Origin of the sequence: Marinobacterium sp. LSUCC0821 (assembly GCF_012848475.1) — a bacterium.
In the GTDB taxonomy this organism is placed as follows: domain Bacteria; phylum Pseudomonadota; class Gammaproteobacteria; order Pseudomonadales; family Balneatricaceae; genus Marinobacterium_E.
The window spans coordinates 951,414-1,009,084 of the sequence record NZ_CP051666.1; the positions used below are offsets into that span (position 1 = coordinate 951,414).

The window sequence follows — 57,671 nt, forward strand, 5'->3', positions numbered from 1 at the left end:
CCGCCATTCCGATTAAGGACATGGTCGTGATATCAACAGGAGTATCAAAACCAGATACAGCAACACCAATCAAAGCGCCAATCAGAGCACCTGAGGTCAACGATGGGCCGATTAACCCACCAGGAATTCCAAGGCCCAGCACTATAGGTGGCACCAACAGATAGAAACCGGCAAGCAGGATGAGATGATCCCCCTTGTGGATGCCCTGCAGAGTCTCCTGCATGACGATATGGACTGGTGTCATTAACCCTGGATCGTATACAGCTAAGCCGCCAATAAGAAGACCTGCTGCTAACAGATTAATGCTGAGGTATTTACTTCTATGGGAAGCAAGAGTGACGGTAATTTGCTGAAAAACCAAACCTGCAAAACCTATACAGAGCGCGAGTAGAACAAGAATCGGTAATTGTTCGAATACTGTACCGTTACCCAAACCAAAACCCAGTAGTTCAGGCGCACCAAAGAGATGGCGAGTTACGGCATCAGCACTGATTGCAGCGACAATGATCGCTGTAAAACCTGTCAGGCTATACTCAAGAAGTATCACCTCCATCGCAAATAGAACACCTGCCAAGGGGGTGTTAAATAACGCTGCGATGGCGGCAGCTGAACCGCAACCAATCAGAAGTCGTTGATAGTTGTAGGAGATACCTGCCCGAACACCTAGCCAGCTACTTAAGGCTGCACCAATATGTACTCCAGGGCCTTCACGACCAACCGGCTGTCCCGTACCTATGGCAAAGACAGCGCCAACTAACTGATTCAATACGTTACGAAGTGGCAATTCACCGTGATGGTAAGAGAGGTGTTCATAGAGATGGGTTACACCTACCCTGCGTGTTGCAGAGTGCTGGGAGCGCCAAAATAGCCAGAGTAACGTCACGCCAACGACGGGAACCAAAAATCGCATCCAAGGCGAATCATGTGTCAGCTCTAACTCTATAAAGAGAAGATCTGGCAACTCAACCATCCATCGAAACAGAGAGATAGCTAGCGCAGTTGCAAGTCCTGTACCCAAGCCAAGTAGAACCAGCAGCGGCATCTTTGCGAACTGTGCATTTCGACTGCGGTTTTTAACTGAGTGACCTTCAGCCACAGATTTCTCCAAGCCTGCTGATCAACAGATATAACTGATCAGCGATATAAAAAGTGTAATAACGAATATTGATAATAGAGTGTGATAGTACTGCAAAAGCCATTTAGCTGTAATGTTTAAAGATTGGGCTCTTAAAGTCACCCTCAATAATAGCTTCTAACTAGCACTGGATAGACCAAACCCTTATCCTATGACTATCAATTAATTCGGAGTACTTCATGCAGCATGAACTCGACGCTCGCCGTAAAGAGGCTGAGCGCGTCACCCTGATTGGTTCAGCGATCGATTTAACGATCGGTTTGGCTAAGATAATTGTCGGTTTTTTTGCAAACTCAGCAGCGCTTATTGCTGACGGTATTCATTCGCTATCTGATCTTTTGACCGATTTCATGGTGATCGTTATTTTGCGCATCTCTCATCAGGAACCGGATGAGAACCACCCTTGGGGACACGGTCGTTTTGAAACCGTGGGTACAACAGCACTGGGGGTCATTCTGATCGGTGTCGGTGCCTTTATGGTGATTGAGATTGGCTCAAACTTCTTCTCAGGAGAGGCTACACCTGTACCGACTTGGCCTGCACTGGTTGTTGCTGCTATCTCCATCATCTCTAAGGAGTGGATATTCCGCTACAGCCTAGCGATCGGTAAGAAGCTAAATTCTGACCTACTGATAGCTAACGCTTGGCACAGCCGTACCGATGCCCTCTCATCAGTTATTGTCTTTGTAGCGCTCGTAGGCGCGATGGTTGGCTGGGTATGGCTGGATGCGGTTGCAGCAGTCGCTGTGGCGGCCTTCGTCGGTAAGATCGGTTGGGACCTAGTTAAGAAGAGTCTGACGGAGCTGGTAGATACCGCTATTCCTGAAGAGCAAGCATCAGAGTTTCGTGCAGTGGTAAACCAGGTTGAAGGCATTATCGCAGTTCACGACTTTAAATCTCGCCCAATGGGCAGCCAGATCATTCTTGAGATGCACCTGCAGGTGGCACCTCATTTGAGTGCATCAGAGGGACACTACCTTGGCGACCAAGCTGTATGCGCTTTGACTGCAGCACACCCAGAGATCAGCCAGGTGATTTTCCATATTGATACCTACAACGATGAACCATTGGACGCACTCGCTTGCCCTATTATGCCTACTCGTCGTGAGATAAGAGATCTAATCAACACCACCCTAGAGCGCGAACTAGGTAGTTCAGATGGTTACCAGTTGCAGCTCTACTACACGCCAAGACGTGTCGATGTTGAGGTGAGAGTTCTACCAGCTATGCAGACAATGCTCGACGATAAAGGCATCACTGCTGCTCAACTCAAAGATTCGTTGCGGAATGACCTGAAACCTCAGGGATGGTTACACCATCTTGAGCTGTTGATTGCTGTAGCCTAAAGAGAAACATCGGGGTCAGAGTAGTCTAATAAGACTACTCTGACCCCGTAAAAAAGCACGCGGCATTTGCATGGCGCGGGCTTTTTATTGAGCAGCGGTTACTTCACAAAGATGTTACCGAAGAACTTAGTGAGTTCTGCAGTCGCATTCAGCGGAAGTACCTGTGCGATGTATTGGTCTGGACGAACCACAATCATACAGCCCTGCTCACGGTTGATACCGCGCATATCGTAGATATCACCCAAACCTTTATGGTCTACACAGAATACCTTTTCATGGTCTTGGATACCCAAGCGCCCCTTCTTAGGAATAAGAAGCGATGGCATGTTTTCGTAGTTCAGCTGATCGAAGGTCTGCTGGAAGACAGCACGGAAGTCGATCACAGAGTCGATATCCTGACCCGCTTTGGTGTACTGAACAACTGGTGAGTTAGCATCCTTCTCTAACCAATCAGCCAATGTGTGAATTGCTGATGATTCGCTTGTATCAGCGCTACCCGCGAACGCGTAGATTCTCCAACGCGTATCCGCTTCAGCAGCATGGCCTAGTTGCATCTGCTTAGCATCGGCAAGACGAACAACAGGTGCTGAGTGGAAGCGACGACCCACCTCTTCACCGGTCGCCAGTGCTTGGTTATCCTGGTTACCTGTAAGGATTGATTCGTCATACTTAACAGCCAAACCGCCTGTGAACTCAAGGTTCTCTTTGAAGGCTCGAACGAAGCGTGGCTCTTCACCCTTATCAAGTTCAGAGGTACCAGGAGGTGCAGACATGATACGAGCCCACTGGTGATCCGTTTCAACCAGACGCTTAGCTTCAGTCCAACGCTCTTTCGAGTAGGTGTGAAGTAGGGATGGATCAGAGTAACCACGTAGAACGTGCGCAAGTTTCCAACCTAGGTTGAAGGTATCCTGCATCGATACGTTCATACCCTGACCCGCTTTCGGGCTGTGGGTGTGACATGCATCGCCCGCCGTGAATACCCGTGGGTTACGGGTAGCACGCTCTTCATCTGGGACATCATCGAAACGGTCAGTCATACGGTGACCGATCTCATACACTGACCACCAAACAACCTCTTTAACATCGATTGTATATGGGTGCATGATGCGATTCGCTGCAGCGATAGTATCTTCCTGAGTGAAGTTACGGTTAGCTACACGCTCGTCCTCTTTCAGCTTATCTAGCTCAACATACATACGGAACAGGTATCCGCCCTCACGCGGCAGAATAAGCACGTTACCTTCAGTCGCAGAGCTGATCAGACACTTCTGACGAACGTCAGGGAAGTCTGTATTGGCAAGGATATCCATTACACCCCAAGCCTGGTGTGCAGCATCGCCGTGCAGCTCACCACCGATAGCTGTACGAACGTTAGAGCGAGCACCGTCACAACCTACAACATAGTTAGCGCGAACAAGTTTCTTCTGACCTTTGTTAACGCCAGTATTCACAAGCGTAACGGTCACAGGGTGATCATCAGTCGTTGGATCAACTGTTAGCGTCTCTACAGACCAGTTGTAATCTGGCTGCATGCGCGTTGGTGAGTTAGCCATCACCTCAAGGAACCACTGATGGATACGTGACTGGTTCACAATGATGTGCGGCATCTCAGATGAGTCATCTGAAACGTCCTGGACACGACCAATTCGTTTAATGTTCTTTGGATTCTCTGGATCTGGTGTCCAGAAGTTAGTCTGGTTAACCCAGTAAGCTTCACGCTTAACCGCATCAGCAAAACCGAACGCCTGGAACATCTCCATAGTACGGGTGTTGATGCCATCTGCCTTACCCTTCTGGATGTTCATAGGGCTAGGTTCAACAATCATTGTGCTGAACTCAGGGAACTGAGAGAGCTGTGCAGCTAGACATAGACCAGCAGGGCCTGTGCCCGCGATCAATACATCGACTTTCTCTGGAAGCATCGCGTTTGGTGCATATTCACGGCGTGTATCAGCTGCGTTTTTAAGATCTGGTTTACCACCGCGGAAGCCATCTTGATAGTACTGCATCTCTAACTCCTTGAATTGAGGTCGTTATCTTTTGTTATTCGATTCAATATAGTATGTGTACTTACTATAATTTCGCTTATCTTATACCCAACTAAAGGGGTTTGTAAACTAGTAAGTATACAAACTAAATTAGTTTGGTTAGGATTAGCTCATCCAATGATGACTAAATAAGGAGAGACCCTTGCCCTACTTAGTGATGCCGGGTCATCTAATTCGAAGACTAAGCCAGCACTCTAACCAGATCTTCCAAGAGGAGATGAAGAGCGCTGGTTTTGATGTCACCTCTGTCCAGTTTGCAGCAATGCAGACCATTGAACTTGAGCGAGAAGTGGAACAGTCTCAAATTGCAGCTGCTATCTACTACGACAAAGCGACCCTTGGAGGGGTCATTGATCGTATGGAGAAGAAGGGTTGGGTGTCTCGGAAACAGAGCCCAAAAGATAAGCGTGCGCGTCTGGTGTCTTTAACTGCTGAAGGGAGAGCGATACTGGAACAACTGACTCCAATTGTTGAATCCCTACAGGATAAGATTCTGAAACAACTTGATGAAACCGAACGGCATCAGTTTGTTGAGCTAGCACGCAAGGTTCTGAGTTAATGAGAATTAGTTAATTAAATAGTCTCAACAGATAGAGACAAAAAGGGCGCCACATGGCGCCCTTCTCTTTTCACGTTTGTGAATTAGACAGCAGAGCTATCATCACGCTCTGGCAGAACCAGGTTGAGGATAATTGCTAGGAAAGCTACAGGTAGCAGACCAGAAGATAGAAGAATCTTCATAGTTGCTGGAAGATGCTGAAGTGCACCTGGAACCTGCTGTAGACCAAGACCTACAGATAGCGATACTGCAACGATAACCATGTTACGGCGCGTCCAAACAACTTCGCCCAACATGTTAAGACCAGCAGATACCACCATACCGAACATCACGATTACACCACCACCCAATACAGAGATAGGCATAGATGAGATCAGTGCACCGACCTTAGGCACAAGACCACAGATGATAAGAATGATACCGCCTAGTGTTACAACCCAACGGCTCATTACACCGGTAAGTGCGATAAGACCTACGTTCTGAGAGAAAGAAGTATTAGGTAGCGCACCGAATAGACCTGCTACAGCAGTACCTAGACCATCTGCAAAAGTTGCACCTGATAGCTCTTTATCAGTCGCTTCACGACCAGCACCACCTTTAGTGATACCTGAAACGTCACCGACAGTCTCAATCGCTGAAACCACAGCCATTAGACACATACCGATGATTGCAGCAGCGTTGATTTCGAAGCCGTATGCAAGTGGGTTTGGAAGAGCGAACCAAGCGGCACGTTCGATACCACCGAAGTTAACCATACCCATTGGAATAGCCACTAGGTAACCCGCAAGTAGACCAATAAGGATACCTGCAGTTGACATCATGCCTTTACAGAAAAATTTGAAGCCAAGTGAAACTACGATCACGACAAGTGCTGTGAACCAGTAGTTGAAAGCACCAAATTCAGGTTTACCCATTAGAGGTACACCACCTGCAGCGTACTGAATACCTACAGGGATTAGCGCAAGACCAATAGCGGTAACAACAAGACCAGTAACTAGTGGTGGAAGCCAGTGACGGATTTTACCAACGACTGTACCTAGCAGAGCGTGGAATAGACCACCGATCACGATACCACCGAACAGAGCTCCCATACCTGCTGTCTTAACAACAGGAATCATCACTGGGATGAACGCGAAGCTCGTACCCTGCATGATAGGAAGACGTGCACCGACTGGACCAAAACCAACAGTCTGGAACAGAGTTGCCACACCCGAGAAGAGCATCGCCATCTGAATCATGAACACTAGGTCTGGGCTGCCAAACGCATAGCCAGCTGCTAGGCCGACAATGATTGCCGGTGTGAAGTTACTTACGAACATCGCAAGGACGTGTTGAAGCGCAAGCGGCACCGCCTGCGACATTGGTGGCTTAGAATCTGGATTACGCAGATCTTCAGCGCTGAGTTTTTCGTTGCTCATTGTTTACCTCCAATCGGCCACCCCTTGTGACCTTATTGTTTTTATTAGCATGAAGTATGCCAGTTTTCCTAAAGCACTGATTAATAATGATTTATTAGAAATCAGCTGGATTAGAAACTATTTTAAATCGCACCAAAAGGGTGCTTTAGAGCGGTCTTGCTTAGACAGCTCTTTTAATATGTCCAAAAATTTTCTCTAGGTTCGATGAGTCATCCTCATCCAACGCAAGGCGCGCATCGATATGGTTAAGGTGCTCGTGCATCAGTGCAGTAGCTACCGCCTTATCACCCGCTTCTAGCGCATCAACTAGACGGCTGTGCTCATCGATAGCACAGCTACTCCCCTCACTCGATTCATACATAGCAATAATGAGAGAGGTTTGCGGCACTAGGCTACGCAGGAAACCAGCGATAGGCTCATTGCCTGCCAGTTGTGCCAACTCAAGGTGAAACTCGCCCGAAAGACGAATCGCAGTGCCTTTATCAGCATCCTGACTGCTCTGGTGCTCCGCCTTTATAAGATCACGAAGCTTGGTAAATTTTCCTTTAAGCTCTGCTGCCCTATCTGCGACACGCTCGATTACAGCAATCTCAATTAAACGACGGGCATCAAGGATTTCGCGTGCGGCCACAACGTCTGGCTTAGCGACAAAAGCACCGCGATTAGGCAACATTTCAACCACACCCTCATGTGCAAGGCGCGATAGGGTACTGCGGATAATGGTGCGAGAAACACCGAAGATCTCTCCCAAGGACTCCTCTTTAAGACGCGTTCCAGGGGCGAGGCGCTGCTCCAAAATAGCATCAAAAATATGCTCATAGATTGAGAAATCTTGAGATTTATTTGATGGCGCTGTGCGTTTGGCAGTGCGCTTTTTGGATGTCAGTTCAGTTGTCATTAGCTGCCGCGGTATGTTGAGTAGCTGTATGGAGAAATGAGTAGTGGTACATGGTAGTGCGCTGCTTCATCAGCAAGACCAAAGCGAATAACCACCTCATCTAAGAAAGCCGGCTCAGCTAATTCAGTACCACGTGCTCGGAAGTAATCACCTGCAGAAAAACGCAACTCGTAAGTACCTTTAACAAAGTCGGCACCTGCAAGAATGGGGCTATCAACACGACCATCATCATTGGTCACTGCTTCAACGATGAGCTGCGCACTACCCGCTTCGATCTTGTACAACGACAGCGAAATCCCCTCTCCCGGGCAGCCATTCGCAGTATCTAAAACGTGTGTTGTAAGGTAGCCAGACATCTAATCTTCCCCAAAAAGTTAAATCCCAATATGCAATGTATACCGTTTCGTATACTAAAAATCCATCATTAATATTTCGATATGCACCATAGTCGAACATAAAGCACCAGTTTTGTGCATATTTCCTCAGCCGTATTTGCAAATTAACACTGAAACCTTGGTCTAATTTTGATCAATAGCTATTTACACAGAGAGAGGATTGTATACAATCTTGAAATCTACATTGGAGATAGTTCATATGGATAACTACCCACGCGACCTCAAGGGATATGGTCAAAACCCTCCCACTGTTACCTGGCCTAACAACGCCCGAGTAGCACTCTCATTCGTACTAAACTACGAAGAGGGTGGTGAGCGCTGCATTCTTCATGGCGATCCTGAATCGGAAGCTTTCCTATCAGAGATGCCATCAGCAGTCCCCTTCCCTGGTCAGCGCCATATGAGCATGGAGTCTATCTATGAATATGGCAGCCGTGCAGGTGTATGGCGCCTACTTCGACTCTTCAAAGAGCGGGATATCCCGCTGACAATCTTTGCAGTGGCTACTGCTATTGAGCGCTACCCAGAAGTAGCAAAGGTGTTTGTTGAAGAGGGTCATGAGATCTGTTCACACGCCTTGAAGTGGATTACCTACCAAGATATGTCTATCGAGGAAGAGCGCAAGCAGATGCATGACGCGATAGATATTATTGAACGCGTTACCGGCAACCGTCCGCTGGGCTGGTACACCGGTCGCGACAGCCCAAATACTCGCCAACTTGTAATGGAAGAAGGCGGTTTCATGTATGACTCAGACTCCTACGCTGACGACCTTCCATACTGGGTTGATGGCCCTCAAGGCAAGCACCTGGTCATCCCATACACCCTAGACACTAACGATATGCGTTTTGCTCAGGTGCAGGGTTTCAATAATGGTGAGGTCTTCTTCCAATACCTTAAAGATAGCTTCGATCTTCTTTACGAAGAGGGTGCTACCGCGCCTAAGATGCTATCGATTGGTATGCACTGTCGCCTGCTAGGCCGACCTGGTCGAGCTGCAGCGCTAAAACGCTTCTTAGATTATGTTCAACAGCATGACCAAGTTTGGTACGCACGTCGTATAGATATTGCGAACCATTGGCACCAGAACCACAAACCAGCCTAGGAGTTTCGATGAGCAGCAGTTTTAAATTCGGCTCCCCAGCCTCACTTGAGAAGTGCGACTTTGTCACAACCTTTGGCGCTATCTATGAACACTCTCCTTGGATAGCTGAGCAGACGTTTGATCGTGGTATCACAGCTGAACATGACCAGATAGAGACGCTACACAGTCTCTTCTGTGATGTTTTTTTGAGTGCTGATAAAGAGGCACAACTGGGCGTTATCATTGCCCACCCAGACCTTGCCGGTCGTGCAGCACGCGCAGGAGAGCTCACTAAAGAGTCAACCAATGAGCAAGCGAGCGCAGGCATCGATACGCTCACTGAAGATGAGTTCAACCGTTTTACTGAGCTAAATGACGCATACAAGGCGAAATTTGGCTTTCCGTTCATCATGGCAGTTAAGGGTAGCAACAAGTATGCAATCCTCTCTGGCTTTGAAGAGCGTATCCACCATTCACCAGAGCAGGAGTTCACTCGTGCCCTGGCAGAAATTAACAAGATTGCAGCTTTCCGTTTGGCCGACATGTAAGGCCGGGAGAAAATATGAGCGAACCTAAATTCACACGCCTTGTAAACCTTGCTGATGCACGTCTTGGTGCAGTAGCTACCTACGTAACTGACGACTGGTTTGCTGATGTAAACCGCATGCTGCAACCGACACCTGCTGTCTGGAAAGAGGGTGTGTACGATGATTGCGGTAAATGGATGGACGGCTGGGAATCTCGCCGCAAACGTTTTGAAGGTTACGACTTTGCTATTGTCCGCTTAGGCGTTACAGGTAGCATCGAAGGCGTTTCAATTGATACTGCCTTCTTTACCGGTAACTACCCTCCTTCTGCCTCGCTAGATGCTATCTACTCCCCTAACGGCGATCCATCAGCTGATGATGCTGGCTGGGAAAATGTACTCTCTGCAGTCGACCTAAAAGGCAACTCGGTGCACTTTCATGAAATTGGTGGCACTAAGGCCTACACACACATTCGCCTGAACATCTTCCCTGATGGTGGTATTGCTCGCCTGCGCGTATACGGCACTCCGCATCGCGATTGGAACGAACTAGCAAAAGAGGGTCGTATCGACCTAGTAGCATCACTCAATGGTGGTCGTGCGCTAGCTTGTTCAGATGAGCACTTTGGCAAAATGGCAAACATCCTAAACCCAGGTCGTGGCGTTAACATGGGCGACGGTTGGGAGACTGCGCGTCGTCGTGTACCTGGAAATGATTGGGTCATCCTAGCATTGGGTAACCCAGGGGTTGTTGAAGAGATTCTAGTAGACACCTGCCACTTTAAGGGCAACTACCCTGATAGCTGTTCAATTCAAGCGGCCTACGTTAAAGGCGGCACTGATGATCAGATAGCAACTCAGAGTCTCTTCTGGCGTGAGCTTCTACCTAATCAGAAACTGAGCATGGATGCAGAGCACACCTTCACTGAGGTGAATGATCTAGGCCCTATCACTCACGTTAAATTGAACGTTTATCCAGATGGGGGTGTTAGCCGCCTTCGTCTATTTGGTAAACCTGTCGTGGAATCTAAATGATGAAACTTCTTAATGTGGAACCGTTAACCAAAGAGGCTTTTACCCCCTTTGGTCAGGTGATTGAAACTGAGGGAAGTGACCACTTCCCTATCAACAATGGATCAACACAGCGCTTCCACAAATTGGCAACTGTGGAGCTTGGCCGTGACGCTGATGATGCAATCATCAGCATCTTTCGCGCTGACACCCTTAGTTACCCATTAGAGATCAAGATGCTTGAACGTCACCCGCAGGGCAGCCAGGCTTTTATCCCTATGGAGCGCCAGCAGTTTCTGATCGTTGTTGCACCACCAGAATCAGAACCAGATCCAAGCAAGATTCGCGCATTCATCTCGAATGGCCGCCAAGGCATTAACTATGGAAAAGGCGTTTGGCACCACCCTATTCTTGCACTGGAAAACGGCAGCGACTTCCTGATTGTGGATCGCAGTGGCGAAGGCAATAACTGTGATGAACACTTTTTTAATGCCGACGAGATCTTCACGCTCGATGGCCGCAAATACCTAAACCTATAAAAAGAGGTCAGCATGGATCCGCACTACACAGAATGGCTCAACCTCCTAGTACGCTGGGTACACATGATCGTTGGTATCGCATGGATCGGTGCCTCCTTCTACTTCGTCTGGTTGGAGAACAACCTGAACCGCAAGAACCCTCGCGATGGACTCTCAGGTGACCTTTGGGCAATTCACGGTGGCGGTATCTATCACCTAGAGAAGTACAAACTTGCACCACCACAAATGCCAGAGCATCTGCACTGGTTCAAGTGGGAGGCATACACCACCTTCTTGTCTGGATTTATGCTACTTGCGGTTGTCTACTACCTCAACGCATCGCTCTATCTAATTGCACCTGAGTCTGGACTCACCCCAATTGAAGGTATCGGCATCTCAATCGCTTCGCTAGTTGCAGGTTGGTTCATCTACGACTTCCTATGTGAATCGGCACTTGGCAAGCGCCCTGCACTTTTGGGTGTGGTGCTACTGGTGCTCTTGATTGCTGCTGCCTGGGCACTTTCACAGGTATTTAGCGGTCGCGCCGCATACATTCACATCGGTGCTATTACGGGCACGATGATGGTTGGTAACGTTTTTCGTGTGATTATGCCCGGTCAGCGTGACTTGGTTGCGGCTATTAAAGAGGGTCGCGAACCCAATCCAGAGCAGCCAGCACGCGCAATGCTCCGTTCACGCCACAACAACTACCTGACACTGCCAGTTCTGTTCATCATGATCAGCAACCACTTCCCTAGCACCTACGGTAGCGAGTGGAACTGGGCGATTCTATTTGCGGTAGCTCTATTGAGCGTGTTGGTTCGCCACTACTTCAATACTCGCCATGAATCACAGCGTTTTGCCTGGACACTTCCTGCAGCGGCGCTGGGCATGCTAACCCTCGCTTTTGTCACCCACCCTAATCGCGGTGTAGAAAATTCTGCAGTGAGCTCTCAGGTAACTAACGCACAAGTTGTAGCGATTATTAATGAGCGCTGCACCAGCTGCCATGCAGCCAACCCAAGCAGCGAACTCTTCACAGCGCCACCCGCTGGTGTAATGCTTGAGACAGAAGCTCAGATCATTGCTAATGCTGCACGCATTCACGCACAGGCTGTAGCGACTCAGGCTATGCCACTGGGCAACCTGACGGGTATGAAGCAAGAGGAGCGTGATTTGATTGGCACTTGGATTGCACAGCAAGCGAAGTAGCCAATTCAACTACGAAGCACCGGCGTCAGGCTGAAGGCCAGACACGGTAACGGCGCATAAGAAACGGGAGCCATAGGCTCCCGTTTCTATTTCAAAGAATCTTATTCAGCAGCAGCCTTACAGATCGTTGCGAAGCTATCCGCTTTAAGCGAAGCGCCACCTACAAGACCACCATCAACGTCTGCCATCGCTAGCAGCTCAGCGGCATTCTTCTCATTCATACTACCACCGTAAAGGATAGTCACACGCTCCGCGATTGCAGGGCTTTGCGCTGCGATAAGACCACGAATAAAGGCGTGCGCATCTTGAGCCTGCTGAGGGGTTGCCGTCTCGCCTGTACCGATCGCCCATACCGGCTCGTAAGCAACAATAATCTGACCAAAGGTGTCTGCACCACAAAGTTCAATCACTGCATTTATCTGACCCGCAAGTACGGCATCCATCTGGCTCGATTTACGCTCCTCTAGGGTCTCGCCCACACAGAGGACAGGGACCAAACCGACTTCAAGTGCCTTGAGGGTTTTAGCAGCGACAAGCTCATTAGTTTCGCCATACAGTGAGCGGCGTTCAGAGTGGCCAACCAGCGTGTAAGTCACACCTAGGTCTCGCAACATATCGCCAGAGATCTCTCCAGTGAATGCACCCGATTTCTGCTCACTTAGGTTTTGCGCGCCAACATCAATCGACGTACCCGAAACCAGCTCTAACACCTGACCTAGGTAGACCGCAGGTGGACATACAGCGATATCTACACCCTGCAGTGATGAGACCTGACTAATTAAACCAGTGAGCAGACTTTCGTTTGCCATCGATGAACCATTCATCTTCCAGTTACCCATGATTAGGGGACGTCTCATCTAAAGCTCCTTGCAAAATCCATACAAATCAATACCAAAACAACAGCTTAGTCGTCTCTGCAATTTGGATCAATAAAGTAATTTAAAACATCCAGCTAAACTTTCTTTTCGTACCAAGGTATGGTTAACGATATTCCAATTTAGCTAAGGAGAGCATCCATGGGACTGCTTGTCGAAGGGAACTGGCACGATCAGTGGTATGACACTAAAACCTCGGGTGGAAAATTTATTCGCACCACCGCTCAATACCGCAACTGGATAACCGCTGACGGCAGTGCGGGTCCTTCTGGAGTTGGCAGGTTTATAGCAGAGCCTGGGCGTTACCACCTCTATGTTTCCCTCGCCTGCCCATGGGCCCATCGCACTCTTATTGTTCGCGCTTTGAAGGGACTTGAATCGATGATTAGTGTCGATTCAGTTCATCCACTGATGCTCGAGCATGGCTGGACATTCGAAACTGATTTTCCCGCGGCTACCGGAGACTCTCTGTTTGGCTCAGACTACATGCATCAAATTTATACCCGTAACGAAGCGGACTACTCAGGACGAGTCACCGTGCCAGTTCTATGGGATAAAGAGCAGAGCTGCATCGTGAGTAACGAGTCATCTGAAATTATTCGCATGCTCAACTCAGCATTTAATGACCTAGGCGCTAACGATATAGACCTATGCCCAGAGACACTGCGCCCTGAGATCGATAGAGTGAATGAGCTGATCTATGAGCCTATCAACAATGGCGTCTACAAGGCGGGGTTTGCTACTACCCAAGAGGCCTACAACGAGGCAGTTACAACGCTCTTCGATCAACTTGATCTGATTGAGAAGCGCCTATCTGAGCAGCGGTATCTTGTCGGCAAACAACTCACCGAAGCCGATATTCGCCTGTTCACAACGCTGATTCGCTTTGATCCTGTCTATGTACAGCACTTCAAGTGTGACAAGAAGCGCATTGCCGATTACCCCGCCCTTTCTAACTACATGCGAGATATCTATCAGACACCTGGAGTAGCTGCGACCTGCAACCTTGATCACATAAGACATCACTACCATAGAAGTCATCCAACGATTAATCCGTATGGGATTATCTCGATCGGCCAAGAGTTTGATTTAGGAGCCCCTCACGAACGAGAAGGGCTTTAGATTTATAGCAAAGGTCACCGCCCCGTTGAGGAGCTCCTACTGTCAGCTAAGGGTAAACACCCAGTAGGAGGTTCCTCGAAGAGGCGCCGACCAAGTCACCACCACTTCGCGAAGGCACCAAGAATTTAATCAAGCATGCCGTGATGACGGATAAACTCGATAATCTCAGGCAGGCCTTTACCCTCTTTCAGGTTGGCAAATACCCAAGGCTTCTCTGGACGCATACGATTGGTATCGGCTTCCATGACCGAAAGGTCTGCACCGACGTAGGGTGCCAAATCGATCTTATTGATGACCAATAGATCGGACTTGGTAATACCCGGACCACCCTTACGGGGAATTTTCTCTCCCTCTGCAACATCTATCACGTAGATGGTAAGGTCAGCCAACTCCGGACTAAAGGTCGCACTGAGATTATCGCCGCCGCTCTCTACAAAGACGAGATCGAGTGTCTTATGACGTCGTGCAAGCTCTTCAACAGCCGCTAGGTTCATTGAGGCATCTTCACGAATCGCGGTGTGTGGACAGCCGCCAGTTTCGACACCGATAATTCTATCCGGTGCGAGCGCTTCGGCGCGGGTTAGAATCTTCGCATCCTCTTGGGTATAGATATCGTTGGTTACAACCGCTATATCATAGGTATCACGAATAGCTTTACAGAGCGCTTCTAACAGCGCGGTTTTACCAGAACCTACAGGACCACCTACACCGATTCGCAGGGGTTGTTTATATTCGCTCATCGCTACTCCTAAGATCTAAATAAACGTGTGTATTGGATTTCATGCCGGGAGCTGGCTATTGCCAAGGCTGGCGTAACACTGCCAGGCTCACTCGTCACATCTAACTCTTTGACGACGCGCTCCAAGAGCGGCGCCATTCGTTGCAGGGTTTGCTGCCCTTGGGTTTGCCCAAGGGGAATCAACTTCACACCTGCCATCACTGCATTTTCGAGCCAACTCCATAGATAACCAGCATAGAGCTTTTCTCTAGGAATCTGCCATTCAACTGCGGCCTTAGCCATCCCCGCCAACTGTGTTAACTGACAGGCCAAAAGTGCATCCCCAGAAAGCGCAACACCGAGTTCTGGGAGTAGTCGTGCTAAAGCGGCCCCGCGCTGCTTCTCCTCTGTGCGCAACTCTTTGGTTTCACGCCAAGCTATTAAGGTCTTAGAGTGTCCCAAAAGCTGTGCACTATTACCTTTTTCCACAGCATCAATCATGCGCGCCAGTAGAGGAATCTCAAGCGTAGCGACCGAATGCTCTAACTGACCAGCCAACCAGCTCTCAAATTCAGTTTGAGAACTGATCCAGCCGGTCTCTACAGCCAACTCCAAACCCTGCGAATAGGTAAAAGCTCCTATTGGCAGTGCTGGGCTAATAAGCTGGAAAAGTCTTAGATCACTTAGCACGACGAGCAGCTAGCGCCTGTTTTGCTTTTGAAGTAACAGCGACTACAACCGCAACTGAGGCCATAACCGCTAGCGCACCAGCAATGTGTGCCGGTGAAGTAAAAGCGTGCGCCAAAGCTGTTGCAGCTGATACTGAAGCGTGATCACCGGTATGCGCCAATGCAGAAAGCGGAAGCGCTGCTGTCGAAGTTAGGAAGGCTAGTTTTTTCATAATTACCTCGATAAAAAGAATCAAAAATTAGTGTGAATGGTGATGACCATGAGAGTGATTACCGTCATGGTTGTGGCTGTGCTCATGGCTGTGGCTGTGGCTATGGCTGTGGCTATGACCACCATAGGCACCAGCCTCTGGCTCAAATGGAAGCTTTTCAAAGCTCACTTCACCACCTAAACCAATCACCATATCGTCGAGTACATGATCGTGCTGATAGCTGACGTAATCGGCATTAATCTCAAGCGGCACATGACGGTTGCCAAGGTGGTAACAGATACGTGATTTAAGCAGCGGATCAGCCGAACGAACGACTGACAAACCTTCAGCGGCTGCAACTACTTCAACAAGAAGTCCGTCCGCATTACTCAGAATTTCACCACCACGAAGAATGACTCCTCGAGGAAGATCGAGACCTGCATCCTGTCCATCTGAAAGGGTCACGCGCAATCGACTCCGAATGCGCTGATCGATTGAAAGCTCTAGCTTCAACTCTGCACTAGAAACACCCTCAACCTTACGATCTAACTTAATCATAATAATTAAAATAACCTTCTATCTAATTGACTAGAATAAGAAATATCTTTGCGCCATAGGTAGCGCCTCAGCAGGTTCACAGACTAATGACATACCATCCGCTGTGACCTCATAGGTTTGCGGATCTACCTCAATCACTGGCTGCCAATCGTTATGAACCATCTTATCTTTGGTCGCGGTTCGACAATCTTTTACAACACCTATAATCGATTGCAGCCCCAACTCTTTGTCCACTCCAAGCTCTTTTGCAGCCTTAGATAGGAACAGCATTGAGGTGCTGTGAACCGCTTTACCAACACTTGCGAACATTGGACGGTAGTGCACCGGTTGTGGTGTTGGAATGGATGCGTTCGGGTCGCCCATTGGTGCCGTAGCGATCATACCGCCCTTCAATACCAGACTTGGTTTAGCACCAAAAAATGCTGGCTTCCAAAGTACCAAGTCCGCCAACTTACCCACTTCGATAGAACCCACCTCATGTGAGATACCGTGAGCAATCGCCGGGTTAATTGTGTACTTAGCGATGTAGCGTTTTAGACGCGTATTATCGTTACGCTCAGTATCACCAGCCAGAGGACCACGCTGCACCTTCATCTTGTGTGCGGTCTGCCAAGTACGAATAACCACCTCACCGACACGACCCATCGCCTGTGAGTCAGAAGAGATCATCGAGAAGGCACCTAGGTCATGCAGGATATCTTCAGCAGCGATCGTTTCACGACGAATGCGTGACTCTGCAAAGGCGACATCTTCCGCAATACTTGGATCCAAATGGTGGCAGACCATCAACATATCCAAGTGCTCATCCACGGTATTGATCGTGTATGGACGTGTCGGGTTTGTAGATGATGGCAGCACATTCTTAAAGCCTGCCGCTTTGATGATATCTGGCGCGTGACCACCACCTGCACCCTCGGTGTGGTAGGTGTGAATCACTCGATCACCAATGGCATCCAGTGTCGCCTCCACAAACCCTGACTCGTTTAGAGTGTCAGTATGGATTGCGACCTGAACATCGTAGTGCTCGGCAACATTTAAACAGTTATCGATTGATGCAGGCGTCGTACCCCAATCTTCATGGAGCTTAAGGCCAATAGCACCCGCTTCGATCTGTTCAATAAGCCCCTCTGGCAAGCTCGCATTACCCTTACCCAAGAAACCAAAGTTCATTGGCAGTGAATCGGCCGCTTCGAGCATGCGTGCAATATTCCATGCACCTGGTGTACAGGTTGTTGCATTGGTGCCGGTCGCAGGGCCTGTACCACCACCAATCATAGTTGTTACACCCGAACAGAGCGCCTCATCCACCTGTTGCGGGCAGATGAAGTGGATATGTGCATCGATACCGCCGGCGGTGAGAATACTCCCCTCACCCGCGATAACCTCTGTACTAGGGCCAATGATAATGTTCACATTGGGCTGAATATCGGGGTTACCCGCCTTACCTATGGCAAAGATACGACCATCACGAACCGCTACATCCGCTTTTACGATACCCCAGTGGTCCAGAATCAATGCATTGGTAATGACAAGATCAGGCGTATCTTTACGCGTCGCCTGACTCTGCCCCATACCATCACGGATAACCTTACCACCACCAAATTTAACCTCTTCACCGTAGGTGGTGTAGTCCTTTTCAACCTCTAGCCAAAGCTCGGTATCAGCAAGGCGTACTCGGTCACCTGTTGTTGGACCAAACATCTCTGCATAGGCAGTACGATTAATTACAGACATCTATCTACCCCCTCAGTCCAGTTTGCCGCTAACTTTAGCTTGGAAACCATAAACACGACGTGCACCGCTTAGCGCCACCAGTTCAACTTCGCGCGTTTGACCTGGTTCGAATCGAACAGCAGTACCTGCTGCGATATTGAGTCGAAAACCTTTCGCTGACTCACGATCAAACTGTAGTGCGTTATTCACCTCATAAAAGTGGTAGTGCGAGCCAATTTGGACAGGACGGTCACCTGTATTAGCCACTTTTACTAAAATAGTCTCACGACCCTCATTAAGAAGGATCTCGCCCTCACCCACTCTGTATTCACCAGGAATCATAGAATCACCTCAGACTATCGGTTCGTGAACGGTGACAAGCTTGGTACCGTCTGGGAAGGTGGCTTCAACCTGCACGTCATGAATCATTTCAGGAACACCTTCCATCACATCATCACGACTCAAAATCGTGCGTCCGTAATCCATTAGATCAGCCACAGTACGTCCATCTCGCGCACCCTCCATCACTGCAGCACTAATAAGCGCCACTGCCTCTGGGTAGTTGAGTTTTAGACCACGATCCTTACGACGCTCCGCAAGCAGCGCTGCGGTAAAAATAAGGAGCTTATCCTTCTCTCTCGGCGTTAATTCCACGTTATTACTCCGTCATTAGGTCGCCCAGATCCTGGGCGGCACTGCATCTCGTCCTGACACATAGGGACGAATAATTTTCCAAACATTGGCAAAGAGCGAAACGACCTGATGCGCTTGATCTGAGATGACACGTACCACCATCAAACCATCAACAACCGTAACGCCCGCTAAAGCATTTTCGGCAAGGAGCTGCTGCACAGCCTCCAGCGCCTCTTCGTTATCCAGTGTCGCAACCATTGAGGCGTAACCTGATACACCTCTTAAACCTACAGCTGAGTTAACTGTCGACTGGGCTGAGGTTGCAAAGCGATCAAACAGGATAGGGTCTCCATTTAGGTAGATCTTCATTTGCGAGCTAAGCGATCCGCTCTCAAACCGCTCGGCATTACTAGGGCGTCCCAAACAGTTGATCTCCCAACCGATAAACATAGCCCCCTGCTCGAGTTCTATCTCGGTAGTAATTTCTGATTTGGTTCCAGGAAAAAAGATATTCTCCAACGGCATCCACTCTAAGGATGCACCCTTGGCTACCTTAAGCCTCTGCAGGACAGTGCCAGTAGGCCCAATGGATCGGTAGAACTTAGTCGCACCAGGCGTTGTGATAAGCACTCGGGCCTCTGCTGCGACTTGAAGATCGATATTAAGAGAGTCCCCTGCAACCACACCACCTGGCGGGTGTAATAGATAGGTGTGACAAACATCACCTTCAGGATAGAAAGCGCGCTGCACTGCAAGCGGGCCCTCACGCTTAGAGCGAACTAAGCGTGTTTTATCGGCCCGATATTGATAATCGAGCTCGAGGTGCGCTTGCCAACCTTGGCGTTGCATTAAGGCGTTCAATGCCTCTCCTATACGGTCAAATACTGTTTAACCAACTGGTCATCAAGTGCATCCATTGCACCTGTTGCTACATTTCTACCACGATCAAGCAGAGTAAATGAATCACCTACCTTACGTGCAAAAGGTAGCTTCTGCTCAACGAGAAGAACAGTCAGGTCCAACTCTTGGTTCAATTTCAAAATAATATCAGCAATTTGCTGAACAATGTTGGGTTGAATACCCTCTGTTGGCTCATCAAGAATCAAAAGTTTTGGATCCACTACCAGTGCGCGAGCAATCGCCAACTGTTGCTGCTGACCACCACTAAGGTCACCACCACGACGGCTCATCATCTCTTTGAGCACCGGAAATAGATCAAAAATGTAATCTGGGATTTTTCGCTTACCGCGTGGTAGCACAGGAAGCCCTATTAACAGGTTCTCCTCGACAGTCATCAACGGGAATATCTGACGACCTTGTGGCACATAGCCAATACCAATATAGGGGCGTTTCTCAACAGATAGACGACTGATATCTTCACCCATAAAGCGAATCTCACCATCTTTGATCTTGTTATGCCCCATGACACAATCCAGCAGCGTAGTTTTACCCACACCATTTCGCCCCATCAGCAGCGCACAATCACCCTGTTTCACTGTAAGATCCAAATCCCATAGGGTATGACTCTCACCGTAGAACTGATTTACAGATTTAAGTTCTAACATACCGGTCACTCTCCCAAATAGACTTGCTTAACGCGATCATTGCTCTGCACCTGATCCATTGTGCCCTCTGCAAGAACACTACCCTGGTGCAGTACTGTTACTGTGCGACCACCCTCAGAGAGATTTCGAACAAACTCCATATCGTGCTCTACAACAACAACTGAGTGTTTACCTGCAAGAGATACCAACAGCTCGGCCGTCTTATCCATCTCTTGGTGGGTCATACCAGCAACAGGCTCATCGACAAGAAGAAGTCGTGGGCGCTGCATCAACAGCATACCAATCTCTAACCACTGCTTTTGACCATGCGAAAGAGAACCGGCTTCTTTGTTCGTCTGCTCAGACAGACCAATCAACTTCTGCACTTCAGCGATACGATCTAACTGCTCTGAGTTTAGCTTCGCCTTGTAGAGAGAGATAAAGTCACGGGATTGCGCCATCGCAAGCTCTAAGTTGGCAAAGACTGAGAGGTTTTCAAAGACAGTCGGTTTCTGGAACTTACGACCAATACCCGCCTCTGCTATGGCTGGCTCATCCATCTTAAGAAGATCAATCGTTTGACCAAAAAAGGCGGTACCTGAATCGGGTTTAGTCTTACCAGTAATGATATCCATCATGGTTGTTTTACCCGCTCCGTTTGGACCGATGATGCATCGCAGCTCGCCATCTCTAATGTAGAGATCAAGATTATTGATCGCTTTAAAACCGTCAAAGCTAACTGAGAGACCCTCAAGGTAGAGAAGAATCTGCTTATCGACGTTAAGTTTTTCACTCTGAGTCGGTTGTACGAAGCTAAATACCTGATCACGACGCACAAACTCTTGTATCGAAGATTGAATACTCACTGTGCAGCCTCCTTCGATTTAATAAGACCAATCACACCCTTAGGAAGGAATAGAGTCACTAGAACAAACAGACCACCCAGTGCGAACAACCAAACCTCCGGAAGCTCGACAGTGAAGTAGGATTTTGCATAGTTGATTAGCACCGCACCGATCACGGCACCATAAAGTGATGCACGACCACCCACAGCAACCCAAACTACTACCTCGATTGAGTTAAGTGGTGAGAACTCATTGGGGTTGATAATACCAACCTGCGGCACATAAAGAGCTCCGGCAACACCGGCGATCATTGCAGAGATAGTGAATATCCAGAGTTTGATATTTTCAACACGGTAGCCCATGAAACGGGCACGTGATTCAGAATCACGGACTGCGACACTGGCACGTCCTGCTCGGCTCTCGGTGATAGCACGGCTCACCAGGTAACCGATAATCAAAGCAACTGCACTGGCGATAAAGAGTCCAAGTTTAGTGCTCTCTTCAGAGAGGCTAAAGCCAAGGATATCTTTAAAGTCTGTTAAGCCATTATTACCGCCAAAGCCCATCTCATTGCGGTAGAACGCAAGCATCAGCGCATAGGTTAATGCTTGGGTGATAATCGATAGATAAACACCTGAAACACGTGAACGGAAAGCCAGAGCACCAAATACAAACGCCAAGATACCCGGTATCACCATGACCATCAGCATCGCGAACCAGAACTGATCAAATCCATGCCAAAACCACGGCAGCTCTTGCCAGTTTAGGAAGACCATAAAGTCAGGCAGTTCAGGGTTACCGTAGACACCACGATCACCGATCTGACGCATCAGATACATACCCATCGCATAGCCACCTAGCGAGAAGAAAGCGGCATGACCGAGAGTTAAAATCCCTAAGTAGCCCCACACCAGGTCAACAGCGACTGCGAGCAACGCAAGCGTTAGATATTTACCCAATATAGCGATTGAGTAAGTTGGCAGATGAAACATCGAGTCTGCCGGCAGCGAGTTTAAAAACGGCACAGCGACTATCAGCAGCACCAACACCGAAATTAACCAGCGACCGCCACGATCATTTTGAAGAAGTTTAGTCAGAAACATATCATCAACCCTCTGCTGCTCGACCACGTTGCGGGAACAGACCACGCGGGCGCTTCTGGATAAATAGAATAATGAATACAAGCACAAGGATCTTGGCGAGTACTGCACCTGCCCAAGGCTCCATCACCTTGTTAGCAAGACCGAGACTCAAACCAGCAACAAGCGTACCCCAGAGGTTGCCAACACCACCAAACACCACAACCATGAATGAGTCGATGATGTAAGCCTGACCCAAGTTAGGACCGACGTTGGTAAGCTGAGATAGCGCCACACCGGCAACGCCTGCTACGCCCGAACCTAGGCCAAAGGTCATCGCATCTACCCACTCAGAGCGAACCCCCATTGCACGAGCCATAGCGCGGTTTTGCGATACTGCGCGAACTTGAAGCCCTAAACGCGTGCGTTTCATCACCAAAGAGAGCGCGATAAAGACAAAGATGCAGAAGAAGATGATGTAGAGGCGGCTTTCAGTTAACGCCAGTACTGGATTGATCTGAATTGACCCCGACATCCAATCGGGCGTCTCCACGCTCCGGTTAAGCGGTGAGAAGATCGAACGCACCGCCTGCTGCAGAACAAGCGAAATACCAAAGGTTGCAAGAAGCGTCTCAAGCGGGCGACCGTATAGAAAACGAATGACACCGCGCTCTATTGCGATACCAACTAAACCTGAAACAACAAACGCTGCAGGAATAGCGACAAACAGCGAGTTCTCAATCGCATTAGGCATGAGCAGTTGCACTACATAGGTGGTGTAGGCGCCAATCATAATGAGCTCACCGTGCGCCATATTAATAACGCCCATGACGCCAAATGTAATAGCGAGGCCGATACCCGCAAGCACCAGCACAGAACCTAAACTTAAGCCGAAGTAGACGGTCTCAATGCCTGCATAGAAAGAGGCCTGATCCTGAATAGCTTTAACTGCTCTTTGAGCTTGAGCTTTGAGCGATTCATCTGAGGTGGCATCAATAAATTGATTGAGTGCAGCTAGTGCAGCTGGCTCCAGTGTTTGACTCAGAGCAGTGACTGCACTAGAAGCCACTTCGGTATCAGCCGAGTTTAGATCTGCCACTGCAAGCACAATTGAGAAGGCGCTGCGCACATCGGCATCAGACTCCTTCTCAAATAGATTTCGAACCTTCAGGATAATATCTGAAGATGGGTTACCGATTAGGTCTAGCGCCGCCTGGCGACGAACCTCAGGAACAGCATCGACAAGCGCACCTGTAGCTAAAATAGATGCGAAATGTTCACGCAGAGTATTGTTGATGCTGACACGCTTAAAATCGCGTTTCGACTTGATGGTGACCTGCTCGTTATCGCGCAGTCTAACTGCAACAGCCCCCGTCGATGCATCCTCAACTAGATAGAGTTGATCCTCTTTTTTCTGGTAGTAGAGTTGGCTATCCAACATTAGTTTTACGAGATTAAGAGCCTCTGGTGCATCGGCAGCTAACCACTGCTCAACAATGGCACCCTTCTCATCAAACTTTGCATCAATCAGCGTTTTTTCATACTGATCAAACTCGGCACTGCCTGCATTCACTTGCATCGAAACAAAAGCTACAAGAGCAATAAGGAGTGTCTGTAGAAACGTTACGCGCACACTACGCATAGGTTCATCCTTTTCGGTAGTAAAAAGGCGACATCGGTATAAATTATCCGTGCCGCCTGTTTGAGGAACCCTTTCGGGTTCCAACAACATTAGATCTTCAAATTAGAAGTTCTGGCCTGAACAGGTCGCAGTTTTAACGTTGTAGTTACCGCACGACAGTGGCTGACGCCAATCAGAGATAAGATCTTTCGAACCCTCTAGGAAGTCAGACCAAGCATCACCAACAACTAGACCAGAGGTTGAAGATACAACTTCGAACTGGCCATCATCCTGGATCTCACCGATAAGCACTGGTTTAGAGATATGGTGGTTGGGCATCATGGTTGATAGACCACCTGTTAGGTTAGGTACAGAGACACCGATAAGCGCATCCTGAACCGCAGCTGGGTCTGTAGTACCCGCTTTCTCCACCGCTTTAACCCACATGTTGAAACCGATGTAAGAGGCTTCCATAGGGTCGTTCGTTACACGCTTTTCATCACCGATAAACTTGTGCCAGCTATCGATGAACTCATCGTTCTCTTCAGCATCAACGCTCATGAAGTAGTTCCATGCAGCTAGGTGACCTACGAGTGGAGAAGTATCCATACCAGATAGCTCTTCCTCACCTACAGAGAAGGCAACAACAGGAATATCAGATGAACTAATACCCTGTGAACCTAGCTCTTTGTAGAACGGTACGTTTGCATCACCGTTGATCGTTGAGACAACAGCGGTTTTCTTGCCTGCTGAACCAAATTTCTTGATATCAGATACGATCGACTGCCAATCAGAGTGACCGAATGGTGTGTAGTTGATCATGATGTCTGATTCAGCAACACCATGACTCTTCAAGTAAGCATCTAGGATTTTGTTAGTGGTACGTGGGTAAACGTAGTCAGTACCCGCAAGAACCCAACGCTCTACACCTAGGTCATTCATTAGGTAATCAACAGCTGGGATAGCCTGCTGGTTAGGCGCAGCACCAGTGTAGAAAACGTTTTTAGAAGACTCTTCACCTTCATACTGAACTGGGTAGAAAAGAACGCTATCTAGCTCTTCGATGACAGGAAGCACCGATTTGCGAGATACAGATGTCCAACAACCGAAGATTGCATCTACCTTCTCTTTCTCTACAAGCTCACGCGCTTTTTCCGCGAATAGAGGCCAGTTTGATGCAGGGTCTACGACAACTGCTTCAAGTTTTTTACCAAGCACACCGCCCTTTTTGTTCTGCTCTTCAACAAGCATCAAGAGTGTATCTTTTAGCGTGGTTTCAGAGATCGCCATAGTGCCCGATAGCGAGTGCAGCACACCCACTTTGATCGTGTCGGCAGCGATTGCCATGTTAGTAGCAGAAACAGCTAGTGCGAGTGCAGCAGATTTAAACATAGTTGACTTACGCATCGGTGAGTTCTCCTTTGAGGTGTATTAATCCGATGAGTTCCTTATTGCATCAGGCATGCCAACTTTTTAAATTCAACCAATGAGTCAAAATTAAAATCATATAAAACAATGAGTTAAAATTTTAAATATTTTTAACACAGATTTATGTGACATTTGCGACTCTGTTTTTAGGATACTTTTATGCACCAACAAGGGGCGCAATATTTACGAAAAGCGACTCAATGGTGCGCAAAAATAAGCGGCACACCCATTTTGGTGCACTAAAAAAACGAGCTAATTTTCACTAGTGGATGTGTAAAAAACAGTAAAAAAGGGCAAAAAAAATCATGCACTTGGCATGATCTTTTTAGAAAAATAGGCTTAGGGTGCCCAGTAGATATCGACCGGGGTTTTATCTTGGCGCAATACAGAGCGAATCGGCATCTGTTCAGTTGCGCCTTCGCCCAGTGCCGCCTCAAGAACAGGAGTTTTACCCTCGCCACAAAGGTGTACGAAGATACGTTTGCTGGCAAGTAGGCGTGGTAGGGAGAGTGTCATTCGTAGATGAGGGGCTACCGGAGGCGTAACACCCATGCAGACAGAGCCACCTGCAGGATCAATCGCAGCGGCAAGCTCTGGAGCATCAGGGAAGAAAGATGCCGTATGACCATCTTCACCCATACCCAGAATGACTGCATCAAAGATCTCTGGAAGAGATTCAAGCTCTTCTGAAAGCTCAGCCGCACCATCAAATGGTGTATCTGCACCATTAAAGTGAGGGATAAAGTTTGCAGTTGCTGCTCTGTTTATAAGCAGATTGCTCTCTACTGACCGAGCGTTGCTATCGGCATGGGTATTAGGCACCCAGCGCTCATCAGCAAGGGTAACCCATACCTTTGACCAATCTAGATCGGCTTTAGATAGTGTTTGAAATAGAGCAGCAGGTGTTCGACCACCCGATACAACCAGTGTTGCTCGGCCTTGGCTATCAATACCCGCCTGCAGAAGCTCTACAATCGAGTGCGCTAGCTGCTGCTCAAGCGACTCTCTATCTGGAAAATTTATAATCTTTGTCATAACGCTTACTCGTGCCAAGAGCGGCCATCACGCTCGATAAGAGCAATCGAACCGATCGGGCCCCAGGTACCTGCGTTGTATGGTTTAACTTCGTCGCCTACCTCTTTCCAAGCATCGATAAGCTGGTCACACCATGCCCAAGATGCTTCGATCTCATCACGACGAACGAACAATGACTGATCGCCTACCATCGACTCAAGCAGCAAACGTTCGTATGCGTCAGGTGTGCGGTGGTTAGGATCATCTTCACCAAAGTTAAGGTTAAGAGCACGATTTTGCAGGTTCATCCCCTGCTGCAAATCAAGCTGTTTCGTTACCACATGAAGACGGATGCCCTCTTCTGGCTGTAGGCGAATCACCAAACGGTTATTCACGATATCGCGCTGTTTTGGATCGAAGATGAAGTGAGGGTTGTTCTTATAAACGATCACAATCTCAGTCATCTTCGCTGGCATACGTTTACCGGTACGCAGATAGAATGGAACACCAGCCCAACGCCAGTTATCGACATTCACGCGAAGAGAGACGAAGGTTTCGGTATTTGAGTTTGCTTTCTGCGCGCCATCTTCTTGCGCATAACCCACCACAGCACTGCCATTGATAGAGCCTGCAGCATATTGACCACGTACAGCACGCTTGGTCACGTTCTCTGACGTAATTGGGTGTAGCGCTTTAAGTACGCGTACTTTCTCATCACGAATCGAGTCTGCATCCAACTTGCTTGGTGGGTTCATAGCCACCATACAAAGAAGCTGCAACAGGTGGTTCTGCACCATATCGCGCATCTGCCCCACCTTGTCGTAGTAGCTCCAACGACCTTCTAGACCAACGGTTTCTGAAACTGTGATCTGTACATGATCGATCGCTGAGTTGTGCCACTGTGAACCAAATAGATTGTTAGCAAAGCGCAGCGCTAGAAGGTTCTGAACTGTCTCTTTGCCAAGGTAGTGGTCGATGCGGTAGATGCGATCTTCCTTAAAGTAGGTCGCAACCGTATCGTTAATCACTTTAGAGCTCGCAAGGTCGTGACCTATTGGCTTCTCGAGGACAATACGTGTCTGTTCGTTAATAAGCTCAGCGGAACTTAGGTTTTTACAGATATCACCAAATACAGAAGGCGGCGTCGCTAGGTAGTTAACCATCACACGTGAAGCGTCTAGTTTCGCTGAGATCTTTTTGAAATCTTCAGGCTTGGTCATGTCCACTTGAACATAATCAAGGCGAGCGGCGAAACGCTGCCACTCAGCATCACTCATTTCACCCGCTTTTAAGAATCGATCCAGAGTCTCTTTAACCGCCTCGACAAAACCTGCTTGGTCATGCTCGGTACGAGCCACACCAATGATCTTACTTTTTGGGTTAAGTAGATTAGCTTTATCCAACTGAAATAGCGCAGGAAAAAGCTTACGCATCGCCAAATCACCCTTCGCGCCGAAGAGGACAAAATCACAGGCCTGATGCATTGGAATACTCATGAATCGCTCCTTTTAACCCACTCATTTAAGAATTTTTGAATGAGCTGACTAATCATGTAAAAAAGTTATGTAATTTTAGTACATTTTCAGCGGTAATAGCCAGAAAACTTTTATCCTATTTTTTTCAGATAAATTGCCGTTTTTGGTGTACATTACCAATGAATACGAGGCTTAAGGCGATTTATTCAATATCAAAGCCCAACTAGTCAAATGTAATTTTAATACCGGATTTCAACATGAATGTGACCAAACTAAGCGTTCAGAACAAACTAGATGCACTTGAACTTCGATTTGGCGAGAACCGATGCACCCTAACCCTTCAGGGCGCGCACCTGACCAGCTTTATAAAAAGCGGGGTTGAGCAGCTATGGATGAGTCCTAAATGCATCATAGAAACGGGCAAACCCATTCGCGGTGGTGTACCGGTTTGCTGGCCTTGGTTTGGAGCACATGCGACTGAAGCTACGTACCCAGCCCACGGCTTTGCCAGAACAGCCCTATGGTCAGTTGAAAGTGAAGAGTCCTGCACAGACTTTACCCGCATTGTCTTGAAACTCGAAAACCGATCAAGCAACACCCTCTTCCCATTTAAATGCATAGTAAGACTGCAAGTGACCTTGAGTGATTCATTGGAGCTCTCACTAATCACTCATAATAATGGGAGCGAAGCATTCCCACTAAGCCAGGCGCTTCACACCTACTTCCCAATTAGTGATCTAAGTAGCGCTCGCATAGAGGGTCTCAAAGGATGTCACTACGCTGATAAGTTATTGGACTATGCAGAGAGTGTTGAGAGTCGAGAGCTGGTGTCATTGGAAGAGCCAACTGACCGTGTCTACTTCGATAGCAGCGAATCACTGAAACTCATTGATGGTGATACAACTCGCACCATACAAAAACAGAACAGCAACACGACTGTCGTTTGGAATCCAGGTTTTGATACCGCAGGAAAAATGACCGATATCGGTTCAGAGAATTTCCGCAGTTTCCTGTGTATTGAAGCCGCCAATGCGATGTCAGATACGCGTATTGTTGAGCCGGGTGAGTCGGTTGTTTTGATTCAGAGATTCTAGAACATCCTGTCGCGGCTTCCCTTCGGGAATGCGCTCCTACACTCGATCGGACGTGGACGATTGGCACTAGATTCGAATTTGGCACCCTATTTCCCCGTCCGACTGAGAACGAGCACGGTGCTCTTTTTCGGTTAAGAGCTTGTCAGGCTGAGGCCATGGACGGCCGAAGAGCACAACGGAGGCAGGAAGCCGACCTTGTGCGGCCCTGATAAGCTTCAGAAAAAGAGTATCGCGCGCAGTGTGCCGAAGGCCGAAGGAGCGGGGTGTCCTTTTGCTTACTTTTCCGACAAGGGAAAAGTAAGGCTGGCAGACGTCAGTCGGGTAGAACTGCTTTTTATCGTTCCATCCATGGCAATCGTCGCTCCTGCAAATACTGTCGCGGCTTCCCTTCGGGAATGCGCTCCAACAAGTAGCTAGGTAAATACACCGTAGGAGCGCATTCACGCAAAGCGGGAAGCCGCGAAATAGAAAATACCCGAATAACCCGGGGATTGCGCGTAATTCGACATACCCTAGAAATTGCTCCTGCACAAATTTGTTCGGAACACATTTGAACAGCTTAAGCTGGCCCGAAGGGTGAGGGCAGGAAGCCCGAATATTTCTAGGATACCGGCCATCCATGGCCATAAAAAAACCGCCCCATTTGGGGCGGCTAAAAGTGCGCTCTCGCGCTAGTTTCCACGACCTTTAGGAAACGGACCCTACAGGGCTGCTGCCTTAGCAACAGCTTCTGAAGCTAGTTTGGTAATACCTGCCCAATCTTTCGCATCGACAAGATCTTGCGGTACTACCCAAGAACCACCTACCACACTAACGTTGGATAGGCTTAGGTAATCGGTAAAGTTATTTGGGCCAATGCCGCCTGTTGGGCAGAATTGAACCTGCGGGAAAGGACCAGCGATCGACTTCAACATTTTAGGACCGCCCGCCGCTTCGGCTGGGAAGAACTTAAACGAGGTGAAGCCATACTCCATGCCACGCATCAGCTCCGACACGGTGCTAATAGCTGGCAGGTAAGGGATATCCGATTCGGCACCCGCTTTAAGAAGCGCGTCAGTTGCACCTGGGCTTATGGCAAAAGCACCGCCCGCATCTTGCACCGCTTTCAGCTCTTCAGCCGTTGTTACGGTACCTGCACCCACCAATACGTCAGAGACGTTATGTGCAATCTCACGAATCACATCCAGTGCAGACTCTGTGCGAAGTGTCACTTCAAGCACCTTTAGTCCACCCGCTTTAAGGGCTTCTGCAATTGGTACTGCGTCTTCAACGCGATCAATGACAAGGACCGGCATCACCGGTGAAGTTGTTAATAGTGCTTCAGCTTGCGTACTCATTATCTCTCCGAATCCCTGCTTAGCTTTTCTGAATCGAGTTAAATAGAACAGAGGCACCCTGCTCTGCACCCGAAACCAACTGCCGCATCCCTGCGAACATTTCTCGTCCCCAGCCAAATTGATGGCTGGCTAAATCTGCTGTTGCCGCCTCACGTGCAGCAAGCGTCGACTCATCGACCAATAGGGTTAGATCACCGGTGTTTGCATCCAAGCGAATCATGTCGCCATCCTGCACCTTAGCAATCAGACCACCGTGCAAAGCTTCTGGCGTTAGGTGGATCGCTGCTGGCACCTTACCCGATGCACCTGACATACGACCATCAGTCACAAGAGCCACTTTAAAACCGCGATCCTGTAGTGAACCTAACATTGGCGTTAGCTTGTGAAGTTCTGGCATACCCATGGCCGCTGGGCCCTGGAAGCGCACGACCACTACACAGTCTCGATCAAGCTTACCCGCATCAAATAGCGCTTTAAGATCATCCTGCTCATGCAGCACGACAGCAGGCGCTTCGATAACAAAGCGGTCTGACGGTACTGAAGAGACCTTAATCACTGAACGACCTAGATTACCTTTCAGCAGTTTGACACCACCGTTTGCAGCAAATGGCTGAGCAGCGGTACTAATTACTTCAGAATCAAGCGAAACCTCTGGACCTTCACGCCATACAAGCTGGCCATTATTGATGAAAGGCTCTTGTACATAATCTGCCAAGCCGTTACCGAAAACTGTCTTAACATCGTCGTGAATAAGACCCGCTTTAAGCAGTTCACGTACCAACAGCGACATACCACCCGCAGCTTGGAAGTGGTTAATATCAGCACTGCCATTTGGATAGATGCGCGTGATAAGCGGAACTAGATCCGAAAGATCTGAGAAGTCATCCCAGTTCACAATGACACCGGCTGCACGCGCCATCGCAATGATGTGCATGGTGTGGTTGGTTGATCCACCTGTAGCCAAAAGCGCCACGATACCGTTAACAATCGCCTTCTCATCAATAACCTGATAGAGCGGACGGTAATCACTACCCTGAGCTGTGATACGACAAGCCTGCTCAGCAGCAGCTTTAGTCAACTCATCACGTAGCGGTGTATATGGATTGATAAATGAAGAACCCGGTAGATGAAGACCCATCGCCTCCATTAGCAACTGGTTAGAGTTCGCTGTGCCGTAGAAGGTACAAGTACCAGCACTGTGGTAAGAGTCCATTTCACACTGTAACAGTGCATCACGACCCACCTTACCCTCTGCATACTCCTGACGAATACGCGCCTTCTCTTTGTTTGGAAGACCGCTCGGCATTGGGCCTGCAGGAACAAAAATCACAGGCAAGTGACCAAAACTCAACGCACCAATCAACAGACCCGGCACGATCTTGTCACAAACGCCCAAACATAGAGCGGCATCAAACATGTTGTGAGTAAGACCTACGGCAGTCGACATGGCGATCTGATCGCGACTAAAGAGACTCAACTCCATACCTGGCTGACCCTGGGTCACGCCATCACACATTGCTGGGACACAACCTGCAACCTGAGCAGTACCGCCCATACCAGCAACAGCATTTTTGATCAGTTCAGGGAAGTGCTGGAACGGTTGATGAGCAGAGACCATATCGTTGTAGGCTGAGATGATGCCAACGTTCGCGCTGTTCATAAGCTTGAGCGTATCTTTCTCAGAAGATCCGCATGCCGCAATACCGTGTGCCAAGTTACCGCAGGCAAGAGTAGAACGCGCCACTTTGGAATCTTTAGCTGCTTCCATACGCGCAACGTAATCGGCACGGGTCTCACGACTGCGCTCAATAATGCGTTGTGTGATTTCAACCAACTTAGGATGCTTCACAGGTCACTTCCTTTTATCTTTGTTTGAAGAGCAAAAAGCTCCTATGTAATTAAATTACATTTTAGACATCAAAAATCGGAGTAACAAGCAATTTTTTGGAATATTTACGTAAATAAGTTAGCAATCTCTAGTTAATAGAGACAAAAGCCTCAACTTAGAACTTTTATAACTTCTATCAGTCAGTAAACTACCTGCATGGATAGCCAACCGCACAATCAGCCAAAAGCGCAGTCGCTAGAAGATCCCTTCTACTACCTAGCTAACGCCAACACGCTTATTCACTGGGTGATGAGACTGCACGCAGATCTGCTCAATGAGAGCGAGAGAGCTTTGATTGGTCACTACCTTAGCCTCCCCAAAAATGCTCAAGCACTTCTGATACGTATGATCATGCGTACCCAAACCATCTACAGAGCTTCGCAACTTCAGCACTACGCAGAAATTGGTAGCGATATTGAAGAGCTAGCAACTCAATTGGAGCAATGTGATCTGATTGAGAGAGACCCTCTCTTAGAGCTCAATGAAGTAGCAGATCTAATTAATAAAGAGGAGTTACTCGCACTTGCGAAGCGATTTATCCCAACACCACTGGCCAAATCGAGTTCAAAGAGGGCTTTGTTAGAGCTACTAAACGTTCAATCCCTACCCGCCAAGCGACTGAGCGAATGGCTAGCAGTACCTACAGACTCATTTAAACTCAAATGCCAGCCACTCTTTGATCGTCTGCGTTTAATGTTCTTTGGCAACCAAAGACAGAGCTGGAGTGAATTTGTTGTTACGGAGTTGGGTTACTTTAACTATGAGCCGATCCAACTGGATGACTCATCACGCGCATTTCACCATCGTACAGAGGTGGATCAATACCTAGCGCTAAACGCTATTTATGAAGAGTCCGAAACAACACCTCTTCCCGAGCGAATTATCAGAGCTCAAGAGATCATGCCGATCAATAGCTGGATTGCCGGTCGTCACGGGCGGTTGCTATACAACCTAGGACAAGAGGCCGAGAGAGCCGCAGATATAGATACTGCACTCTCGTTATACGAAGCATCTAGCTTAGGTGATGCTTTGATTCGTGAGCTTCGCCTGCTCGAAAAAAGTGAGCGCTACGAAGCCATAGCTCCTCGCATCACAGGCTATCGCCAAGAGAGCCCGTACACACCAACCCCCTTGCAAGAGCTATTGATAAATCGTGTTGAAAAACGATTGAGCAAAAAACTGAGTACACCGTTCACTCCTATCATCCTTAAAGAGCCCGAACGAATTAATTTAACGACGCCTAAACTGGACACACTTAGGGTCGAACAGACCACTGCCCTGGCGTTGGGTAACGATAGCAATACTCTCTTCTACGTCGAAAACTGCTTGATCAACACTCTGTTTGGCCTACTCTTTTGGGATGTTCTCTACGCACCTATTCCAGGAGCCTTCTTTCACCCATTCCAAGCTCAACCTGCAGATCTCTATCGCAGCAATTTCAAAGAGCAGAGAGCAGATCTTATTCAAGAGTGCTTTAACCGTTTGGATAACGGGGACTACCAAGGGGCTATACGCGATCGTTACCAAGAGAAATATGGCATCACCAATAGCTTTATTCACTGGGGAGTCGTCTCTAAGGAACTGATAGAGCTGGCGTTAGAGATCATTCCAGCACAACACCTTCGAAAGATATTCGAGCGTCTTCTCAGTGACTTACGCAACCATCGCAGCGGTTTTCCCGATCTTATTGAGTTCAACCTAAAAGAGAGAAACTACCGGTTGATTGAGGTAAAAGGGCCCGGTGATCGCCTTCAAGATAATCAGAAGCTCTGGCTGGATTACTTTGTTGAACAAGAGATTCCTAGCGCCGTCTGTTGGGTCGAGTGGCAACAGGATGATGCACAGTGAGTAATCGTATTTCGGTTCGCTCTCTCTGTGAATTTACCGACCGCATCGGTGACATTGACCATCGCTATACGCCTGCTCCGACAGCACTTGAAGGAATCGAGGGTCACCAACGTCTGCAAAAGCGACGCGGTGCAAGCTATCAAAGTGAATATCCCATCGAACAGAGTTTTGAAGAGATCACTGTTCGCGGCCGCTGTGATGGTTTTGATCGAAGCAAACAGCTCGTCGAGGAGATTAAGACCTATCGCGGTGATTTAGAGCGCCAATCACTAGGCCAACGCAATCTGCACCTAGCACAGCTTAGAAGCTACGGTGCAATGATATGCCTAGAGCAGGATTGGAAGCGCATCAACCTTAAACTCAGCTACCTAGAGATCACCAGCGATGAGGTGACAGAGATTGAGTTTACCGCCACCGCCGACGAGCTAATGAACGAACTTGAAGCGCGTGTAGAGCATTTCAAACATTGGCAAAATCGACTCAACCAGCACCGCGCTGCAAGAGACCAATCACTCAAAGAGCTTAGCTTCCCTTACAGTGAATTTCGCAAAGGGCAGCGAGAGCTTGCTGAATCAGTCTTTAAAGCGGCCAAAACCCAGCGCGACCTGCTAATAGAGGCGCCAACCGGATCAGGCAAAACCCTTGGTACGCTCTACCCTAGCTTAAAGGCCGTTGCAGCAGATGGACTCACCAACCTCTTCTATCTAACCACTCGCAATACGGCTAGAAAAGTGGCGTTTGATGGCATCAACCAATTAAGGGAAGGTCAACCTAAGCTCATCGCTGTTGAGTTGGTCGCTAAAGAGAGTGGATGTATTGAGCCAGACAAGTTGTGCCAAGCCGATAGCTGCCCACTCGCAAAGGGGTTCTTTGATCGGTTACCCAATGCCAGAGAAGTGGCATACAGCTTGAACTGGACGAATCTAGAGAGCGAAGCGCTTCGGAAAATTTCCGAAAAACATCAGATATGTCCCTACTATTTCGGACAGGAGATGGCACGTTGGGCTGATATCGTTGTGGCGGACATTAACCAGTATCTAGCACCTACAGCGATACTCAGTGGTTACCTGCACCAGGATGAGTGGCAAACCCTCGCACTTGTTGATGAGGCGCACAACCTAGTGACGCGATGTCGCGACCTCTACTCGATAGAGCTCAAACAGAGCGACTTCAAGATTGATATTCCAGCCACAGAGCAAACCAACAAACTCAGCAGAGCCCTTGAATCAGTGCAGCGTGCTTGGCAACAGGCGTGTAAAGAACAGACCAGCACACCAAGCTTTGATGAGATGCCGCCCGAGAAACTCGAGTTTGCGTTACAGTCACTGGCAACAGAGCTTGGCGATCAGCTAGCCAAATCTCCAGATCAACAGGAGCTGCAAAACCTCCTCTTTTTAAGTTCGGCCTATCTAAAACTGGCAGAGCAGTTTGGCGAGCACTCCATCGTTCGACGCAGCAAAGCTAAACGTGGCCAGGCTGAACTGGCGCTGCTCAATTTAGATCCATCGTTCTTTCTGGCACCCCGCTGGGCCGACCTAAACTGCGCAATTTTGTTCTCTGCAACACTCAAACCGTTCGACTACTACCAGAATTTACTCGGCTTCTCTGAGGATTCAGTATCAGGCTCACTCCCCTCACCCTTCAATGCGGAGCAGGTGGATGTTGAGATCGTCAAATCTATCGATACTCGCTATGCGGTCCGGGAGAGATCCGTAGTACCGATCGCACGGAAACTTGTAGAGATGTGGCGAGCAAAACCTGGCAACTACCTCTTCTTCTCTTCGAGCTTTAGTTACCTTGAAGAGATATCAGAGGCAGTTGCAGATATAGCACCTGATTTACCACTGCATAGACAAACTAGCGGTATGCGAAGTGACGAGCGCCAGCGCTATCTAGAGCAATTTTCAGATGAGAGCCAACTATTGGGTATGGCGGTACTCGGCGGGCTATTTTCTGAGGGTGTGGATCTAGTCGGGGATCGACTCATCGGAGTCGCCATAGCCACACTGGGGTTACCCCCTTTTGACCCCTTCCACGAAGTGATGCGTGAAAAATTTGAACTGCGCTTCGGAGCGGGTTACGACTACACCTACCTCTATCCTGGCATTCAAAAGGTAGTTCAAGCGGCAGGCCGCCTAATTCGCACCCATCAAGACCAGGGTAAACTGCTGTTGATCGATACTCGATTTGCTAAGCCTGAGATTATTCAGCAACTGCCAAGTTGGTGGCCTGCCCCATCCTTCAGTTAGAGCAAACCCTCTCTGCGTGCCTCTTTGCGCTGCTGCCTAGAGACACGTTTCATCGCCAACAGAATATCGCGGCCACGTGCAATGATGGGTTCAAGCCCTTCACGACTCAGCAGCTCGCCATTCAAATCGAAAGCGGGGTACTCAGCTTCACACACTTGATAGTAACGAGCCAATTTAGGGTAGCGTGACTCAAAGAGGTAACGCGCTGTGCGCTCTGCAGGCAACCCCTCACGTTCATACATACCCGCATTTAAACGCTGACGTTGCGCCTCAATCAGAATAATGCCCGCGGCGGTTGATACATTAAACGACTCGACCATACCAAGCATGGGGATGATGATATGCTCATCAGCCAGTGCTGCCGCTTCGTCGCTGATACCATCCTTTTCTGCACCCATCATAATGGCACATGGCTGGGTGTAATCAACCTTACGAAAATCGACAGCGCTATCAGAAAGGTGCGCTGCATAAACTTTCATACCTTGCGACTTAACAGCTTGAACCGCATCCACAACGCTGTCATGGGAGACAGAGTCGACCCAACGGTCACTCCCCATACTGGTACCGTTGAAACTTCGATACCCCGCTTCAGGCTCAACAAAGTGCATCTCTGCGATACCCACAGCATCGCAGTTACGAATTAACGCCGAGATATTACGCGGCTTGTGAACACGCTCTGTAATTAGCGTCAGATCCATTTGACGCTTTTGAAAAACAGCCCTCAGTCGGGCCTCTCGTTCTGGTGACATATCTATTTCCTGTGCAATAGACCGAACCTTACCAAACTCTTTATAAGTTGTGCGATAATCGCGCTTTACAAAATTCTTAAGTAGTAGATATGACTGACCTACCCGCTAAAATCGCCTACCAAGGCATGCCAGGTGCCTACTCGCACCTATCTTGTACGCGTGTTCATCCAGAGCTAGAAGCTGTCGCTTGTTCAAGCTTTGCAGAAGCGATGTTTATGGTTGAGCGTGGTGAAGCGCGCCTAGCGATGATTCCGTTAGAGAACAGTACAGCCGGTCGTGTTGAAGAGATCTACCGCTTAATGCCAAAGACTCAGCTACATATCCTGGCCGAACACTTTGAGCCTGTGAACCACTGCTTACTCGCCATTCCTGGCACCAAGGTGGAGCAGCTTAAACGTGTTTGGTCACACCCTCAGGCGCTTGCACAGTGTGATGGCAACATCCGTGCGCTAGGTTTAGAACCTATTGCAGCACTTGATACAGCGGGATCTGCAGCGGATCTTGCTGCCAACCCGACTTCAGAGCTTGGCGCTATAGCCTCCTCTCTAGCCGCTGAACTGTATGGCCTAGAGATTATCCGCGAAGGTTTCCGCGATGTGGACGGTAACACTACCCGCTTCTTGATCTTGGCACGCGATAGCAAGGTACCTGAATACGATCCATCACAAGAGTTCATGACCTCTATCCTATTTACCGCACGCAACATTCCAGCATCGCTCTATAAAGCACTGGGTGGCTTTGCTACCAATGGCCTGAACATCCTTAAGCTTGAGAGCTACATGGCCTCAGATACGATGCAGGTGACCAGTTTCCACCTCGACGTCGCTGCCCATACCCAGCAACCAGAGATGCAACTTGCCCTACAAGAGCTGCACTTCTTTGCTAAAGAGGTACGTGTAATGGGTACTTATGCTGCTCACCCATACCGTAAAAGCAACCTAAGGGTCGAAGACTAATAGGCTTTATATTGCACTGCGTTATAAAAGAGCAATTTAAAGAGTAAATTGACCTAATAGTCAGCATTCAAACTATTGTGCACCGCACAAAAAAGCAGTAAATTTAAAGAGTCTAAAGGATTAGGCCGCGAACCATCCCTTGTGTTCGCATCCCTTTCTTCAAAATTTTCATCGATTTGAAGATCTTTCAGCCCGGCTACCTAGCCGGGTTTTTTTATGGCCATGGATGGCCTGTATCCTAGAAATGCAGGAGCAATTTCAAGGGTATGGCAGGATGTACGGTATGTCGCGGGCGCATGGATGCGCAGGAGCGACGATGGACAGGGATGTAATGTATCCTCGGCGTGTAGGAGCACGACGCCGAGGGTATGTACAGGATGTACGGTATGTCGCGGGCGCATGGATGCGCAGGAGCGACGATGGACAGGGATGGACGGTATCCTCGGGTTATTCGGGCTTCCTGCCCTCACCCTGCGGGCCAGCTAAAGCTGATCAAATTTGTTCCGGACAAATTTGTGCAGGAGCACGACGCCGAGGGTATGTCGAATTACGCGCAATCCCCGGGTTATTCGGGTATTTTCTCTTTCGCGGCTTCAGGCTTTGCCTGAATGCGCTCCTACGGTGTATTTACCTAGCTCCTTGTTGGAGCGCATTCCCGAAGGGAAACTACGTCAGTATGTGCAGGAGCGACGATGGCCATGGATGGAACGATAAAAAGCTGTTCTACCCGACTTGCGTCGGCCAGCCTTACTTTTCCCTTGTCGGAAAAGTAAGCAAAAGGACACCCCGATCCTTCGGCCTTCGGCACACTGCGCGCGATACTCTTTTTCTGAAGCTTATCAGGACCGCACAAGGTCGGCATCCTGCCTCCGTTGTGCTCTTCGGCCGTCCATGGCCTTAGCCTGAAAAGCTCTTAACCGAAAAAGAGCACCGTGCTCGTTCTCAGTCGGACGGGGAAACAGGGTGCCTAATTCGAATCTCGTGCCAATCGTCCACGTCCGATCGAGAGTAGGAGCTAGCCCATAGGGCGAAGCGAAATATTAAATGCCTCGCTTCGCCTTTCAGGCTAGCTCCTACTATCAGTTCAATTTCGCGGCTTCAGTCTTTGCCTGAATGCGCTCCTACGGGGTATTTGCCTAGCTATCCGTAGGAGCGCATTCCCGAAGGGAAGCCGCGAAAATCATTGGGCCTCAAAAAAGAAATCCACCGGTAGGGTCTCACCACTCTGCTGAGTGATTATCAAACGCCCCTGCCATAGCATACGCGCTGTCGTGCAGACAGCCAGTTCCGTTTTGCCGCGCCAAACGCCATCTTCAAATATGAACGGCGTTTGATTAATTCCCATGTACTCTTCAGTACCCTGCAGATCCAACCAAACACCCTGAGGTTGCTCACCAGAGACTGCGAGCGTAAATGTTAGTGGTGTTAACGATGCAGCAGGTGAGGGATTCATAGTCAGTGAGAGATGCTGTCCATCATTCAAGTCGAGCTGGCAGCTCTCTAGATTGATATCACAAGCCATCACCTGGGCATCACGCTGCAAATAAGCATCGAGGTAATCTTGCAGTAGATAGATGAGCAGAAGCAGTGGCAAAAGCACGGCTACGCCCAGGAGAAGCGGTCGAAGCTTAGGCATGGTTAGCCGATGCGTGACGATGCGGCATCAACGTCCGCCTGCATCTCTTCAAGAATCCAGTCACGAAAGGCCATCATTGCTGGCGTGAGTGTTCTGTTCTCTTTGTACACTAGATAGAAGGCGTTGTGGCTATCCAATCGAATATCAAAAGGTGCCACCAAACGCTCACTCTCCACCTCATGTTTAAGCAGCGCCACATCCGCAAGGGCGATACCTGCACCTGCAGCAGCAGCCGATACAGCAAGCGCTGTACTTGAGAAGGAGATCGTTTTGCTCACCTGGCTGATACTGATGCCATTATCTTGAAGCAGCTTCGTCCACTCATGGCTTCGGCCAGATACGTGAATCAGAGGGTAGCGCAGAATATCGCTAGGATTGGTGATAGGACCATCTGTCTGAATCAGATTAGGACTCACCACCGGTGTCAAGAAGATATTACGCATAAAGTGCGCCTCTACACCTGTCCAGTGCCCTTTACCGTAGTAAACTGCAATATCGGTATCACTGTTATCAAAGTCGATGTAATCGATCGATGACTCTACGCGCAGCTCAACTTCGGGGTGGCGCTCCTGAAAACGTGAGATACGTGGAACCAACCATCGCGTTAGGAAGGCTGGTGCGATACTCACCTTCACCACATTGGAGTTAGGTGAAGAGATGAGACGGCGTGTCGCCTGCTCTAGTTCATCCAAGGCCAACTGCACGGAAGGGAGATAGCGCTCACCTGCAGCTGTTAATGAGATAGTGCGTTTTTCACGCTTAAACAGCTCGACACCCAAGAACTCTTCAAGTGATTTCAACTGATGACTCACCGCCGAGGGGGTGACACACAACTCCTCACTTGCACGGTTAAAACTTCCATGACGAGCAGCAGCATCAAAGACTCTAAGTGAGTTTAATGGAGGTAAGCGACGCATCTCAAAATACCTTTATGTGAATTTATCTCAACAATAAATCAAAAAACGATCGTTTGTCGAGAAGAAATCTCAGCCGTATGATGATCACAACTTAAACGGAAACAGAATTTAAAGGGTATCGAAATGAACTACTCATGCACAAAAGAACTACACGAACTAACTGCAGAAGCTAACGCACTACGTAGCGCTTACATTGCGAAAGAGATCAACAAAGTTTCTTCACGTCTTAGCAAAATCTTTGTTAGCGAACTTCGCACTACACGTACTCAAGCCCTGAACGTTCTTACTCAGGCAGCTTAAAAGATTTCATCTTTTGGTGGGTTAGGGGTCAACCTTAATCCGCCTGTTTTCTATCTCGAGCATCCCGCTCAGCAATCTTCAACAGCACTCGCGAAGTAGCCATATTGGCAAAGGTCGCTGTCACCGCTGTAACCGCACCCAAACCACCAGAACAGTCTAAACGAACATCGCTCTCACCAAAGTTTTTGGTCGCACAGACAGAGCCATCTGCTTGCGGATAGCGCGCCTGCTCATGAGAAAAGACACACTCTACCGAGAATTTCTTACCGCTTTTGCTAAACCCAAAATGGCGCTTAAGAATCGAGCGCACTTTTGCAGCCAAGGGGTCATGTTCGGTTTTACTAAGATCTGTCACAGCGATCTTTAATGGATCTATCAAGCCACCCGCACCGCCTGTAGTAATGATCGGGATTTTACGGCGACGGCAGTGCGCGATGATGGCCGCTTTAACTCCAGCACTATCAATCGCATCCACGACATAGTGGATTGGATCCTGGAACAGCTCTGCAAGGTTATCCTGAGTGGCGAACATCTCAATCTCATGCACTATAAGGTCTGGATTAATCTCTCGCGCCCTATCCGCCATCACCTGAACTTTTGAATTACCAAGGGTTGAGTTCAGGGCATGCATCTGACGATTGGTATTTGAGACACAGATCTCATCGAGATCGATAAGCGTAAGCTCGCCAATACCACTACGGGCTAGCGCTTCGACTACCCAAGAACCAACGCCACCGAGCCCCACCACTGCCACATGCGAGTGACTGAAAGCACTCAATGCATCAACACCATAGAGGCGACCTATGCCTGCAAAGCGGTCGATATAATCAGGATTCATCATCTATCTCTGTGTAGACTGGATTGCCACAAACTTGGCATCGCCCTTCAATAAAAACGATTCCATGTAGCTCATACTCTTGCGGATCGGTCATACCTAAATCCACCTGCTGGCAAACGTCACACCAGGTGTGATGCATCAACTCCTCTCGATCTTTTAGATCGCGTGAGTTGAAGTCTCTATCTATTCGTTCGTCACTCATCACAAACCTTGGCAGCCATGTTAGGGCTAGCTAAAAACTAAAGCTCTTTTAAAAAACAAAATCCCAATGTGAAGGGAAGAGATTCTCTTCATGGAAGCGCTTGAAGAGCTCAGCAAATTCACTTCCAAGAAATAGAGCGCCCTCATTTGGCTTAGACTCAATTGTAAACTCACTGCCCTGGTAACTAAACCTGAGGTACCAGGCATGCAGATAGGTGCGATCTGAAGAGGATGTACCATAGCGATCATCCCCTAAAATTGCTGCACCCTCACTCTTTAAAGCCACTCGAATCTGGTGCGTTTTACCCGTTTTAGGACGGCAGACAAAAAGCCTAACTCCTGGAGTAATACTCAATGAGAAGAAATCGGTAATCGCTGGATTATTTCGGGTTTTTGCAAGCTTGAATGAGCCACCGCGGGCAGGCAGCATGTCACCCTGAATGCGCCCCTGCTTTCGTTTGGGCTTTTGATCACTTAAAGCTAGGTACAACTTAGTAATACGATGCTCTGCAAACTCAGCACCTAACTGCGCTGCCGCTTCAGCACTCTTAGCCAGTAGCAGTATTCCAGAGGTAACCTTATCAAGACGGTGAACGAGCCAGAGCTTATACCCTAGTTGCGCTTCAAGCAGGGTAACAAACCCCTCAGCCTCACCCTCTTGATGCACATTGAAACCGATCGGCTTTTCAACCGCGACAAAGTCGGCATGGTCCAATAACAGTTTAAACGTCACTGCCAACCTAAAACCTGTTTAGCGAATGGAATGGTGAGTTTGCGTTGATGCTGCAGTGAAGCTTGATCTAGCGCTTCAAGATAACCTAGCTGATCAGAGAGCTCTCGTGAGCCACGACTTAGCAGATACCGAGCCAGCTCATCATTTAACTGCAGGCCACGATCCTCAGCATTTTTCTGCAGGGCCGAGACCTTTTGATCATCGCTAATGGGATGCAGTTTAAAACTCAAACCCCAAGCAAGACGTGACTTAAGATCAGCCAACTCTAGGCTGAGATTAGCGGGAGTTTGATCACCCGACACAATCAGTACGCCACCAGCATCCCTTACACGGTTGTAGAGGTGGAAAAGACCCTCTTGCCAGAAAATATCTCCATCGATTTGATCGACACCATCTATACAGAGAAGGTCAAACTGCTCTAACCCATCGAGCATCTCAACCGAGTACTCAGCACGTTCCGTCAAAGGTAGATAGATAGAACTTAATCCAGAAACATCGGCGGCATTACAGACTGCCTGGAGAAGATAGCTCTTACCACTACCCGAGGCACCATGTAGATAGATGAAGGGCTCGTTCGCCTCACCTTTTGCGGCATTGGCTAGCATGGGGATAAGCGGCGACGGCTCGGCTTCAACAAATCGATCTAATCGCGCATCACTGCGAAGCGAAACACTTAATGGAAGCTGCTGTGGGTTTGGGGTCATTCGCGCTCCGAACTCCCCGATGATGGTAATTCGCTGCTAGATGGTAATTCGCTGATAGTAGCACTCTCATGATGGTAGAGATGAGAGTTTTTGTAACCGCGATGCAGGTGAGACAGCAGCACACGGATAACCGCAGCGACTGGCAGCGCCAACAAAACACCTACAAAACCAAAGAGCTGGCCTCCCGCCATGATGGCAAAGATAACGGCTACAGGATGCAGGCCAATCTGATCACCGACCAGCTTAGGGGTAAGCACCATACCTTCAAGCGCCTGACCGACCGCAAATACAGCCGCAACCCCTAACAGAATCATGGGGTCTGCGAACTGAACATAAGCCGCAATACCTGAAGAGACGATACCAACAATAAAACCTAGGTAGGGAACAATGCTGGCAAGCCCTGCAAGTAGACCGAGCAACAGTGCCAAATCGACACCCAGAATTGCCAAGCCGATCGCGTAGATAACGCCCAACACCAGCATCACAACCAACTGCCCTTTCATGAAAGCGCCTAGTACCTGGTCTGACTCACGAGCCCAGAGCGCAACCTTCGGCTCCACATTGCGCGGCAGAAGCTCGCCTATGTTAGCCACCATATGATCCCAATCACGCAGCAGATAGAAGAAGACCACGGGAATCAGAACCAGATTAGCCAGCCAGGCAGCAATCGCGACACCAGATTTAGTAACTGAGGCGATAATCAACGTCGCGAAATCACCCGTCGTTTGCCAGTGCTGCGCAATGATGGCTGTGATCTGTGCAAGGTCGGGTTTAGCGATGGATACACCTAGGCTACTCTCAACCATAGGTAGCAACTCACTGTTCACGAGCTGAATTACCCTAGGCAAGCGCTGCGCAACAATCTGCACCTGAGCCGATAACTGAGGAATAAGGAGCAATAGTGCACCCAATACAATAAACGCCATCAGGCTAAATACAATCAAGACTGATGAAGTACGACTTAAGCCCTTAGCTTCAAGACGATCAGCCAAGGGGTCAGAGATGTAAGCTAACAGCGCACCGATCAAAAAGGGGCTAAGGATGGGCGCCAGCAGATAGAGTAAAACGGCAAGAATCAGAGCGACGATCAAAATAAACCAACGTTGCTGCAAAGTGATTACTCCTGAACAGCCGGAACAGTTTGAATGGATAACCCATCCATTTGAGTTATATCCGAACTAGGTAAATCGGAAGCCTCTGCTACAACTGCCGCCTCTTCAATCGGAAGTGCTAACAGATCTTCAAGATTGGTCGCCTCTTCAACCGTTTGAACAGTCACATAGCGGAAGGTGTCTATTCCCGTTGCTTCCAGCCAAGGGCGATCAATCAGGCGTGAGGAGATATCAGCAACTGACAGTTTACTACCAATAACAAACTGAACCTGATTTCCGAGCAGACGTGAAACGAACAGATAATCGATACCTGGTTCTGTTCTAAGCTGATCACTCAAACGCATCAGATCCGATAAGGTATTCACATCAGAAACAGCAATCTCTAATCCCGCAGGTTTGTATGCGCTATTTGAGACCTGTGTCTGTTTAGTCAGAGCCTCAGCTTCTGGCTTTTGAACAGACAGCACGGGCCTATCGATAATAGGGGTATCAATAACAGGCGTTTCACTAATTGGCTTAGCGGTAACATCCTGAACTTTTAACTCACTAATAGCAGGCAATGAAGTTACTTCAGAAGCAGCGACCGAGGTCGTTTGTGCCGGTGTTGGCGCCTGTGCTGGCGCTGCTGCTTCAGTCGTTATGGACTGAGGCGCATTCAAATCTTCAACAATCGGCCCATTTGGAGCGACTACTGTCTCAATCGCAAGTTGCATCTTAATCCAGCTTACACCCAGTGACAGGCCATCACTGGTCACTGAGGTTCTAAGTGTCTGTACAGAGCTGCCGTTGACCAGCATCCAGTTAATGCCATCGCTATTGAGACGAATAGAGAGAGCAGAACCGGCACCTGTGCCAGCAGCACTTTTAGCAAGAATGGATGACTCGTCAGCACCCGCAATCAACTGCGGATAGAAGAGCGGGCCCACTCCGTAATCACTTGGCAGAGCAACAGGAACCTGCTCAGCACGACCTTTTTCGATTAAAAACTGCACCCACTTCGCCTCTGCACCAACAGCTTTAGCGGGTGTTTCACGGGCATCAATTGGCCATAGCAGTAAATCTGCAGCACTTACCGAAAGCGGTAAAAAAGTGGCTATAAAAAGTACAAGATGTCGCAGCTGATGAAAAAAGCTGTTCACTTGGTGAATCCTTCTGCAAAAAAACGCACTTAAATTTGATCAGAACTGTAACACACAATAGCTCCGGGGTGAGCAAACTGTTAGAATTCCCCGCTTAAAAGCTTCCACTTATAACCGCGAAAGGTTGGTACCCGATGTCTATCGATTCAAACTCTCCCTCAATCAGCTATAAAGATGCAGGCGTTGATATTGACGCTGGTAACGCACTAGTCGAAAAGATTAAAGGCGTTGCTAAGCGCACAGCTCGCCCTGAAGTGATGGGAGGCCTAGGTGGCTTCGGTGCACTTTGTGAGATTCCAGAGGGCTACCGCCAGCCAGTTCTTGTATCGGGCACCGACGGTGTAGGTACCAAACTTAAACTTGCAATGGACCTAGGTAAGCACGACACCATCGGTATCGATTTGGTTGCTATGTGTGTTAATGACCTTGTTGTAGCAGGTGCAGAGCCCCTATTCTTCCTAGACTACTACGCTACTGGCAAATTGAATGTCGATATGGCTGCTGATGTCGTTACCGGAATCGGTAAAGGCTGTGAACTTGCAGGCGCTGCTCTAGTTGGCGGTGAAACTGCAGAGATGCCAGGCATGTATGAAGGTGATGATTACGACCTAGCTGGCTTCTGTGTCGGTGTCGTAGAGAAGTCTGAAATCATCGATGGCTCAAAAGTACAGGCGGGCGATGCACTTATCGCGCTTGGCTCTTCTGGCCCACACTCAAATGGCTACTCGCTGATTCGTAAAATTATCGATGTAAACAGCGCTGACCTAAACCAGAACATCGGCAACACAACGCTTGCAGATGCTTTGATGGAGCCTACCCGCATCTACGTTAAATCAGTACTAAAGCTAATTAAGTCACTTCAAGTGAATGCACTTTCTCACATCACAGGTGGCGGCCTTCTTGAGAACATTCCACGCGTGCTACCAGACAATGCTAAAGCTGTAATCGATACAAACAGCTGGGAGATCCCTGAGGTGTTCCGCTGGATTCAGAAAGGCGGCAACGTAAACAACGTTGAGATGTACCGCACACTCAACTGTGGCGTTGGTATGGTTATCGCTGTACCTGCAACTGATGCAGACAAAGCGATCGAGTTGATGCGTGCTGAAGGCGAAAACGCATGGCTTATCGGTACTATCGAAACAGCGGCGGCTGGCGAAGAGCAAGTCGAACTGCGCGGACTTTAAGAGCTTAGCATGCCAGGTAAATCTGTAGTCATACTGATATCTGGCTCCGGCTCTAATCTACAGGCAATCATTGATGCATCTAAAACCGATGCATCAATTAACATTGTAGGCGTACTCTCAAATCGAGCGGACGCCTACGGCCTTCAACGAGCAACGGACGCTCAGATACCCACCGCTGTAATTGATCACACGCTCTACAGCGATAGACTCAGCTTTGATCAAGCGATGATGGCGCAAATCGATGCTTGGAACCCTGACCTAGTGGTTCTTGCAGGTTTTATGCGCATTCTCACCAGTGAATTTGTGAGCCATTACGAAGGGCGCTTAATCAATATCCACCCTTCACTACTGCCTAAATTCAAAGGGACTCAGACGCACGCTCGCGCCCTAGAAGCAGGTGAGTCAGAGCATGGTTGTACAGTGCACTATGTTACTGAAGAGCTAGACGCAGGCGCGCCGATCATTCAGGCTGCCACACCCATAGTGGCCGCGGATACCGTTGAATCGCTGATCGATAAAGTGCATAAGCTGGAGCATCAAATTTACCCCTTAGCTGTCTCATGGATCTGTTCGGAACGATTAAAGAGCAGAGACGATGGCATCGCCCTAGATGACGAACTCCTTGGGCCTAGCGGATTTCGCTTTATAGGTTGAATGTGATGACAGGATACCTAAGCATTTCGCGACTATCCTGGAAATTCTGGGCCCTCTTTGCAGTACAAGCTTCTCTTATGCCCTATTCGGCAACGGCAGAGCCTAGGCCCTTTATCGCCACCTATAGTGCCAACATCGACCTCTTAATTGATCTACCCGCCAGCGCGCATCGCGAGCTTAAGAGATCCGAAAACGGTACCTGGCACTTCTCTAATAACGCCTCTGCCTTGATGGCAAAACAACAAGAGTGGTCTGAACTTTCCTACAGCAACGGCCAGTGGATACCCCTTGCTTACCACTACGAACGAAAGCTTTTAGGGCGCACCCGCTCAATTGATATCAACTTTGATGAAACTAAGGGACGCATCACCACGCTTGTAAATGGAGACCCCTGGCGTCAGCTGTGGGAACCAAGGGTTCAAGATCGTCTCAGCTATCAACTGCAGTTAAGAGAAGATTTAAAATCGGATCGTGAAGAATTAGATTACCGTATCGCCGATGGTGGGCAGATCAAGAACTATCGTTTCACTCGCCTTGGGCAGGAGATGCTAAAAACGCCTGCAGGTGAGTTTGAATGTATCCGCCTGCAACTTGATAGACAGGGGCAACAGCACACCACCCTGATCTGGATGGCACCCGAACTGGACTACCTAACCGTCCGCCTGCTTCGTATCGATAATGAAGGACGTGAACACCTTATGAACTTGAAAGAGTTGGAGTACACCGATGAGTAATGTTGAACAACTAACTAGTCTCGATCAGAAGCTCACAACAGATGAGGTCAACGCGCTGGACAATCCAGATCAACTCTTCGCTATATCCTATTTAAGGGGTCATCTAGATCTATACATGGCAGATAATGAGAGCGCATCCATCGCAGGATTTAAGTCTGCCGTTCGAGGTGCTTTTTCGCAGGATAAATTAATCGAAGCTGACATAGAACTTGTCGAGGCAGAATTAGAGAGGATTGGGTGAGATTAAGCGTTGCTTTAGTAGCAGTTAAATTGACATTTATCTATATAGGAGTAGCCTATTACTTAAAGGCTATAAGCATATAACCATTAAGGAGTTTCTTTAATGCTACCTCTTATCAAAACTTTCTTTGACGAGCCTACTTTCACCTACAGCCACGTTGTAAGCTGCCCAGAAACCAAAGCCTGCGCCATCATCGACTCTGTACTCGATTTCAACTACGCAGCGGGGACTACAGATACCGCATCAGCCGATTCCATTATCGCTTACATCGAGTCTGAAGGACTTAAAACAGAGTGGATTATTGAGACTCACGTTCACGCAGATCACATCTCAGCTGCCCCTTATCTTAAAGATAAACTAGGCGGCCAACTCAGTATTGGCGAACACATTACGGTTGTCCAAAATGTTTTCGGCAAAGCATTTAATGCTGGCACTGAATTTGAGCGTGATGGTAGTCAGTTCGACCACCTATTTAAGGATGAAGAGCTTTTCACTGTAGGCAAGATTCAAGGCCGTGCAATGCACACCCCAGGACATACGCCTGCTTGTATGAGCTACCTTATCGGTAACGCCCTATTTGTTGGCGACACACTCTTTATGCCAGATTTCGGCACAGCGCGTTGTGACTTCCCTGGTGGAGATGCTGCAACCCTATACGCCTCAATTCAGAAACTTTTCACTCTGCCTGACGATACACGCGTTTTGATGTGTCATGACTACAAAGCGCCAGGCCGTGATGTTTACGCATACGAAACCACCATCGGTGAAGAGCGCAAACACAATATTCATGTGGGTGAAGCTCACGATGAAGCAGACTTTATCAACATGCGTGAAACACGTGATGCAACCTTGGATATGCCTCGCCTGATTCTGCCATCTGTGCAGGTCAACATGCGTGCAGGCCATATGCCACCGGCTGAAGATAATGGTCAGGTCTACCTGAAAGTTCCGGTAAACCTATTTAAATAACAAAAAATAAAAAACCGTATTAGAGGGACAAACAATGGATGTACGTAAACTCACCCCCTTTCTTAGTGTAAGCCCGCAGATCGCCGTAGAGGATGTTGGCATCGCTGCTTCAATGGGTTTCAAGACAATCGTCTGTAACCGCCCAGCTAACGAAAGTGAAGACCAGCCTGATCTAAATGATATAGCGGCAGCTTGTGAAGCGATGGGTATTACCTACCATCACCAGCCAGTCATTTCAGGCAATATCACTGACGAAGATGTCCTAGCCTTCGGTGCATTTATGGCCGAAGCTCAAGGCCCTGTATTGGCCTTCTGTCGTACCGGTACACGTTGTACGACACTCTGGGCACTATCAGAATCAAGTCATCTTGATGCAGCAACACTTCTATCAACCGCTAAAGATGCGGGCTACGACCTAAGCGGTCTTGGCCCACGCATTGAAGCGCGCCAGGCAACAGGTAACTGCGATGCAGCACCTAAAACAGCAGCACGTCGCCATGAGGTTCTCATTGTAGGTGGTGGCGCTGGTGGTCAAGCAGTGGCAGGCAGCCTTCTGAAGCGCCAGCCAGATCTTGATATCGCGATCATTGAACCGCGCACTGAACATTACTACCAGCCGGGCTGGACTCTAGTAGGTGGCGGTGTATTCAACCGCGCTGAAACCATCCGTCCAATGTCCGATGTAATGCCTAGCAAAGCGCACTGGTACAAAGCGGCAGTAGAACGCTTCGAGCCAGAGAACAATCAGGTCGTACTAGAAGATGGCGAAGCAATTGGTTACCGCACCCTCGTTGTATCACCAGGCCTTGCTTTGAACTGGGATGCGATCAAAGGACTTAAAGAGACCCTTGGTAGTAACGGTGTTACCTCAAACTACAAAGTTGATCTTGCTCCTTATACTTGGGAACTGGTTCAAGCGACTAAGAGCGGCAAAGCACTATTTACTCAACCGCCAATGCCAATTAAGTGTGCCGGCGCACCGCAGAAAGCGATGTACCTCTCCTGTGACCACTGGAGTCGCAAAGGCAACCTTGGCAACATCGAAGTCGATTTCTGTACCGCCACCCCTGGTCTCTTTGGTGTCGCCGACTACGTTCCGGCACTTATGGAGTATGTGAAGAAGTACGGCATCAACCTTAACTTCCAGACTAATCTCGTTGAAGTGGATGGTTCTTCGAAAACTGCTCTATTCAAACAGACCGATACAGAAGGCAACGTGACTGATATCGAAAAAACGTTCGATATGATGCACATCTGCCCACCTCAGAAGTCACCAGAGTTTATCGCTAACAGCCCAATCGCTGATGCTGCGGGCTGGGTCGATATCAGCGCCGAAACGATGCAACACACCAAGTTTGGCAATATATTTGCCCTAGGTGATGCAGGTAACAGCCCTAATGCCAAAACTGCAGCAGCCATTCGCAAACAGGCACCAGTGGTCGCTGAAAACGTGATCATGGTGCTAAACGGTGAATCACCTCGTGCAGTCTATGACGGCTACGGCAGCTGCCCACTGACAGTAGAACGCGGCAAGATCGTACTGGCAGAGTTCGGCTACGGTGGCAAACTGCTACCGTCTCTTCCAACCTGGCTGATTGATGGTAAGAACCCATCGAAACTGGCTTGGTTCCTCAAAGAGAAGATGCTGCCTTGGATGTACTTCGAAATGATGTTCAAAGGGACCGAATGGTTGGCAAGCCCAACAATTTTGCCTAAGAGCCCAAGTAAACACGAAGCGCAAGATAGCCTCAAATAACTGAGTTCGGACCTGTTAGGAACAGCAATGCTAGAACGTTACCTTCCAATCATCGGTTGGGCTAAAAGCTATAACCGATTGACTCTAACCAACGACTTAGTGGCGGCACTTATCGTCACGATCATGCTGATACCTCAGTCGTTGGCCTATGCACTACTCGCTGGTTTGCCAGCTGAGGTGGGTCTCTACGCGAGTATTCTACCGCTAGTTGCATATGCGATATTTGGAACCAGCCGCACCCTTGCGGTTGGCCCTGTTGCAGTAGTCTCATTGATGACTGCTGCAGCGGTGGGTAACCTAGCCCTGCAAGGCACCGCAGAATATCTAACGGCAGCCATTGCACTGGCGTTTATCTCCGGTGTCATCCTAATCATCATGGGTATCCTTAGGCTAGGTGCGTTAGCGAACTTCCTAAGCCACCCTGTGATCTCAGGCTTTATTACAGCCTCTGGCCTCATCATTGCGGCGAGCCAGCTTAAACATATCCTCGGCATTAACGCATCAGGGCATAACCTCGCTGAGCTTTTTGTCTCATTAGGCGAGCACATTGGAGATGTAAACACTCCTACTCTGATCATAGGCGTCACTGCTACTGCATTCCTATTTTGGGTGCGCAAAAATTTAAAACCGATGCTTATCAAAACTGGTCTTAATCCTCGTATCGCCGATGTGATTGCCAAAGCAGGTCCTGTAGCAGCTGTTGCCGCAACAACGCTTGTAACCTACTACTTCCACCTAGATCAGCAGGGTGTCAAAGTAGTGGGCAGCATTCCTACAGGCCTTCCGGGTTTTGAGATTCCAAGCTTTGATGCAGATCTTTGGCAACAGCTGTTTGTCTCTGCCCTGCTTATTAGTATTGTTGGTTTTGTCGAGTCTGTATCGGTAGCACAAACCCTGGCCGCTAAACGTCGCCAACGTATTGTTCCTAACCAAGAGCTCATTGGTCTTGGTACATCAAATATCGCATCAGCGGTCTCTGGTGGTTTCCCTGTAACAGGTGGGTTCTCGCGCTCTGTGGTCAACTTTGATGCCGGAGCAGAAACTCCAGCGGCAGGCGCATTCACCGCTATAGGTATTGCAGTAGCCACCCTAGTACTAACACCACTTCTATTTTTCCTCCCTAAAGCGACCCTCGCTGCAACCATCATTGTAGCTGTACTCTCCTTGGTCGATTTAGGCGCATTGAAGCGCACCTGGGCATACTCACGCAGTGACTTTTCTGCAATGGCCGCTACTATCCTGTTGACCCTAGGCTGGGGGGTAGAGGCTGGCATTGTTGCTGGTGTAACATTGAGTATCTGTCTATTCCTTCAACGCACCAGCAAACCGCACAGCGCCGTGGTTGGTCGTGTGCCGGGAACAGAGCACTTCCGAAATGTAGACCGCTTTGAAGTCGAGTATGACGACAAGGTTCTGACGCTTCGTATCGACGAAAGCCTCTACTTTGCCAATGCCCGCTACCTAGAGGACCGTGTCTACGACCTTATAAGCAGCCGCCGCGAGATCACCGACTTCGTATTAATGTGTCCTGCGGTTAACCTGATTGACGCATCAGCGCTAGAGTCGCTAGAAGCGATCAACCAGCGTTTAAAAGATCTTGGCGTAAACTTCCATATGTCTGAAGTTAAAGGCCCTGTAATGGATCGCCTACGTCGTAGTCACTTCTTGGATGAGATGACGGGCCAGGTATTCCTGAGCCAGTACCAAGCTTGGTGTTCACTACACAAAAACTGCGACTCAAAACTGAGCCAGTGCGCCGAACAGCGAGCAGCTGCCAACTGAGCGCTGACTTAAAGAGAAAGGAGTGGCACAATGTGTTGCTCCTTTTTTTATAATTTGTGTTTGGATTAACCATGCAATCAACCCTGCGATGGATTATTGCCGCGACTATCTTCCTAGCCGTCATCATTGGTGTAGAGCAGTGGTTAGGTTGGGAGTCGATCTTGTTCGATTGGCAACAGGTCTCTTCAGGTTCAATCCTAATCCTCACGCTACTGACCCTGCTCTCTTATCTTTTAAGAGCTGAGCGAGTCTATCGCTACTTTGGTCAGCAACAAATGCACCATCGCAGCAGCTATATCCGAATCAGTTTTATACACAACGCACTCAATAATTTCCTACCCATGCGTCTTGGTGAAGCCGCCTTTCCACTATTGATGAAACGTGAATTCAAAGAGTCCATGCTAACAACTTCAGCAGGCCTCATTTGGATTCGCCTCATGGACTTGCACCTGCTTCTGCTGCTTGGAGCGATTGCATTCATCGGTTTCTTTCCAGTATTGGGAGCCATCTCTGTTGCGGGCTTAGTTCTAACACCATCAATTTTTTTACTTGGGTTAATTGATCTAAAAAGCCTATTACCCCCAAAAGTAGCAACTAAATTTGATCACTACCGCCACCTACTTCCAGAGAGCCGAGCACTTCTCATCAATACCTATCTGCTGACGGCACAAATTTGGCTGATTAAGCTTGCGGCTCTGGCTGTATTACTAATGGCGTTTCTAGATATCGACTATTATGGCGCCACGCTTGCTGTCATCGCGGGGGACCTGAGTTCTGTCTTGCCTATTCACGGACTTGCCGGCAGTGGTACCTATGAAGCAGCACTGGTTGGCGCGCTCTATCCGCTTGGCATCTCACTAGATGCAGCGACTAAGGCAGCAATCAATGTGCATATCTATCTGCTTGGGGTCTCGGCACTATCGATCCCGCTAGCTCTGTTAGTACCTAAAAAGCGCTAAACCGCCATACAAACCTTTAAATACCCAATCATGAACTCACAAAGGTTTGTCGAGCAGACGGGTTACGGTATCATTCAAACATTAATTTTGATCTGAGCACTCCAATGTCTAATAAGCCGTCCATCTCTGTTGTTGTTCCAATGTATAAAGAGGAAGCTGTTGCTGAACTACTCGTTGATAGAGTTCATGACGGGCTGGATGAGTATCAGGGTGCATGGGAGCTGATCTGTGTTGATGACGGCTCACCGGATGCGACTGTTGCCAAACTGAAAATTGCTCAAGAGAAGTGGGGCAATCATGTGCGTGTGGTTGAACTGCAGCGCAACTTTGGCCAAACAGCTGCAATGCAAGCGGGTATAGATGCAGCGCGTGGTGAACTGATCGTCACTATGGATGGCGACCTGCAGAACGACCCAAAAGATATCCCGCGCATGATCGATGAGATGATTGAGCGCGATCTCGATCTTCTTCAAGGCTGGCGTGTCAATCGTCAGGATGCTGCAATCAAACGCAAGCTTCCCTCAAAAATTGCCAACCGAATGATCGCTAAAATCACTGGCGTACATCTACATGATTACGGTTGCAGCCTAAAAGTGTACCGCGCATCTGTACTAAAACAGGTTCGTCTATTCGGTGAAATGCACCGTTTTATTCCAGTGTGGGTTGCAGGTGTTACTTCACCTAAACGCATTGGAGAAACGCCTGTAACACATCACGCACGTGAGTTTGGCGAATCTAAATATGGAATCAGCCGCACCTTCCGCGTGATTATCGATATCATTTCGGTCTTCTTCTTCCTGCGCTATAAATCACGCCCAGGCCACTTCTTCGGTTCAATAGGTTTAGCTTCAGGTGCTATTGGCGGAGCGATGATGACCTGGTTGTTTATGGTGAAATTTTTCCTAGGGGAGGATATCGGCAACCGTCCTATGTTGATGATTGCCGTTTTCCTAATCATGATGGCACTACAGTTTATGACCACAGGTGTTATTGCGGAGATGCTTAGCCGCGTCTTCTTCCAAGGTACCAACAATCAAAGCTTTATCGTTGTCCCAAGTAAAGAGCCGACCCCAGAACAGCACTGGAAGCGTAACGATTCGGAATGATCGAAGAGACCAATCGTCACCTGCGAACAGTTATTTTCGCAGCCTTAGTGCTTTTAGCCTACCGTGTTTGGCTAACCTACTCGACACCCATCCATCTATTCTTTGATGAGGCCTACTACTATGGTTGGTCACAAAGTATAGATTGGGGCTACTACTCCAAACCACCTATGGTGGCTTGGCTCATACGCCTAACAACAGACCTACTTGGAGATTCGGAGTGGGCGATTAAAGTTGGCGCACCGATACTCTATTCAGCAACAGCTTATATCATTTTTAACATTGGTAGGCGGCTCAGAAACAGCCAGATAGGTCTCTCTGCAGCCCTACTATTTCTAACAATGCCACTGGTGAGTTTTAACTCACTATTCATTACTACTGACGCCCCACTGCTCTTCTTTTGGGCACTCGCGCTACTCCTTTTTCTTAAAGCACAAGAGAGTAACAGCTGGCGTTGTTGGATACTTGCAGGTGTAGTTGGTGGTCTTGGTCTTCTATCCAAATACACCTTTATTCTCTTCCCAGCAGGCTTCCTGCTCTATGCTTTGATCTCTAAAGATGGCCGCACACTTTTAACGAATATTCGATTTTGGTTTGCATGCATTCTGGCTATATCTATTTTAATGCCAAACCTGTGGTGGAATTACCAACACGATTTCATCAGCTTTCAACATACAGCGGAAATAGCTCAGCAAGCTGAAAATAGCTACAGTCTCGCTCGACTACTGGAGTTTCTAGTTACCCAGTTTGTTGTTTTCGGACCTTTAGCAATGGTGTTATTGATGGTTGCAATGCTCAGCGCCAGCAAGGGAACCAAACTTCTTTGGAGCCTATTTGTCCCGATATTTGTCGTGATTTCAATTCAGGCGCTTTCAGCAAGAGCAAACATAAACTGGGGCGCACCTGCTTATGTTACGGGAGTTTTGATTGCTGCCTTTGCTGCTTCCCAACTGCGCTTAGGCAAAGCACTAGTCACCTTAGCCTTGGTGGTCAATCTCATTTTGATGGTCGGTTTCTATCACTACCCATACATCCAGAACAAATTAGAGATAGTCCCAACTCAGAACAACAACCCATACACAAGAATCAGTGGGTGGTTTGAACTTGCTAAAGCTTTAGAGCCAGAATTAGAGCGATATCCTGATCTATACATAGCTAGTGAATCTCGCAAAGTGCTCGCCTACTTTGGTTACTATCGTGAACCAAAAAATCTGAATGGCCGAGCGCTAGACATTGATGGCCACATCATCAGTCAGTATGAGTTGAAGTATCCTATTGAAGCAAATTCCAAAGAGTCTTATCTCTTTGTCAGCGAGCATTTCACATCAGAGAATCTCGCAAGATACTTCATGAACGCAGAGCCGTTAAAAACCGTTTCAGTTCGTGTTGCTGAAGACCTAACCCGCACAATACACCTCACTCTGGTATCTGAACTGAGGGCGAAGCAGTGATACGAAAAGATTTCGGGCTCTTTATCCTATCTATTCTGATATTTACGATCTTTCCTGGAATAGATCTATGGGTCAGCTCACTCTTTTATCAGAGTGGGTTCACCTACAAAAGCACTGCAGTGGCAACGTTAATCTATGAACTCTTTGCCAACATGCACTTTGTTCTATTTCCGTTGTTGATTGTGCTATCGATTTTTACATACAGAAAATATCGAAACAAAGATTTAACCTTCAAACAGAATATCTACCTTTTCCTCACCCTATCACTATTCTTTGGCCCAGGACTGCTGGTGAATATCATCCTAAAGGATAACTCTATTGGCCGTGCCCGCCCCTCTCAAATCACAGAGTTTGGCGGCAGTAGCGATTTCACCCGCGCATTTGAATATTCAGGCGCGTGTGAAAGCAACTGCTCTTTTGTCAGTGGCCACGCATCGATGGGGTTTTTCTTTATAGGCCTTGGTTGGCTGATGCAGTCCAAGCGTTGGTTCTATATTGGATTAGCGATTGGCGTAGTAGTCGGTTTCACCCGAATAGTTCAAGGTGGGCACTTCCTATCAGACACTGTATTTGCACTCTGGGCTGTCTATTGGGTAAACCTAGGGTTGGGCAAGATCCTTAAAATCAAATCACCATTTTGATCCATCAAAAACCAACATCGGGGTCAGAGTAGTCTTATTAGACTACTCTGACCCCGACATCCAAATTTGATGTGATCCGATTGGCATATCCATTCTTATACCTCACCAAAATACGAGGTAGTCATGCAAACTCAAATCAATATCGTCTGGTTTAAACGCGATCTGCGGCTGACTGATCACAAACCACTTAAAGCTGCGATTGATGCTGGGTTACCTACTCTTCTTTTATATACGTTTGAACCTGAACTATTTTCTGACCCGCACTACAGTGATCGACACTGGAAGTTTGTTTGGCAAAGCTTGCTGGACCTTAATCAACGTTTAGCTCCCTATAGTTCTCAAATTCACATTATTTATGAAGAGCCTCTCAAGGCACTACAAACTATTCAGAATCAACATCAAATTCATACAATTCTTAGCTACGAAGAGACAGGGCTTCAAATCACTTTTGATCGAGATTTGCGAATAGCCTCTTGGTGTAAGAACAACAAAATTAAGTGGAAGGAGTTTCCAACTGCCGGTGTCATTAGAGCCGCTAGAACACGGAAGAACTGGCTCAAAAACTGGGATCAACAGATACTATCAGAGATAGAAACCTACAATCTAAATGATTTAAAAACCATCAATTTAAATATTCCTGCCTTCGTCGCACCTGACGAGTGGAACACTCCAGAAAAACAGGTTCAATATGGCGGAGTCACTGCTGCTCAGCACGCTCTTAAGACCTTTATTGATACTCGAAGTGAGCTCTACTCTAAAATGATCTCTAAACCCTCGGGTTCTCGGAAGCACTGTAGCCGCCTATCGCCATACCTTGCTTGGGGCAACCTCAGCC

General features: G+C 48.4%; 57 protein-coding genes (2 of these 57 cut by a window edge). 25 read left to right on the forward strand and 32 right to left on the reverse strand.

Features of this window, described 5'->3' with window-relative positions; all coding sequences use genetic code 11:
- Positions 1–1,096: the 5' portion of a chloride channel protein gene (locus HH196_RS04635; protein WP_169450980.1), read on the reverse strand. The gene continues 545 nt to the left of window position 1, outside the view; 1,096 of the gene's 1,641 nt are visible here — the first part of the coding sequence; the start codon lies at positions 1,094–1,096; its stop codon lies beyond the left edge, outside the window.
- Between the two features lie 218 nt (positions 1,097–1,314).
- Between HH196_RS04635 and HH196_RS04640 the strand changes: the two genes are divergently transcribed.
- Positions 1,315–2,481: a cation diffusion facilitator family transporter gene (locus HH196_RS04640; RefSeq protein ID WP_169450982.1), complete on the forward strand. Its 1,167-nt coding sequence runs from the start codon at positions 1,315–1,317 to the stop codon at positions 2,479–2,481.
- A 98-nt stretch (positions 2,482–2,579) separates the two neighbouring features.
- Here the strand turns inward: HH196_RS04640 and HH196_RS04645 are convergent, their stop codons facing one another.
- Positions 2,580–4,493 (reverse strand): FAD-dependent monooxygenase, encoded by a 1,914-nt coding sequence (locus HH196_RS04645; protein WP_169450984.1) that lies wholly within the window; start codon positions 4,491–4,493, stop codon positions 2,580–2,582.
- Positions 4,494–4,674: 181 nt separating this feature from the next.
- Between HH196_RS04645 and HH196_RS04650 the strand changes: the two genes are divergently transcribed.
- Positions 4,675–5,091 (forward strand): MarR family winged helix-turn-helix transcriptional regulator, encoded by a 417-nt coding sequence (locus tag HH196_RS04650; protein ID WP_248276897.1) that lies wholly within the window; start codon positions 4,675–4,677, stop codon positions 5,089–5,091.
- Positions 5,092–5,174: 83 nt separating this feature from the next.
- Here the strand turns inward: HH196_RS04650 and HH196_RS04655 are convergent, their stop codons facing one another.
- The 3 genes from HH196_RS04655 to uraH all read right to left on the reverse strand — a co-directional run bounded on the left by HH196_RS04655 (position 5,175) and on the right by uraH (position 7,763).
- A complete protein-coding gene (locus tag HH196_RS04655; protein WP_169450986.1) occupies positions 5,175–6,509 on the reverse strand; it encodes a uracil-xanthine permease family protein in 1,335 nt (444 codons plus the stop codon).
- Between the two features lie 160 nt (positions 6,510–6,669).
- Entirely contained in the window at positions 6,670–7,407 is a 738-nt protein-coding gene (locus tag HH196_RS04660; RefSeq protein ID WP_169450989.1) for a GntR family transcriptional regulator, read from the reverse strand.
- Positions 7,407–7,763 (reverse strand): hydroxyisourate hydrolase, encoded by a 357-nt coding sequence (gene uraH, locus HH196_RS04665; protein WP_169450991.1) that lies wholly within the window; start codon positions 7,761–7,763, stop codon positions 7,407–7,409. The genes HH196_RS04660 and uraH overlap by 1 nt, the downstream gene beginning before the upstream one ends.
- Positions 7,764–8,001: 238 nt before the next feature.
- Here uraH and puuE point away from each other — a divergent pair, with 238 nt between their 5' ends.
- The 5 genes from puuE to HH196_RS04690 are packed head-to-tail and all read left to right on the forward strand — an operon-like array spanning position 8,002 to position 12,153.
- Positions 8,002–8,907 carry an allantoinase PuuE gene (gene puuE / locus HH196_RS04670; protein WP_169450993.1) on the forward strand — a complete coding sequence of 302 codons (906 nt, stop codon included), beginning with the start codon at positions 8,002–8,004 and terminating at the stop codon, positions 8,905–8,907.
- An 8-nt stretch (positions 8,908–8,915) separates the two neighbouring features.
- Positions 8,916–9,434, forward strand: a complete 519-nt coding sequence (gene uraD, locus HH196_RS04675) for a 2-oxo-4-hydroxy-4-carboxy-5-ureidoimidazoline decarboxylase (protein WP_169450996.1) — start codon at positions 8,916–8,918, stop codon at positions 9,432–9,434.
- Between the two features lie 14 nt (positions 9,435–9,448).
- A complete protein-coding gene (gene alc, locus HH196_RS04680; protein WP_169450998.1) occupies positions 9,449–10,447 on the forward strand; it encodes an allantoicase in 999 nt (332 codons plus the stop codon).
- On the forward strand, positions 10,447–10,962 hold the full coding sequence (locus HH196_RS04685) for an ureidoglycolate lyase (RefSeq protein ID WP_169452317.1): 516 nt from the start codon (positions 10,447–10,449) through the stop codon (positions 10,960–10,962). The genes alc and HH196_RS04685 overlap by 1 nt, the downstream gene beginning before the upstream one ends.
- 12 nt (positions 10,963–10,974) lie before the next feature.
- Positions 10,975–12,153: a urate hydroxylase PuuD gene (locus HH196_RS04690; protein WP_169451000.1), complete on the forward strand. Its 1,179-nt coding sequence runs from the start codon at positions 10,975–10,977 to the stop codon at positions 12,151–12,153.
- A gap of 101 nt (positions 12,154–12,254) precedes the next feature.
- Here HH196_RS04690 and tpiA read toward each other — a convergent pair whose 3' ends face one another.
- Positions 12,255–13,010: a triose-phosphate isomerase gene (gene tpiA, locus HH196_RS04695; RefSeq protein ID WP_169451002.1), complete on the reverse strand. Its 756-nt coding sequence runs from the start codon at positions 13,008–13,010 to the stop codon at positions 12,255–12,257.
- A 159-nt stretch (positions 13,011–13,169) separates the two neighbouring features.
- Here tpiA and HH196_RS04700 point away from each other — a divergent pair, with 159 nt between their 5' ends.
- Entirely contained in the window at positions 13,170–14,150 is a 981-nt protein-coding gene (locus HH196_RS04700; RefSeq protein WP_169451004.1) for a glutathione S-transferase family protein, read from the forward strand.
- 125 nt (positions 14,151–14,275) lie between these two features.
- Here HH196_RS04700 and ureG read toward each other — a convergent pair whose 3' ends face one another.
- The 15 genes from ureG to zwf form a co-directional block, all read right to left on the reverse strand.
- The gene (ureG, locus tag HH196_RS04705; RefSeq protein ID WP_169451006.1) at positions 14,276–14,890 is read right to left on the reverse strand and encodes an urease accessory protein UreG; all 615 of its coding nucleotides are present in this window, start codon (positions 14,888–14,890) and stop codon (positions 14,276–14,278) included.
- Positions 14,891–14,898: 8 nt separating this feature from the next.
- Positions 14,899–15,558 carry an urease accessory protein UreF gene (locus tag HH196_RS04710; protein ID WP_169451007.1) on the reverse strand — a complete coding sequence of 220 codons (660 nt, stop codon included), beginning with the start codon at positions 15,556–15,558 and terminating at the stop codon, positions 14,899–14,901.
- Positions 15,548–15,769, reverse strand: a complete 222-nt coding sequence (locus tag HH196_RS04715; protein WP_169451008.1) for a hypothetical protein — start codon at positions 15,767–15,769, stop codon at positions 15,548–15,550. Before HH196_RS04715 ends, HH196_RS04710 begins: the two co-directional genes overlap by 11 nt.
- A 27-nt stretch (positions 15,770–15,796) precedes the next feature.
- Positions 15,797–16,306: an urease accessory protein UreE gene (ureE, locus tag HH196_RS04720; RefSeq protein ID WP_169451009.1), complete on the reverse strand. Its 510-nt coding sequence runs from the start codon at positions 16,304–16,306 to the stop codon at positions 15,797–15,799.
- 30 nt (positions 16,307–16,336) lie between these two features.
- The gene (ureC, locus tag HH196_RS04725; protein ID WP_169451010.1) at positions 16,337–18,040 is read right to left on the reverse strand and encodes an urease subunit alpha; all 1,704 of its coding nucleotides are present in this window, start codon (positions 18,038–18,040) and stop codon (positions 16,337–16,339) included.
- A gap of 12 nt (positions 18,041–18,052) precedes the next feature.
- Positions 18,053–18,361 carry an urease subunit beta gene (locus HH196_RS04730; RefSeq protein WP_169451011.1) on the reverse strand — a complete coding sequence of 103 codons (309 nt, stop codon included), beginning with the start codon at positions 18,359–18,361 and terminating at the stop codon, positions 18,053–18,055.
- 9 nt (positions 18,362–18,370) lie between these two features.
- A complete protein-coding gene (gene ureA, locus HH196_RS04735) occupies positions 18,371–18,673 on the reverse strand; it encodes an urease subunit gamma (protein ID WP_169451012.1) in 303 nt (100 codons plus the stop codon).
- A 15-nt stretch (positions 18,674–18,688) separates the two neighbouring features.
- Positions 18,689–19,513 (reverse strand): urease accessory protein UreD, encoded by an 825-nt coding sequence (locus HH196_RS04740; RefSeq protein WP_169451013.1) that lies wholly within the window; start codon positions 19,511–19,513, stop codon positions 18,689–18,691.
- A gap of 8 nt (positions 19,514–19,521) precedes the next feature.
- Entirely contained in the window at positions 19,522–20,217 is a 696-nt protein-coding gene (gene urtE / locus HH196_RS04745) for an urea ABC transporter ATP-binding subunit UrtE (RefSeq protein ID WP_169451014.1), read from the reverse strand.
- A 5-nt stretch (positions 20,218–20,222) separates the two neighbouring features.
- The gene (urtD, locus tag HH196_RS04750; protein ID WP_169451015.1) at positions 20,223–21,062 is read right to left on the reverse strand and encodes an urea ABC transporter ATP-binding protein UrtD; all 840 of its coding nucleotides are present in this window, start codon (positions 21,060–21,062) and stop codon (positions 20,223–20,225) included.
- Positions 21,059–22,144, reverse strand: coding sequence for an urea ABC transporter permease subunit UrtC (gene urtC, locus HH196_RS04755; protein WP_169451016.1), 1,086 nt, complete (start codon positions 22,142–22,144; stop codon positions 21,059–21,061). The genes urtD and urtC overlap by 4 nt, the downstream gene beginning before the upstream one ends.
- A 4-nt stretch (positions 22,145–22,148) precedes the next feature.
- Entirely contained in the window at positions 22,149–23,762 is a 1,614-nt protein-coding gene (gene urtB / locus HH196_RS04760; RefSeq protein ID WP_169451017.1) for an urea ABC transporter permease subunit UrtB, read from the reverse strand.
- A 102-nt stretch (positions 23,763–23,864) separates the two neighbouring features.
- The gene (urtA, locus tag HH196_RS04765) at positions 23,865–25,133 is read right to left on the reverse strand and encodes an urea ABC transporter substrate-binding protein (protein WP_371807851.1); all 1,269 of its coding nucleotides are present in this window, start codon (positions 25,131–25,133) and stop codon (positions 23,865–23,867) included.
- 375 nt (positions 25,134–25,508) lie between these two features.
- Complete coding sequence (gene pgl, locus HH196_RS04770) at positions 25,509–26,204, reverse strand: 6-phosphogluconolactonase (RefSeq protein ID WP_169451019.1); 696 nt, start codon at positions 26,202–26,204, stop codon at positions 25,509–25,511.
- Positions 26,205–26,209: 5 nt separating this feature from the next.
- Positions 26,210–27,679 carry a glucose-6-phosphate dehydrogenase gene (gene zwf / locus HH196_RS04775; protein WP_169451020.1) on the reverse strand — a complete coding sequence of 490 codons (1,470 nt, stop codon included), beginning with the start codon at positions 27,677–27,679 and terminating at the stop codon, positions 26,210–26,212.
- 236 nt (positions 27,680–27,915) lie between these two features.
- On the opposite strand from zwf, the gene HH196_RS04780 reads away from it, so the two are divergent.
- Positions 27,916–28,752, forward strand: coding sequence for a D-hexose-6-phosphate mutarotase (locus HH196_RS04780; RefSeq protein WP_169451021.1), 837 nt, complete (start codon positions 27,916–27,918; stop codon positions 28,750–28,752).
- A gap of 701 nt (positions 28,753–29,453) precedes the next feature.
- Here HH196_RS04780 and HH196_RS04785 read toward each other — a convergent pair.
- Both HH196_RS04785 and edd read right to left on the reverse strand, forming a co-directional pair.
- Entirely contained in the window at positions 29,454–30,089 is a 636-nt protein-coding gene (locus HH196_RS04785; protein WP_169451022.1) for a bifunctional 4-hydroxy-2-oxoglutarate aldolase/2-dehydro-3-deoxy-phosphogluconate aldolase, read from the reverse strand.
- Between the two features lie 19 nt (positions 30,090–30,108).
- Complete coding sequence (gene edd / locus HH196_RS04790; protein ID WP_169451023.1) at positions 30,109–31,938, reverse strand: phosphogluconate dehydratase; 1,830 nt, start codon at positions 31,936–31,938, stop codon at positions 30,109–30,111.
- 195 nt (positions 31,939–32,133) lie between these two features.
- On the opposite strand from edd, the gene HH196_RS04795 reads away from it, so the two are divergent.
- Together HH196_RS04795 and HH196_RS04800 are read left to right on the forward strand one after the other, a co-directional pair.
- Positions 32,134–33,825 carry a VRR-NUC domain-containing protein gene (locus tag HH196_RS04795; RefSeq protein ID WP_169451024.1) on the forward strand — a complete coding sequence of 564 codons (1,692 nt, stop codon included), beginning with the start codon at positions 32,134–32,136 and terminating at the stop codon, positions 33,823–33,825.
- On the forward strand, positions 33,822–36,074 hold the full coding sequence (locus HH196_RS04800) for an ATP-dependent DNA helicase (protein WP_169451025.1): 2,253 nt from the start codon (positions 33,822–33,824) through the stop codon (positions 36,072–36,074). Before HH196_RS04795 ends, HH196_RS04800 begins: the two co-directional genes overlap by 4 nt.
- Here HH196_RS04800 and trmH read toward each other — a convergent pair.
- A complete protein-coding gene (gene trmH / locus HH196_RS04805) occupies positions 36,071–36,823 on the reverse strand; it encodes a tRNA (guanosine(18)-2'-O)-methyltransferase TrmH (protein ID WP_169451026.1) in 753 nt (250 codons plus the stop codon). The genes HH196_RS04800 and trmH overlap by 4 nt on opposite strands.
- An 89-nt stretch (positions 36,824–36,912) precedes the next feature.
- Here trmH and HH196_RS04810 point away from each other — a divergent pair, with 89 nt between their 5' ends.
- Positions 36,913–37,779 carry a prephenate dehydratase gene (locus tag HH196_RS04810; protein WP_169451027.1) on the forward strand — a complete coding sequence of 289 codons (867 nt, stop codon included), beginning with the start codon at positions 36,913–36,915 and terminating at the stop codon, positions 37,777–37,779.
- Between the two features lie 1,180 nt (positions 37,780–38,959).
- On the opposite strand, the gene HH196_RS04815 is transcribed toward HH196_RS04810, so the two are convergent.
- Together HH196_RS04815 and gcvA are read right to left on the reverse strand one after the other, a co-directional pair.
- Positions 38,960–39,415, reverse strand: a complete 456-nt coding sequence (locus tag HH196_RS04815) for a hypothetical protein (RefSeq protein ID WP_169451028.1) — start codon at positions 39,413–39,415, stop codon at positions 38,960–38,962.
- A 2-nt stretch (positions 39,416–39,417) separates the two neighbouring features.
- Positions 39,418–40,332: a transcriptional regulator GcvA gene (gene gcvA / locus HH196_RS04820; protein ID WP_169451029.1), complete on the reverse strand. Its 915-nt coding sequence runs from the start codon at positions 40,330–40,332 to the stop codon at positions 39,418–39,420.
- A gap of 123 nt (positions 40,333–40,455) precedes the next feature.
- On the opposite strand from gcvA, the gene HH196_RS04825 reads away from it, so the two are divergent.
- The gene (locus tag HH196_RS04825; protein WP_169451030.1) at positions 40,456–40,632 is read left to right on the forward strand and encodes a hypothetical protein; all 177 of its coding nucleotides are present in this window, start codon (positions 40,456–40,458) and stop codon (positions 40,630–40,632) included.
- Positions 40,633–40,666: 34 nt separating this feature from the next.
- Here HH196_RS04825 and tcdA read toward each other — a convergent pair whose 3' ends face one another.
- From tcdA to HH196_RS04855, 6 genes are read right to left on the reverse strand one after another with little or no spacing between them, the layout of a single operon-like run.
- Positions 40,667–41,473: a tRNA cyclic N6-threonylcarbamoyladenosine(37) synthase TcdA gene (gene tcdA / locus HH196_RS04830; RefSeq protein ID WP_371807847.1), complete on the reverse strand. Its 807-nt coding sequence runs from the start codon at positions 41,471–41,473 to the stop codon at positions 40,667–40,669.
- Positions 41,460–41,672: a hypothetical protein gene (locus HH196_RS04835; protein ID WP_169451031.1), complete on the reverse strand. Its 213-nt coding sequence runs from the start codon at positions 41,670–41,672 to the stop codon at positions 41,460–41,462. The genes tcdA and HH196_RS04835 overlap by 14 nt, the downstream gene beginning before the upstream one ends.
- 48 nt (positions 41,673–41,720) lie before the next feature.
- Positions 41,721–42,404, reverse strand: coding sequence for a TIGR01621 family pseudouridine synthase (locus HH196_RS04840; RefSeq protein WP_211160821.1), 684 nt, complete (start codon positions 42,402–42,404; stop codon positions 41,721–41,723).
- A complete protein-coding gene (gene hda / locus HH196_RS04845; RefSeq protein ID WP_169451033.1) occupies positions 42,401–43,108 on the reverse strand; it encodes a DnaA regulatory inactivator Hda in 708 nt (235 codons plus the stop codon). Before hda ends, HH196_RS04840 begins: the two co-directional genes overlap by 4 nt.
- Positions 43,105–44,220 carry an AI-2E family transporter gene (locus HH196_RS04850; protein ID WP_371807848.1) on the reverse strand — a complete coding sequence of 372 codons (1,116 nt, stop codon included), beginning with the start codon at positions 44,218–44,220 and terminating at the stop codon, positions 43,105–43,107. Before HH196_RS04850 ends, hda begins: the two co-directional genes overlap by 4 nt.
- A 5-nt stretch (positions 44,221–44,225) precedes the next feature.
- Positions 44,226–45,359: a hypothetical protein gene (locus HH196_RS04855; RefSeq protein ID WP_169451034.1), complete on the reverse strand. Its 1,134-nt coding sequence runs from the start codon at positions 45,357–45,359 to the stop codon at positions 44,226–44,228.
- Positions 45,360–45,493: 134 nt separating this feature from the next.
- On the opposite strand from HH196_RS04855, the gene purM reads away from it, so the two are divergent.
- The 12 genes from purM to HH196_RS04915 form a co-directional block, all read left to right on the forward strand.
- Positions 45,494–46,546: a phosphoribosylformylglycinamidine cyclo-ligase gene (gene purM / locus HH196_RS04860; protein WP_169451035.1), complete on the forward strand. Its 1,053-nt coding sequence runs from the start codon at positions 45,494–45,496 to the stop codon at positions 46,544–46,546.
- Between the two features lie 9 nt (positions 46,547–46,555).
- Complete coding sequence (gene purN, locus HH196_RS04865) at positions 46,556–47,200, forward strand: phosphoribosylglycinamide formyltransferase (RefSeq protein WP_169451036.1); 645 nt, start codon at positions 46,556–46,558, stop codon at positions 47,198–47,200.
- Positions 47,201–47,205: 5 nt separating this feature from the next.
- Positions 47,206–47,934, forward strand: coding sequence for a DUF3108 domain-containing protein (locus tag HH196_RS04870; protein ID WP_169451037.1), 729 nt, complete (start codon positions 47,206–47,208; stop codon positions 47,932–47,934).
- Complete coding sequence (locus HH196_RS04875) at positions 47,927–48,175, forward strand: YfcL family protein (protein WP_169451038.1); 249 nt, start codon at positions 47,927–47,929, stop codon at positions 48,173–48,175. The genes HH196_RS04870 and HH196_RS04875 overlap by 8 nt, the downstream gene beginning before the upstream one ends.
- Positions 48,176–48,277: 102 nt before the next feature.
- Positions 48,278–49,144, forward strand: a complete 867-nt coding sequence (locus HH196_RS04880) for an MBL fold metallo-hydrolase (protein WP_169451039.1) — start codon at positions 48,278–48,280, stop codon at positions 49,142–49,144.
- A gap of 34 nt (positions 49,145–49,178) precedes the next feature.
- Complete coding sequence (locus tag HH196_RS04885) at positions 49,179–50,900, forward strand: bifunctional protein tyrosine phosphatase family protein/NAD(P)/FAD-dependent oxidoreductase (protein WP_169451040.1); 1,722 nt, start codon at positions 49,179–49,181, stop codon at positions 50,898–50,900.
- Between the two features lie 27 nt (positions 50,901–50,927).
- A complete protein-coding gene (locus tag HH196_RS04890) occupies positions 50,928–52,682 on the forward strand; it encodes a SulP family inorganic anion transporter (RefSeq protein ID WP_169451041.1) in 1,755 nt (584 codons plus the stop codon).
- A gap of 71 nt (positions 52,683–52,753) precedes the next feature.
- Positions 52,754–53,641: a lysylphosphatidylglycerol synthase domain-containing protein gene (locus HH196_RS04895; protein WP_169451042.1), complete on the forward strand. Its 888-nt coding sequence runs from the start codon at positions 52,754–52,756 to the stop codon at positions 53,639–53,641.
- 104 nt (positions 53,642–53,745) lie between these two features.
- Positions 53,746–54,747: a glycosyltransferase family 2 protein gene (locus HH196_RS04900; protein WP_169451043.1), complete on the forward strand. Its 1,002-nt coding sequence runs from the start codon at positions 53,746–53,748 to the stop codon at positions 54,745–54,747.
- Positions 54,744–56,195 carry a glycosyltransferase family 39 protein gene (locus HH196_RS04905; RefSeq protein WP_169451044.1) on the forward strand — a complete coding sequence of 484 codons (1,452 nt, stop codon included), beginning with the start codon at positions 54,744–54,746 and terminating at the stop codon, positions 56,193–56,195. Before HH196_RS04900 ends, HH196_RS04905 begins: the two co-directional genes overlap by 4 nt.
- Positions 56,192–56,836 (forward strand): phosphatase PAP2 family protein, encoded by a 645-nt coding sequence (locus HH196_RS04910; RefSeq protein WP_169451045.1) that lies wholly within the window; start codon positions 56,192–56,194, stop codon positions 56,834–56,836. Before HH196_RS04905 ends, HH196_RS04910 begins: the two co-directional genes overlap by 4 nt.
- A 123-nt stretch (positions 56,837–56,959) precedes the next feature.
- A protein-coding gene (locus HH196_RS04915; RefSeq protein WP_169451046.1) for a deoxyribodipyrimidine photo-lyase crosses the window boundary here: on the forward strand, positions 56,960–57,671 show its 5' portion. The gene runs 740 nt beyond the window's last position; only the first 712 of its 1,452 coding nucleotides appear in the window; its start codon is at positions 56,960–56,962; its stop codon lies beyond the right edge, outside the window.

What these genes read in the sequence shown, in the direction of transcription:
- HH196_RS04640 (WP_169450982.1), top strand. Translation starts at nt 1,315, where the DNA reads ATGCAGCATGAACTCGACGCTCGCCGTAAAGAGGCTGAGCGCGTCACC.
- HH196_RS04645 (WP_169450984.1), bottom strand. Translation starts at nt 4,493, where the DNA reads ATGCAGTACTATCAAGATGGCTTCCGCGGTGGTAAACCAGATCTTAAA.
- HH196_RS04655 (WP_169450986.1), bottom strand. Translation starts at nt 6,509, where the DNA reads ATGAGCAACGAAAAACTCAGCGCTGAAGATCTGCGTAATCCAGATTCT.
- HH196_RS04660 (WP_169450989.1), bottom strand. Translation starts at nt 7,407, where the DNA reads ATGACAACTGAACTGACATCCAAAAAGCGCACTGCCAAACGCACAGCG.
- uraH (WP_169450991.1), bottom strand. Translation starts at nt 7,763, where the DNA reads ATGTCTGGCTACCTTACAACACACGTTTTAGATACTGCGAATGGCTGC.
- puuE (WP_169450993.1), top strand. Translation starts at nt 8,002, where the DNA reads ATGGATAACTACCCACGCGACCTCAAGGGATATGGTCAAAACCCTCCC.
- uraD (WP_169450996.1), top strand. Translation starts at nt 8,916, where the DNA reads ATGAGCAGCAGTTTTAAATTCGGCTCCCCAGCCTCACTTGAGAAGTGC.
- alc (WP_169450998.1), top strand. Translation starts at nt 9,449, where the DNA reads ATGAGCGAACCTAAATTCACACGCCTTGTAAACCTTGCTGATGCACGT.
- HH196_RS04685 (WP_169452317.1), top strand. Translation starts at nt 10,447, where the DNA reads ATGAAACTTCTTAATGTGGAACCGTTAACCAAAGAGGCTTTTACCCCC.
- HH196_RS04690 (WP_169451000.1), top strand. Translation starts at nt 10,975, where the DNA reads ATGGATCCGCACTACACAGAATGGCTCAACCTCCTAGTACGCTGGGTA.
- tpiA (WP_169451002.1), bottom strand. Translation starts at nt 13,010, where the DNA reads ATGAGACGTCCCCTAATCATGGGTAACTGGAAGATGAATGGTTCATCG.
- HH196_RS04700 (WP_169451004.1), top strand. Translation starts at nt 13,170, where the DNA reads ATGGGACTGCTTGTCGAAGGGAACTGGCACGATCAGTGGTATGACACT.
- ureG (WP_169451006.1), bottom strand. Translation starts at nt 14,890, where the DNA reads ATGAGCGAATATAAACAACCCCTGCGAATCGGTGTAGGTGGTCCTGTA.
- HH196_RS04715 (WP_169451008.1), bottom strand. Translation starts at nt 15,769, where the DNA reads ATGAAAAAACTAGCCTTCCTAACTTCGACAGCAGCGCTTCCGCTTTCT.
- ureE (WP_169451009.1), bottom strand. Translation starts at nt 16,306, where the DNA reads ATGATTAAGTTAGATCGTAAGGTTGAGGGTGTTTCTAGTGCAGAGTTG.
- ureC (WP_169451010.1), bottom strand. Translation starts at nt 18,040, where the DNA reads ATGTCTGTAATTAATCGTACTGCCTATGCAGAGATGTTTGGTCCAACA.
- HH196_RS04730 (WP_169451011.1), bottom strand. Translation starts at nt 18,361, where the DNA reads ATGATTCCTGGTGAATACAGAGTGGGTGAGGGCGAGATCCTTCTTAAT.
- urtE (WP_169451014.1), bottom strand. Translation starts at nt 20,217, where the DNA reads ATGTTAGAACTTAAATCTGTAAATCAGTTCTACGGTGAGAGTCATACC.
- urtC (WP_169451016.1), bottom strand. Translation starts at nt 22,144, where the DNA reads ATGTTTCTGACTAAACTTCTTCAAAATGATCGTGGCGGTCGCTGGTTA.
- urtB (WP_169451017.1), bottom strand. Translation starts at nt 23,762, where the DNA reads ATGCGTAGTGTGCGCGTAACGTTTCTACAGACACTCCTTATTGCTCTT.
- urtA (WP_371807851.1), bottom strand. Translation starts at nt 25,133, where the DNA reads ATGTTTAAATCTGCTGCACTCGCACTAGCTGTTTCTGCTACTAACATG.
- pgl (WP_169451019.1), bottom strand. Translation starts at nt 26,204, where the DNA reads ATGACAAAGATTATAAATTTTCCAGATAGAGAGTCGCTTGAGCAGCAG.
- zwf (WP_169451020.1), bottom strand. Translation starts at nt 27,679, where the DNA reads ATGAGTATTCCAATGCATCAGGCCTGTGATTTTGTCCTCTTCGGCGCG.
- HH196_RS04780 (WP_169451021.1), top strand. Translation starts at nt 27,916, where the DNA reads ATGAATGTGACCAAACTAAGCGTTCAGAACAAACTAGATGCACTTGAA.
- HH196_RS04785 (WP_169451022.1), bottom strand. Translation starts at nt 30,089, where the DNA reads ATGAGTACGCAAGCTGAAGCACTATTAACAACTTCACCGGTGATGCCG.
- HH196_RS04795 (WP_169451024.1), top strand. Translation starts at nt 32,134, where the DNA reads ATGGATAGCCAACCGCACAATCAGCCAAAAGCGCAGTCGCTAGAAGAT.
- trmH (WP_169451026.1), bottom strand. Translation starts at nt 36,823, where the DNA reads ATGTCACCAGAACGAGAGGCCCGACTGAGGGCTGTTTTTCAAAAGCGT.
- HH196_RS04810 (WP_169451027.1), top strand. Translation starts at nt 36,913, where the DNA reads ATGACTGACCTACCCGCTAAAATCGCCTACCAAGGCATGCCAGGTGCC.
- HH196_RS04815 (WP_169451028.1), bottom strand. Translation starts at nt 39,415, where the DNA reads ATGCCTAAGCTTCGACCGCTTCTCCTGGGCGTAGCCGTGCTTTTGCCA.
- gcvA (WP_169451029.1), bottom strand. Translation starts at nt 40,332, where the DNA reads ATGCGTCGCTTACCTCCATTAAACTCACTTAGAGTCTTTGATGCTGCT.
- HH196_RS04825 (WP_169451030.1), top strand. Translation starts at nt 40,456, where the DNA reads ATGAACTACTCATGCACAAAAGAACTACACGAACTAACTGCAGAAGCT.
- tcdA (WP_371807847.1), bottom strand. Translation starts at nt 41,473, where the DNA reads ATGATGAATCCTGATTATATCGACCGCTTTGCAGGCATAGGTCGCCTC.
- HH196_RS04835 (WP_169451031.1), bottom strand. Translation starts at nt 41,672, where the DNA reads ATGAGTGACGAACGAATAGATAGAGACTTCAACTCACGCGATCTAAAA.
- hda (WP_169451033.1), bottom strand. Translation starts at nt 43,108, where the DNA reads ATGACCCCAAACCCACAGCAGCTTCCATTAAGTGTTTCGCTTCGCAGT.
- purM (WP_169451035.1), top strand. Translation starts at nt 45,494, where the DNA reads ATGTCTATCGATTCAAACTCTCCCTCAATCAGCTATAAAGATGCAGGC.
- purN (WP_169451036.1), top strand. Translation starts at nt 46,556, where the DNA reads ATGCCAGGTAAATCTGTAGTCATACTGATATCTGGCTCCGGCTCTAAT.
- HH196_RS04870 (WP_169451037.1), top strand. Translation starts at nt 47,206, where the DNA reads ATGACAGGATACCTAAGCATTTCGCGACTATCCTGGAAATTCTGGGCC.
- HH196_RS04875 (WP_169451038.1), top strand. Translation starts at nt 47,927, where the DNA reads ATGAGTAATGTTGAACAACTAACTAGTCTCGATCAGAAGCTCACAACA.
- HH196_RS04880 (WP_169451039.1), top strand. Translation starts at nt 48,278, where the DNA reads ATGCTACCTCTTATCAAAACTTTCTTTGACGAGCCTACTTTCACCTAC.
- HH196_RS04885 (WP_169451040.1), top strand. Translation starts at nt 49,179, where the DNA reads ATGGATGTACGTAAACTCACCCCCTTTCTTAGTGTAAGCCCGCAGATC.
- HH196_RS04890 (WP_169451041.1), top strand. Translation starts at nt 50,928, where the DNA reads ATGCTAGAACGTTACCTTCCAATCATCGGTTGGGCTAAAAGCTATAAC.
- HH196_RS04895 (WP_169451042.1), top strand. Translation starts at nt 52,754, where the DNA reads ATGCAATCAACCCTGCGATGGATTATTGCCGCGACTATCTTCCTAGCC.
- HH196_RS04900 (WP_169451043.1), top strand. Translation starts at nt 53,746, where the DNA reads ATGTCTAATAAGCCGTCCATCTCTGTTGTTGTTCCAATGTATAAAGAG.
- HH196_RS04905 (WP_169451044.1), top strand. Translation starts at nt 54,744, where the DNA reads ATGATCGAAGAGACCAATCGTCACCTGCGAACAGTTATTTTCGCAGCC.